Consider the following 43,636-nt stretch of genomic DNA (forward strand, 5'->3'; position numbering starts at 1 on the left):
GGACCTGCGCGGTGTTCCGTACCGTCACGGCGGCGACGAAACCGTCCGCCCACTCCGACTGGATCTGGTAGCTCACCCGGCAGCCGGGCGTGGGCGGTGGGGTGGTGGGTGGCGAGGTGGTCGGCGTCGTGGTCGGCCCGGCGACCCTGTTCGACGCGATCGAGACATTGCCGGCCGCATCCAGGGCCCGCACGTAGTACTGGTTGCTCAGCGGTCCCATCGGGATCAGCGACCCGGTGTACGACGTCCCCGACACGGTGGCGATCACCCGCGAGCTGAACCAGCCGTCGAACCAGTAGACGTTGTACCCGGTCACCCCGACGTCGTCGGTGGACGCGGACCAGGACAGGGTGGAGTTTCCGCCGCCGGCATCGGTGATGGTCAGGTTCTTCGGCGCGGACGGCGGGGTGGTGTCCGGGCCGGTGGACTTGACCGGGGTGACGACGTTCAGCGCGTTGGACCACGCCGAGACGTGTCCGAGGCTGTCCCGGGCGGCCACGTAGAAAACGTACTCGGCGCCCGGGGAGATGTAGTTGGTGATCGTCGTCGTGGTGACGTTCCCGACCTTCGCGCTGTAGATGACGTCGCTGAACACCCGGATGTACGTGATGTCGTACCCGACGATGGGGCAGCAGCCGGGTGTGGAGGCCGTCCAGTTCAGGGTGATGCCCGCGGTGATCTGGCCGGCGGTCAGGTTGGTCGGCGCGCTCGGTGGGAACGGCGAGGTGTTCGGCGTGGTGGGCGCGAGGGTCGGCGTCGGGGGGACGGGGCCGGACGGGGTGGGTCCGGTCGTGGACAGCGGCGCGGGGGCCACCGCCGGGGCGGCGGGCACGGTGCCCGCGTGCGCGGCGGGTACGGCCCCGGGGCCGATCCCCAGCGCCGCGACCGGGGCGGCGACGAGGGCGACGGCGGCCAGCAGGCCCGGCCACGCGCGGCGGAGCGACGAAGGTAAAAATGTCCCTGGCATGTTAAAACGATGAATGATGGCATCGACGTACGCCAAAGTATCCCACCTGCCGGTCGGCTCAGGCGAACCGATTCGGAACGGTGCCGTCGGGCGGCATCGGGTACCGCCGGGCGTTATCGGGTGCCGCCGGTTCGTCGCGGTGCATCGCCGCCGTCCCGTCCACCGTGGAGGCCCTCGGCGCTGGTGCGTCGGGCACCGGGGCGTTACGGCCGGTAGGCGCGCAGGAACGCCCGTACCCCGGCGACGAACAGCGGTCGGACCCGGGGGTCCTCGGCGGCGTTCGTGGAGCGGAGCCGGTTGAGTGCCACCAGGAAGGTCAGCGCGATGAAGTGGTCGGCGGCCAGTCGCGGATCGGGTACGTGCAGCAGCCCGGCGCGGGCGAGCGCGCTGAACCGCTCGCCGAGGGACTCCTCCGGGTCGTTCGCCATGGCGGTCCGTTCCGCCTGCGTCAGGTGGTCGGCCTCGCTGAGCGCCAGCCGTTGCAGGGCGGTGAATTCGGTCGAGCCGAGCATCTCGGTTGAGATCCGCAGCGCGAACGTGACCAGGGCGTCCTCCAGGCCGGCGGCGTCGAGGCCGTCGCGCCGCGCACATCGACACCCGGCGGCTGAGCTTCGTCGGCGCCGGCGGTCGGCCGGTCGGAGCGCTCCAACCGGACCACCTCACCGGCGGCGTACCGGGGCGTGACCTGGAGGTCCCGCGCGGCACCCTGACGTCCATCCTGTACGCCTCGGTACGCGACGACGTGCAGTTCCGGTTCGGCGACAGCATCACCGGGCTGCGCCAGCACGAGCACGGCGTCGAGGTGACGTTCGCGGGCGGCGACCAGCGCGAGTACGACCTGGTGGTCGGCGCCGACGGGCTGCACTCGAACACCCGGCGGCTGGCCTTCGGCCCGGAGGAGGGGTTCGTACGCTACCTCGGGTACTGCTTCGCCGGCTTCAGCCTGCCCAACGAGTTCGGGCTGGCCCACGAGGGCGTCACGTACACGGTGCCCGGACGGATGGCCGCCATCTACGCGCCGGGACGCACCGACACGGTGTTCGGGCTGCTCGCGGTGGCCCGACCGCAACCACCGCTCGCGGAACTGCGCGACGCCGGCGCCCAACGCGCGCTGATGGCCAGCGCCTTCGCCCCCGACGGCTGGCACCTGCCCCGCCTGCTGACGGCCATGCACACCGCCGACGACCTGTTCTTCGACGTCGTCAGCCAGATCCACCTGCCGCGCTGGTCGCACGGCCGCGTCGCGCTGGCCGGCGACGCCGCGCACGCGCCGTCGTTCCTGTCCGGCCAGGGCACCAGCATCGCCCTGGTCGGCGCGTACGTGCTGGCCGGTGAACTGGCCCGGCACGCCGACCCCGCGGTGGCCCTGCGGGCGTACGAGGAGATCACCCGGCCGTTCGTGGCCCGCAACCAGGCACTCGCCGGCGGCGGCCGGAGCACGCTCGCCCCGACCACCGCCGGCGGACTGTGGCTGCGGAACCAGGCGCTGCGGATGGCCCCGCTGCTGGTCCGGACCGGGCTGCTGGGCCGGTCCGCCCGCCGGGCCGCCAACGCCCTCACCCTGCCGTCCTACCCCTGAGCGACGGGCCGCACGACGCGGTGCCGGTCCCGCCCGGTCAGGACTGCTGCTTGGCCCACTCGGCGACCCGGCGGGCGCTCTCCGCCTCGGAGAGGTCCTCGACCCGGGTCATGATCGACCAGCGCACCCCGAACGGATCCCGGATGCTGGCGAACCGGTCGCCGGACACGAAGGTGGACAGCGGCTCCCGGATGGTCGCGCCGGCGGCCTCGGCGCGGGCGACCACCGCGTCGGCGTCCGGGCAGTACAGCCCGATGGAGTAGCAGTCGCCGTCCCCCTCGGGCGGGGCCACGAGGCCGTAGTCGGGCTGCGGCTCGCCGAGTTGCAGCAGCCCGGCGCCGAAGTCGAGTACCGCGTGCGCGACCATCCCCCCCATTTCGGTCACGTCCACCACCCGGGCCCCGAACACGTCCCGGTAGAACTCGATCGCCCCCCGTGCGTCGGGGATGCTCAGGAACGGGGTCAGGCTGGTGGCGCCGTGCGGGATGCCGTTGGTGGTGTATTCGCCGGTGGCGGCGGTGATCGTCTCGGTCATGCCAACGACCGTACGGCTCCCGACCGGCGCCGGCTTGGCGATACGCGACACGTACCGTGAGGCGGTGAGCCTGGCACATCGCGGCGTGCTGTACCCGGCGGGGCTGCCCACGTTCCGCCGGATCCCGGCGCCGGAACCGGTGGCGGCGCTGGTGCGGTGGTTCTGGATCCCGGAGTGGCGGATCGCACCGGGCCGGTCCTCCCGGCAGCACCTGATCGCGTTCCCCGCCTGCAATCTGGTGGTCGAGCCGGACTCCGTCGGCCTCGCCGGCCCGACCACCCGCGCCTCGTACCGGGACCTCACCGGGACCGGGTGGGCGGTGGGCGCCCTGCTGCGCCCGGCGGCGGTGCCCTGCTTCACCGACGACCCCGGCTCACTACGCGACACCTACCGACCGCTGCCGGCCCCCGAACTGCGCGCGGCGGTGGCCGCGGCGATGACGGCGGCCGGCGCGGCGGCGGCCGGCCCGACCCCGGCGGTCTCCGGGTCGACGGTGGCGGCGCCCGGCAACCGGGAGACCCGGCACGAGCGGGCGGTGGCGGCCTTCGTCGACTGGCTCCGCCGGACCGTGCCGCCACCCTCCCCGGAGGCCCTGGCCGCCAACGCCCTGGCCGACCTCGTCGACACCGACCCGACGGTGCTGACCGTCGAGGACGCCGCCGCCCGCCTGCACACGTCGGTTCGGACCCTGCAACGGCTGGCCCGCCGCCACGTCGGACTGCCGCCGTCGGCGATGATCCGCCGCCGGCGGCTCCAGGAGGCGGTCGAACGCCTCCGGGCCGCCCCGGAGACGAACCTGGCCGAGGTCGCCACGGACCTCGGCTACACCGACCATGCCCACCTGGCCAACGAGTTCCGGTCGGTCCTCGGGTTCACCCCCAGCGGCTACCGCCGACAGCTGCACCGCACCGACCCCGGGCCGCCGCCGGGCGCCCAGCCGCGCGGGTAGGCGGTACGGCCGCCGGCCAGCGCGCGGCCGGACCTCACGGTTTCCAGCGAACCGCGACGGCCCGCGGCGCCGGCAGAACAGTTCGGGGCCTTTCTCGGCACCGTCGATCACCAGACCCCGACCGGGTGGCCGCCGCGCGGGTCAGCCGGTGCGCTCTGAGTGATGGTCGCGGGCCGGCGGGGACGTTACGGTGCGTGAGTCGGCCGCCGGCCGCCGGACCAGGCTGGCACTCCCCCTTTGCAATGCTTCCCTCACGGCTACACCGCCAGACCTGCGAATTTACCGAGGATGGGTTGGAATCGCCTCCAGCGCGTTCTCACTGTTCGTGTCTGTCGCCTGGAGGGGAGCATTGCAAAGGACGGCCGAACAGCACTGGTTCGGTCGGGCGGAAATCACTGAGGGTAATGGCTGGGTGTAGGCGGCGGTCGGTGCCCGCCGCACGCCTCAGCCGGGCTGAACGCCACCGGCCGGGTCGGCCCGGACCGGCGCTGGTCAGCAGACCCGATTCCAGGTTCGTCCAAGGTTCGTCCAAGCCCGCCCCGGGACGGTGTTCGCAGGGGAGCTGGACAGCTTCCCGGCGGGAACGATCCACCGGCGAAGGGTGTGCGGTGCATGTTGTCGGCGCACCGGTGGGTCCACTTTCACCAGGGGGCAACCATGTTCCAGAAGGTTCTTGCGGCATCGCTGGCGGCCGTCGTGGCCACCGGTGCCGCCGTGACGGTGGCCGCGGCGCCCGCGTCGGCCGCCGACCAGCCGACGTTCTGCGGCAACTGGCTGTCGCAGCCGTCGAAGGCATCGAGCATCAAGGCGGTCTCCGGCACCAGGGCCAACATCGACAGCAGTACGTACATCCAGGTCAACGAGGGCAGCTACGGCGGGCACTGGTACGCCTGGGCCAAGGTCTACAACCCCGAGATGTCCAGCCTGGTCGCGCTGCTCTGGAAGTACACGCCCAACGGTGGCCAGTACCAGTGTGGCGCGCGGGACGGGAGCAGCGGCTGGGCGTACGACTACACGGCCGGCGTACGGGACACCGAGTCGTCCCAGGTGCTGGCCAAGTACACCCGGAACTCCGGCGGTCCCTACACCTACGGCACGGCGGTGTCCTGGCGGTAGCGCCATCTTGACGTCCCGGGCCGCCATCCCGGACCGGCGGCCCGGGACCCCACCCGAGGTGAGGATGAGATGCCGGCCCTGACCCGTGCCACCTGCCTGCTGATCCTGGTCGTCACCGTCGCGGCGGGCTGCTCGGCCACCGAACCCGCCGCCGAGCCGGCCGTACCCGTCGTCTCGCAGTCCGCCGACGCCGCCGCCGAACTGCGGCTGCCGTTCGACCGGTACGAGCTGTCGCCCGCCGGGAACCAGCAGGTGCGCCGGGCCGTGTACCGGTCGTTGAAGTCCTGCCTGGCGGGCTTCGGGCTGCGCGTGCCCATCCCCGAGGCCCGGGTGCCGACCTATCCGACCCACGCCACCCAGCTCAACTGGCTGGGCGGCCACGACGTGACCCGGTACGGCTACCAGGGGCCGCCGGGCCTCACCGGGGAGATGTCCACGGCGGCCCGGCGGGGCAGCCGGCCGATCCCCGTACCCGCCGAGGCGACCGGGGTGTTCTTCGGCGACACCACCACCCACGGCGGGCGGCGGGTGCCGGCGAAGGGCTGTGACGGGGAGAGCCAGCGGGCCGTCAACGGCGGCCGGGACCTGCCGGCGATCGACGGGCTCGACCCCGGTGTCCCGGCCGACCAGGGGATCGAGTGGCTCGAACAGCAGGCCGGGGACCAGGCCCGGGCCGACCGGCGGTACCTGGCCGTCGTGCGGCGGTGGCGGGACTGCATGGACCAGCACGGTCACCACTACGCCGACCCGGACGAGGCCCAGGGCGACCCCCGCTGGAACAGCGCCGAGGACGACGCGCCGCCGTCGCCCGAGGAGCTGGCCACGGCGACCGCCGACCGCTCCTGTCGGGACACCACCAACATGTCGGGGATGCTGCGGTACCTCATCGCGCAGCGGGAGGACGAGGTCATCCGGACCCGGCCCGACACCGTACGCCAACTGGCCGCGCTGGCGCACCAGCGCGCCGGGAACGCCGCCGCCCTCCTGGCTGAACCGCTGGCCGGGTAGGCCCGGGCCCCGTCGTGCACCGACGGAGGACGGCGGACCACGGCACCCGGTCAGCACACCCGATCCACATCGGCCGTATCGAGAGGCTCAACCATGTCCGTGTCCCGTCGTGTCCTCGCCGCCTGTCTCACCGCCGTGCTCGTCCTGGTGCTCGCCCAGGTGCCGCCCGGCGCCACCCATCCCGCCGTCGCGGCGCCCGCGCCGGCCGCACCCGGGGCACCGCCCGCACCGCCACCGCCCACACCGCCACCCGCGCCGCCCACACAGGTCGCCCCGGACCAGCGGGACAGCGTGCTCGGCGCCGGCTGGAAGAAGTCCCGCGACCGGGCCTGGACCCTGTCGGGCGACGCCGCCGGCCTGCACGTGCTGGTCGCCCGGGCCGCCGACGGCTACGCCTGGCGGACCGCCACCACCCTCACCGAGCCGGGGTTCGAGGCGGACCAGTGGATCGGGAACGCCTGCGTGACCGCCTCCGGGCGCCGGTTGGCCGTCGCGTACGCGCCACGGACGTTCACCAACGACGCGAACCTGTTCTCGCGCGGGGCGTTCACCGCCGTGGTCGACCTCGACACCGGAGCGGTCCGGAAGCTGCCGACGCTGTCCACCCTGGCGTACCACAGTCCCGGCTGCGGCTCGGGCGAGTCGGCGGTGTTCACCCAGTCGGCGGGGGAGGACAGCACGCAGACCCGGCTGGTCCGGGTCGACACGGTCACCGGTCGGGTGCCGGCCCGGCCGATCGTCCTGTCCGGACAGGTGACCTCCGCCGTACCGGTGGGCGCGGCCATCGTCGCGGCGGACCGGAACCGGCTGGTCCGGGTCAGCACCGCCGGACGGCGTACCACGATCGTCCGGACCCGCGCGGTGCCGTTCCGGCTCACCCCGACGGCCGGCGGCGGCGTCGCGTTCCTCGACCGGGCCGGCGACACCGGGTACGTCGAGCAGGTCGACCCGGCGGCGGTCCGCGCGGCCACCGGCAGCGCTGGCCGGGCGAGCGGCGGCCGCCCGGGAGCCGCGCGGACCCTGTTCAGCGGCCCGCTCACCGGCCTGGACCTGACCCGCGACGCGGCCGGCCACGCCTACGTCACCGGCACCGCGAAGCAGACAGGCACCGCGAAGCCGGCCGGTACCGTCGGGACGTTCGGCGCGGTGACCGCGCTGGCGGACGCCCCCAAGGGCGCGGCGGTGTCCACCCGCGGTGCGGCGGTGCTCGCCGCCGTGGCCTGGTCCGGGTCGGCCGACCCGCGTGCCCGGTCCGCGGATCCGCCGTCGGGCCGGTCCATCAGCATCACCCTGCGGATCCGCGCCACCGGCCGGCAGGCCACCTTCACCGTCGCACCGGGCGCGGACAACCTGGACCGGGCCCGTACCGGCGCCCGCCCGCACCCCACGCTGACCCGCGCCGCGAAACCGGGCGGGGGCACGGCGCCGTCCCGGAACCTGGCCGCCGCCGGGTCGCCGACCAACCCGGTCGAGGCCGAACGGACCTGCTCGGTGCCGCGCAACGACCCGGCTAACCAGGCGTTGCAGCCGAAACCACGGCAGGTGGAGTGGGCCGTCGACCAGGCCGTCCGCAACGTGTTGACGGTGCAGCGTCCGGCTGGCTGGAAGAACCTGGGCATGCCCGCGTACACCCCGCAGGGGTTGCTCCCGCCGGGGCAGCTCTACGGCGGGGGAAACGTGCCGGCCCAGGTGCTGCTGGGGATCGCCGCGCAGGAGTCGAACCTGTGGCAGACCACCGGCCGGGCGCTGCCGGGGATGACCGCGAACCCGCTGATCGGCAACTTCTACGGCCGGGACATCTACGACGACAACGACGCCAACGACTGGGACATCCGCTGGACCGACGCGGACTGCGGGTACGGGGTCATGCAGATCACCGACGGGATGCGGCTGGCCGGGCGGGAGGGCGGCGCACCCGCGGCGCTGCCGTACCAGACCCAGCGGGCGGTGGCGCTGGACTTCGCGGCGAACATCGCGGCCGGGCTGCGGCTGCTGATCGGCAAGTGGAACGAGACCCGGACCGCCGGCATGTACGTGAACAACGGCGACCCGAAGTACCTCGAGAACTGGTTCTTCGCGATCTGGGCGTACAACTCCGGGTTCCACGCCGACGCCGGTGACGGGTCGCCGTGGGGGGTGGGCTGGCTCAACAACCCGGCCAACCCGCACTACCCGGCCAACCGGGACCCGTTCCTGGACAAGACCATGACTGACGCCGCCCATCCGCAGTACTGGCCGTACCAGGAGAAGGTACTCGGTTTCGCGGGGCACCCGATCGAGCTGCCCGAGGCGCCGAACACACTGGTGTCGGCGTTCCGGCCGGCGGTGTGGAACGGCGGCGACGTGCAGGGGCCGATCAACCGCGGCAACGTCCAACCGCCGGTCACGAAATTCTGCGACGCCACCAACGACTGCGTACCGGGCGGCTCCTACGTACCCAACGATCCGGACGTGGTCGGTGAGCCGGCGGGCCCGTGCGCGCACCGCAGCGCCGCCGGGCAGTACGACCTGAAGTGCTGGTACCACAAGCCGGCGGTGTGGAAGACCGACTGCCCGGCCACCTGCGGCTACGAGCTGCTGCGGTTCGACCCCGGCTACGCCTACCAGGACGACGGCACCTCCTACCCGCCCCGGTGCGACCTGACCGGGCTGCCGAGCACCGCCCTGGTGGTCGACGACGTGCCCAGGAGCACCCCGTCCATCCGCCCCGGCTGCGCGGCGGGGTTCACCGAGGGCGGCACGTTCGGGCTGAACTTCGGCGCCGACGGCAACGGGCTGTACCCGTCGAAGGTCGACTTCCACCAGTTCGGCGGCGGCTTCAACGGGCACTTCTACTCCTCGTTCACCCGCGGTCCGGACTACCAGCCCGCCGGCTCCGAGAGCAAGCTGCGGGTGCAGGGCACCTGGCGGCTGTCCGCCGCGCAGCACCAGTGGATGCGGCTCAAGGTGTTCATCCCCGACACCGGGGCGTGGACCCGGCAGGCCCGCTACGACATCGACCTGGGCAACGGGCAACGCCGGTACCGGGTGGTCAACCAGGCGTGGCAGGCCCACACCTGGGTCGACCTCGGCGTGTTCAAGTTCGACGGCACCCCCAGCGTCAGCCTGAGCACCTACACCCGGGACGGCACCGGGGTCGACACGGTGGTCTTCGACGCGATGGCGTTCATCCCCGCCACCGCCCCGGCCGCGCAGTACGTCGCCATGGGTGACTCGTACAGCTCCGGCGAGGGCCTGGCGCCGTACCTGCCGAACAGCGACTACAAGCGGTCCGACAACACCTCCACGAACGCCTGCCACCGGTCGGCCTCCGGGGCGTTCCCCAGCCAGGTCAAGCTGCCCGGTCACAGCGGCACGATCGCCCAGGAGGCCGCCAACGGCACCGCCTCGTTCGCGTCCATCGCCTGCTCCGGGGCGCTGACCACGAACGTCACCCAAAATGCCTACAACAAACCGCCGTCGGCCAGCGACAGTGCCGGGCACACCGACTGGGGCTGGGCGCCGGGCGACTTCGGCTTCCCCGGCGAATTCCAGTACGGCGAGCTGCCGCAGACCGAGCAGGGCTACCTCGACCAGGACACCACGCACGTCACGCTCACCATCGGCGGCAACGACGCCAGGTTCGCCGAGGTCGTCCGAAGCTGCATCGCCGCCCTGGACAACTGCTACACCGACCAGCACAAGCTCACCCGGGGCAACGGCGTCGTCGACCCCGAACCCCTGCGGGTGTACGAGAAGAAGCTGATCCGGGAGTGGCTGCCGGCCCACCTGAAGGCCACCTACCGGGCGGTGCACAACGCCGCGCCGAACGCGAAGATCATCGTCCCGGGTTACCCGCAGCTGTTCGAGGACCGCCAGGTCGACTGGAGCTGCCAGGGCGTCTCCACCGGCGGGGCGAAGTTCCTGAACACCCTGGCCGACCTGCTCAACACCACGATCGCGCACGCGGTCGCCGACGTCCACGACGAGGGCGTCGACATCCGCTTCGTCAACGTCACCCAACGCTGGCGGGACAGCCACGGGAACTGGACCTGTAGCTACGCCACCACGCCGTGGGTGAACGGCGGGATCGTGAGCTGCACCAACGGCAGCGGTACGGAGCTGCCGTGCCGGTCCAGCTACCACCCCACGCTGGCCGGGCAGACCCAGCTCGCCGACGTGGTGAACCTGACGCTGCGCGGCACCAGCACCGCCGCGACCGTGCAGCAGCGGATCCTCGCGTACGTCGCCACCCGCAGCCCAGACCCGGGCGACCCGACCGGTGGCCAACGCTGGATCGTCTCGGCCGCCCAGGCGCTGGAGATCGCCAACCGGTGCCTGAACCTGACCAGGATCGGCGGCGTGCTGGGTGACCCGTGCATGACCGAGCCGATGCTGGTGGTGACCACCCGTGACGCGAACCAGCCGGCCCGTACCGACGCCGAGGCGATCGACCGGCTGCCCTGGTGGGTACGCCTCAACTACACCGACAGCGACACCCGGGATCAGTGGGTGGCCTCGCGCAGCTGGTACAACAACGCGGATCACAAGCCGAACGGCTGCAGCACCACCCCGAGGCCGACCGACTACCAGTGCGACGAGTACCCCTTCTTCTCCAGCGAGTTCGGCGCCGCCTGGGACCCGTTCGACGGTTACGCCTCGGAGAGTTCGAGCCGGGTGATGTGGGCCTCGCAGATGGAGAACCAGAAGATCGAGGGAGCCGTGCTCTCCGGGATGTACTCCGCGTGTCATGTCGACCCCAGCGTGTACAGCTTCACCGGTTCGCTGGCGATCCTCGGCGACCCCTATCTCACCATTCCGGTGACCGCTGGCGACCCGAGCAGCAAACCCTCGACCTTCTACGTCTGCTGACCGGCAGGCCACCAATCCACCCGTGGCAGGGAGAAGAATGATGCGAAGACTCCGCCGGATGCTGGCCCTCACGAGTGCGGTGCTGACCGCGCTGGTGGTGGCCGTCGTCATCCCGACCACCGCGCAGGCGGCCCCACCCTTCGATCCGGCGAACGGCAACTGGCCCCGCTGGACGTTCCACTCGGGCGGCAACTACGACCTGGTGATGGATGCCAGCCAGTCCGGCGGGAACGGCGCGGCGGTCCAGCTCTACGGCGACCACCTCGGCTCGAACCAGGTCTGGTTCCAGGAGGCCGCCGACCAGGGCGGACAGTACCTGCACCCCGGGTACGACCGGTGGTTGTGCCTCGGCCGCAACGGCACCGGGTGGGGCGACCGGGTCGAGATCCAGAACTGCAACGGTTCGGCCAACCAGCTCTGGGGGCTGCCCCGCTACAGCCAGCAGCAGTACTTCATCAAGCCCTGGAACGACTCGAACATCTGCCTGGACGTCCCGGGCAGCGACTTCAGCCAGGGCCGGGACCTGCAACTGTGGGGCTGCAACTACAGCAACGCCCAGTCCTGGTCCACCAGCAGATGCTACGAGGGCAGCTGTGACTGGCAGTGGCCGGACGTCACCGACTGCGACACCGCGGGCGGCCGGGTGGTGGGCGACGTGAGTTCGGGCGGCGACCGGGTCGTGCTGCTCTACTCGGCCGGCTGCCAGGCATTCTGGGCGAAGCTGAGCCACACCTCGGCCGGCGCGTTCAGCATCGACCTCATCCTGCTGCGCCACGGCCCGGACGGCACCATCGAAGATCGGCTTCCGGTCGACGCCGGCGAGACCCGGTGGTCCGGCCTGCTGGGCAAGCGCGGCTCGGGCGACTCGTTCGAGGCGTGTACCGACAGCCCGATGAACCCGTCGGTGCCGAGATTCTGTACGGGTGTCCAGTCCTGAGAGCCCTCTCCAGGGCTGGGCACCAACCGGTTCCGTCCCGGGCGGGTGGGGCCCGGGACGGAACCGCCCCACCGGGGCGGGCCGGGCCGTGGGCGCGCGGCCTGGCCCGCCCGTCAGGCCGTGGTCTGGCGCGGTTCGACCTGGTCTGATCCGACCCGACCCCGCTGACCGTGGGCGGCGCGGGGCCGCGTTGACCTCCGGGTACGGTGGGGGCCGACACGGAGGTGGGGATTGTTCGACGCCGGCGACGCGGTGCGGTGGCTGCACCTGACGGCGCCGCGCGGCGGCCCGGACGACCTTCCGCTGTTGGTGAGCCGCACCGCGCCAGCGATCGGGGCCACCGAGATCGTGATCTACCTGGCCGACTACGCGCAGGCACTCCTGGTGCCGCTGCTCGGTGCCGGTCTGGTGCGGGACGAACTGCCCATCGACACGACCCTGGCCGGTCGGGCGTTCACCGACCTCGAACCGCAGTGCGCGCCCGACAACCCGGACCGGATCTGGCTGCCGCTGCTTGTCGGGTGCGAGCGGATGGGCGTACTGGAGATCGTCTCGCCGGCTGCCGGGGACCCGGCGCTGGAGTCGGCCGGCTGGGAACTGGCGGTCAGCGTCGCCCAGGTGCTGGTGACCCGCCGCCCGTACGGCGACGTCATCGAGCGACTGCGCCGCCGCTTCCCGATGCAGGTCGCCGCCGAGATCGTGTGGGGGCTGCTGCCGCCGCTGACCTTCGCCACCGACGACATGGTGGTCACCGCCATCCTCGAACCGTGTTACGAGGTCGGCGGGGACATCTTCGACTACGGGTTGAACGGTGACGTGCTCAGCGTCGGGCTGTTCGACACCTGCGGGCACGGCATCCGGGCCAGCACCCTGGCCTCGCTCGTGGCCAGCGCCTACCGCAACGCGCGCCGGTGCGGCCTCGACCTGGTCGACACGGCGAAGAGCATCGACAAGTGGGTGCGCTCCGAGCACCCGAACATGTTCGCGACGGCGTTGCTCGTCGAGCTGGATCGCGGCACCGGCCGGCTGAGGATGATCAACGCTGGCCATCCGGACGCCCTGCTGCTGCGCGACGGCAAGGCGATCCGGGAACTGCCGGGGCGGACCGCGCTGCCACTGGGTCTGGGCCACCTGTCGGCCCGCCCGCCCCGGGTGTACGAGGAGGACCTGCACCCGGGCGACCGCATCCTCGCCTACACCGACGGCATCACCGACGCGCGGGGAGCGGACCAGGGGCGGTTCGGGCTGGACCGGCTCGTCGACTTCGTCAATCGCGCCCTCAACGACGGGCTGCCCAGCCCCGAGACCATGCGCCGCCTGGTGAGCGCGGTCGTGGCGTACCAGGACGACAAGCTGGACGACGACGCGACGGCGATGCTGCTGGAATGGCGCCCGCCGCACGCCCCGCTGGCCCATCTCGCCGCCCTCGCGGCGGTCGCCCGCGACCCCGGTGCCGCCGTGACCGCCGACCCCGCCGCCGTCAGCGAGGGCGTACCCGAGACACCGTGACCGCCGGCGTCGCTATCGGGACCGGGGGCGCTCCCGACGTACCGTGACCGGGGCCTGCGTTACCGCGACTGCGGGCGTTCCCGACGGACCGTGACCTTGCGGCCCTTGATCGTCGTGCCGCGCAACGCCCCGATCACCTCCTGCGCCGTGGACTCGGGCACCTCCACCAGCGAGAACCGGTCCGCGATCTCGATCGACCCGATGTCGCGGCCGGGCAGGCGGGACTCGCCGGTGATCGCGCCGACCAGATCCTGCGGCCGGACCCCGGCCTGCCGGCCGGCACCGATGAACAGCCGCGTCATCCCACGCCCCGGCGTACGGGTGCGCCGCTCGCCCCGGGCGCCGGCCGGACCGCGACCGCGATCCTCCCTGGCCGGGCCGGGCGCCACCTCGGGGATCTCCTCCTCGTCGACCGCCGTCCCGCCGGCCTCGTGCGCCAACCGCACGGCGGCGAGCGCCACCTCCATCAGGTCGAACTCCTCGGTGAGCGGCTCGACCACCACCCGGAAGGAGTCCAGATCGTCCTCCAGGAGGATCTCCTCCAGCGCCGCGCGGGTCAGTTCGAGCCGCCGGGCCCGCAGGTCGGCGCTGGTGGGCACCTTCTCGACCTGGATCCGCCGCTTCGTGCTCCGCTCGATCGTCTTGAGCATCCGGTGCTCACGGGGCTCGGCGAGGGTGATCGCCACCCCTTCGCGGCCGGCCCGACCGACCCGGCCGATGCGGTGGACGTACGACTCCGGGTCGGCCGGCACGTTGTAGTTCACCACATGCGTCAGGTGCTCGACGTCGAGCCCGCGCGCCGCGACGTCGGTCGCCACCAGCAGGTCCGCCGTCCCACCGCGCAGCCGGCCCATCACCCGGTCGCGCTGTTCCTGGCTCATCCCGCCGTGCAGCGCCTCCGCGCGGTAGCCCCGGCCGTTGAGCGACTCCGCGAGCTGGTCGACCTCCTCCCGGGTCCGGCAGAAGACGATCGCCGCCTCCGGCGCCTCCAGGTCCAGGACCCGGCCCAGCGCCGCCGGCTTGTGCGCCCGGGAGACCAGGTACGCGCTCTGCCGGACCAGCGGAGCCTCGCCCGGCTTGGTCGGTTCACGGGCGATCTCGACCCGGACGGAGTCCCGCAGGTGCCGACCGGCCATGCCCTCGATCCGCGCCGGCATGGTGGCGGAGAACAACACCGTCTGCCGGGTCTCGGGCGCCTCCTGCAGGATCGCCTCGATGTCCTCGGCGAAGCCCATGTCGAGCATCTCGTCGGCCTCGTCCAGGACCACGATCTCCAGGCCCGCCAGCCGCAGCGTCCCGCGACCGAGGTGGTCGAGGGCCCGGCCGGGGGTGGCCACCACGACGTCCACACCGTCCCGCAGCGACCGCAGTTGGCGGCCGATCGGCTGCCCGCCGTAGATGGGCAGGACCCGGGCGCCCAGCTCGCGACCGTACCGGTGGATCGCCTGCGACACCTGCATGGCCAACTCGCGGGTGGGCACCAGGACCAGCGCGAGGGGATCGCCGCCGCGGTCCCCGGCCGGCATCCGCTGCAGGATCGGCAGGGCGAACGCGGCCGTCTTCCCGGTGCCGGTGGCCGCCTGCCCCAGCAGGTCCCGGCCGGCCATCAGGGGCGGGATCGTCCGGCGCTGGATCGGGGTCGGCTCCTCGTAGCCCAACCCGGACAGCGCCCCCAGGAGCTCGGGTCGTAGCCCGAGATCCGCGAAGCTTGTCCCGCCGTCCGCGCCGTCATCCGTCATCCTGACCTCCTAGCCCTGGCCGGAACACCCTATCGAGCCGCCGGACGGCGCTTTCCCCGGATCCGGTCCCCGGGCGGTTTGCGTCCTCAAACGCTCCGCGTTCCTCCCGCGGCTCGCTTCCGCAAGCGGTCCGCGTCCCTCCGATGGATCGCCTCCTCAGGCGGTCCGCGCGGAAGCGGCTATCGGAATTCTGACGGTGTCTGGTTCCGGCTCCCGTTTCTGCCCTACCGTTCGGTGCCGACCCTCCCGTCGCCTTTGCCCCAAGGTGGACATGCTGAACCGCGATACGCGACGCCCGACCGTTCCCAGCGCCGCCGCCGGACACCCCGCCGCCGCTCCGGACCGTCCTGGTCCCGGCCGTCCTGGTCCCGACCGTCCTGGTCCCGACCGTCCCGTTTCGACCGGTCTTCCTGATCGTTCCGCTCCGGCCGGTCTTCCCGACCTCGCCGACGCCGAGGCGATGCGTCGCTGGCTCGCCGACGCGGGCGTCGAGGTGGCCGACCTGTCCAGCCTGGCCAGCTGGAACGGAGCTCCCGGCCCGAGGCGGGAACCGCAGCACCGCCGGCTGCCGGCCGGCTTCGACGCCGTGGTGGCCGAAGCCGTGGACCGGTCCCTCGAGAACGCGGTACGGGTGCCACTGGGCGCCGCTGTGCTGTGCCTCTACCTCCGGCAGTTGTGTCTCGACGCCTGGAAGTGCAGCTACCACTTCGACCGGATGTGGGCGACCCTGCGCGGTACGCGGCGCTGCTGGGCGGCGCGGCGGACCAGCGTCGAAAGCGTCCTCGACGTCACCGCGACCGACGCCGCCGTGCTGCTGCTCGACGTGCTCGACCAGGAAATCGCCATCGAGAACGAGATGGTCGGCAACAACCTGGAGCGGTTGGCGGAGGCCGCGGACCGGGCGGTCGCCGGTGCCACCGCGGCGATCGACGCGGCAGGGGCGATCCCCCCGGCCGGCGCCGGGATCGCGGAGTTCGTCGCCGACGAGGGTGCCGGATCGCGACGGTACGACGCGGCGCTGGGCCGCGCGGGTGCGGCGCTGGCGGCGTTCTTCGCCGGTCGGGCGGAAGACCGGGAACCGCTGCTGGCCGCGCTCGCCGGCCTCCGCGACGCCGAGAGCAGCCCCGAATGCGACCGGGACCAGCGCAGCGAACTGCGCGCCTACCGCAAGACGGTGGAATGGCTCGTCGACCAGCGCGACGCGGCCTGGTTGCACGTCGACGAGGGCACGGTCATCCACATGTACCCGTTCGCCGTACGCGGCATGAGCCCGGACCGGGTCGTCGCCGCGGCCCGCGCCGCCGGCCCGGACTGGGAACTGGCCGGGATCCAACCCCGGGCCGTGCGCGAGACGATGGAACTCGACGACGTGTGGAACGGTTCCGACGCCCTCGGCCGGCGGTACGACGGCGCGGTCGTCACGCTGCCCGACACCCTGGTGGCGGACCTGGACGGCCGGCCGGTGGCCCGGCTACGGGCCGACATCCTGCTGTCCCAGCTGGGCAACCACTACCTGCGGTTGAGCCTGGACCTGCACGACAGCAGCGCCCACGACCTCTACACCGCCGTGCTGCTGTCCGCGCCGGAGCGTGCCGAGGGACAGGTCCGGTGCGCCGGCGGGACCCGGGTCTGGCCACGGCTGTCGGCGTTCGCGGTGGATGTCGCGGAGGCCGTGGGCCACCGGCTCGGAACGCCGGCCGCGGTCAGCGTCCGGCCCGGGATGTTCCATGTGATGATCACCCTGCTGGAGGCGTCGATCGGCCCCGGGCCCCGGGCACCGCACGCACAACGGCGGCCGGTCGAGTCGATCGCGCAACTGCGGCAGGCCACCGGTGGGCAGATCCTGCTGGGTCCGGTGCAACACATCTTCGGTGCGCCGGCCGAGTGGATCCACCATCCGATCGGCGACGACGTGGTGCTGGAGGTCGGCGGCCGCTCCGACGAGATCCTGGCCCGGACCTGCAACACCACCCTCGTCGTCGCGCTCGGGTCGCCGGCGTACTGGATCACCAACCGGCTCCAGGCCGGTGAGTTCGTCGCCTCGCTGGACGGCCTGTTCGCCGGCTGGTTCGACCAGTTGGCGATATTCCTGGCCGAGGTGTCCCGGTACACCGACGAGAAGCTGGACGAACAGGACCTCGCCGAACTCGCGAGCCAGGCCGAGCAGTTGGAACGCGAACGGATGGGGCTGCACCGGTTCGCCGCGGACGCCCGGGCCACGCTGGAACTGATCCGGTCACCGGCCCTGGTGGCCTCGCCCCTGGTCGCGTTGACGGTGCAGGCGATGCTCAACGCCTCCGGCTTCGGCCAGCGCGAGGCGGAGCTGACCCGCAACATCGACGCCGTACTGGACGACCGGCTCGGCCAACGACTGGACCTGCTCGTACGGCGGCGCCGCGAGCGCGAGGCGGAGATCGTGCAGGTACGCGAGCGGCGACAGCGGGTCTGGCTCGACACCATGCTGGCCATCATCGCCGCCGTGGGCATCTCCGGGCTGGGCCAGATCCTCCAGGCGGGCTACGACCTGCGTGCCGCCGCGGCGCTGGTGATCGTCCTCGTGATCGTCCTGATCATGCTGGTCGTCGGCGCGATGGTGTGGACCGCCAGCAACGCCCGACAGGAGGACGGCCGGTTCACCCGCCGCACCCGCCGCACCCGTCAGACCAACCGCGCCGACCCGGCCGACCACGCCGACCCGGCCGACCCGGCCGACCCGGCCGGCCGCGCCGGCCGACCCGGCCGCGCCGGCCGACCCGGCCGCGTGGAGCGGTGAGATCTTGGAATCCTGGTACCGCTGTGGGGGGTGTCGGATTCCAAGATCTGGTGCGGATGGGCCGAGGAACAGGTAGTTCCAGCGTTCGACCGGCGTATCTCGACCGGATCGTTGACGGAGGGTGGTCAGGTGACGGGGGCTGAGCTGATTCTCACGGCGCTGGCCTCGGTGGGCGCCGGCGAGCTGTCGAGAGGGGCGGCGTGGGCGTACGCCGAACTGCGACGTCGGCTGCCCCGGCGACTGCGGCGGCGGTTGACGGGGATGGCGGCGGAGGTCGCGATATCGGCCAGCCCGGAGGTCCAGGCGCGGCTGGCGGCTCAGCTACACGCGGCCCTGATCGACGCGGGAGTCGACCGGGACGAGCTGGCGTTGGCTATGGCCCGCCGCGTACTGGAGCTGACCGACCCGGTCGGCGTGGACGAGGGCAGGTACGCCCCGGATCCCTCCTCGGAACCCGCCTACCGTGACTCCGAGCCAACCCGGGAGCTGTCCGAAAGCAACGAACGGAGGATCTTCGAGCAGGACCTGGCCGACGATCCAACCGATCCCGGACTCGACTGGCTGCCGACGTTGGGGGAGCGGCTGGAAACGTCGGAGCCACCGGAGGTGACCGGACCCGGACCGACCTCGCCGCCGCAGCAGGATCGGGCGGACCGACCGGCGCCACCGCTGATCGGTCCCGGACCGACCGCACCGCCAGCGGAGTCGTACTTTGAGGATTGGCCGGCGCCACCGTCGGCGGATCGGCCGGCGAGGCACGACCAGGGCTCACCGGTCAGCGGTGGTATCCCGGGCGAACAAGCCGGCAGCGGTGGCCCGGATGCCGGTGCGTCGGAACTCGCGCGCTATCTGGTGGCCGACCTGCCGAACCGGGTCCGGGTCGACGCCGAACTGAGTCTGATCGTGTCGATCACCTCGACGGCACCGGCGCCCGGGGTGACCGCCGCGCGACTGGCGGGGCTGTCCGGGGGAGCGGCGGTCACCATCATCGTGCGGCCAGACCCGGCCCTGGCCGCGCTCGAGGACCTCCAGCAGACCGTCGTCGTCCCTCGGCACGGCGACGGGCCGCCGATCCGGTTCGCGTTCCGGGCCCAGGCGGTCGGCCTGGCCCGGGTCCGGGTGACCGCCTGGTTGGGCGGGACGTTCCTCGCCGAGCTGCGTCTGGAGATCTCGGTCGACTCCGGCGACCGGGCGGTCCGGGCGCTGACCCCGTGGGCTGGCGACAGCCAGCGCCGGGCCGCTCCGATCGGGGAGCTACGCGGTGACCCCGGCGAGGTCACGATGCAGGTGAACCTCGACGGCTCGCGGTACTCGTTCCAGTTGCTGTCCCAGAGCATGATCTCGGGGCCGGTGGTGGTGGAGTCGCTCGCCGCCGAGCCGGGCGAGGCGGTGGAGCGTACGGTGGCGATGTTGCGCCGGATGGCCGGCGACTCCTCCGGGTACACGCCCGCGCTGGCCGCCCGCTGGGTCCGGGAGACCGGCACCGGCCTGTGGCGCGACCTGGTGCCCCGATCGATCCAGGAGCAGTTCTGGCAGCTGCGGGACCGGATCACCACGTTCACCATCGCCTGCAACCACGACACCGTTCCCTGGGAACTGCTGTACCCGTTGACCCCGACGCAGGACGCGGGGTTCCTGGTCGAGCAGTTCCCGGTGCTGCGCCGGGTCTACGACCAGTCCCGGTCGCCTCGGGTCCTGCTCGGGGACGCCCGGTACGTCGTACCGCCCGGTTCGCCGGCCGACGCCCAGGCCGAGGTGTCGGCGATCCGGCGGGTGCTGCGCCACCCCGACACGCCGACGATCGCCGATCTGGCCGAACTCCTCGACCTGCTGGACGACGGCAACCCCGGCCTGCTGCACTTCGCCTGCCACAACACGTTCTCGCTGGAGGCCGGCGGGTCGTCGATCCGGATGGGCGGTGGTTCGTTCGTACCGCAGTTGCTGAACAGCGCGGTGGCCCGGCGCTGCCTGGCCGGGTCCCGGCCGTTGGTCTTCGTCAACGCCTGCCGCAGTGCCGGCGCGGTGCCCGAGTACACCCGGATGATGGGCTGGGCCGAGCAGTTCATGGCGGCCGGCGCCGGGGCGTTCGTCGGGACCCTGTGGCCGGTACGCAGCGCGCGGGCCAGCCGGTTCGCTGAGGCGTTCTACGGCGAACTGGAGGCCGGTCAGGAACTGGGCCGGGCGAGCCTCGCCGCCCGTCACGCCGCGCGGGACGATGCCGATCCGACCTGGCTGGCGTACACCACGTACGGTGACCCCGGCGCCGTCGGGATGCTCAACAGGTAGCCGGTTCCTCAACGGACACTCGGCTCCTCAACGGACACTCGGCTCCTCAACGGACAGTCGGAATGCTCACCAGACAGGAGGCCCGGTGCGGGTGACCGAGACCGGAGTACCGGTCCAGGAACTGATCGAGACCGTCAAGCGGGTCATCAAGGCCGCCAACCTGTCGAGCACCGACGTGGACCGGGACCTGCGGGTCGGCTCGGTGGGGCTGACCCTGCACGCGGTCGCCACCCACTCGCTGGGCGGCGGTCTCGACTTCCGCATCCCGTTCATCGGCATGGCGGTCAAACTGGGCGGCAGGCTCACCCACCAGGACACCCACACCATCCGGATCAGCCTGGTGCCGCCGGACCTGGCCGGCCGCCCGGAACTACGTGACCAGGACATCGACACGGTGCTCGTGGACGCGATCACCACCATCCGGGCGGCGGTGGCGACCGCGGCGACCGGCGACGACCCGTTCACGCTGACCGGGAGCAGCGTGGACATCTCGTTCGCGGTGACCGCCGACGGCACCATCTCGGTGGGCGCTGAGGGCGGCCTGACCGACGAGGTGACCCACACCCTCACGCTCGGGCTGATCCCGGTCCTGTCCTGAGCCGTCCGGCCCGGTCGTCGAAATCCCGGTCCGGTCCGGTCCGGTCCGGTCCTGACCTGCCCGGTCCCGTCGGGTCGGTGCCGGTCCGGTCGTGACGCCTCCGGTCCCGCCGTGACCCGGTCCGCGGAGGAACGGGCGCCGCACGTGAGCCGGGGGATGGCCGTGTCCCGTCGGCCATCCCCCGGGTACCCCCGAGCTGTGCTGGTGAGCGTTACTGCTGGTTACCGTTGACCACCGGATCCGGCAGGCCGACGTACACCGCCGGGGCCCGGTCGCCGACCACCGCGACGTCCAGGGTGCAGGCGTCCAGCCAGGCGTGCGTGACCTTGGCCTGGAGGCACAGCGTCTCGCCCCGCTTGCGAAGCTCCGGGTTGAGGTCGCCGGCGAAGAACGGTCTGGCCGGCTGGCCCGCGGTCACCGTGCTGCACGTGGCGAGCAGCGACCTGATCGGGGTGACCCGCCAGCTCTCCCCGAACTTCTGGTAGAGGTCGGTGAACGAGATCGGCAGCTTGAACTGGGTGCCGTCCCTGGCCTCCAGCCGCCAGGGATCGTTGTCGGGGTTGCCCAGCAGACCGACGACCTTGGTCGGCCAGGTGCCGGTGCCGACCTGCACGTCGAGATAGGTGCTGTTGACCGTCACCCGGAGCTGGTTGCCGGCACCGTCGGTGACGGTGTAGACGTTGCCGGTGTGCCAGACGTCCACCCCGGAGGCCAGGTGCATTGATCCGCCGGAGGGCAGTTGGGTCGCCCGTCCGTCGACCACCAGGGTCTTACCCTCGCACAGCGCCACCTTGGTGCTGCCCATCCGGGTTGCCACCGACTTGTTCACCGAGGCGTTCGGCCAGGACGGTGCCCCGGAATCCTTGCGGGTCTGCACCTCGAAGTCGCTGCCGACCTGTGCCTCCACGAAGTCACCCGAGGACTGGAAGTCGTACGCCGAGCCGGCGACGGTGGTCTCGTGGGTGTCACCGACCGCCCGGGCCGAACTACAGGCGACCGCGCCGCCGATCATGTTCTCCACGAAGATGAGAGCCGGCCCGGGTGACGTCGGAGCCGGGGTGGGATTGCCGAAGCTGAGGTTGTTGGTCTCGCCCGTGAATCCCTGCGCCGCACAGAGCGGAGCGGCCGTACCGCCGTAGTTGATCCTCGTCCGGACGTTCAGCGAGGCGCCCGCGTTGAAGTTGGCCTGACCGCCGCCGCCGTCACCGAAGATGCCGAACTCGGCCTTGCTCCAGCCGGCGGCGGCGTTCACCGCGTTCGAGCCGGCGGTGGCGTACGCCGTCAGGCCCACCAGCATGGTGACACTGTCCGCGCCCGCGGTGGCCGTACCGGACAGCTGGAGGTTGCCCAGGTTGCTGATCGGCTGGTTGGGCACCGCCACCGCGGTCGGACTGTTGCGGTAGCAGTAGATGTCCGGGTCCCCGGTGAAGGAGAACGAGTTCCAGCCACCCGGGCAGGCCGTGTTGTACGACAGCAGCCAGTACTGGATGAACGCCTGACCGCCGAAGCCGTTGTTGGCGTACACGAACTGCTCCCAGCCCTGGCACGCGGGGTTGGGGGACAGGGCGCAGGCCGTACTGGCGAAGAAGTTGGTGTTGAGCTGGAGCGAGTAGGCGTTGGCCACCGGCGCCCCCACGCCACCGACCGGCGAACTCTCGCTCGTCACGTTCACCAGGTTCTCGAACGAGCCCCACGCCTGGGAGATCGTGCCGCTCGGCGCCTGGGCGGAGATGTCGTTCCCGTTGCCCACCAGCAGCGGCCGGACCTGGTGCTTGGGGGTCATCGGGATCGCCGGTGCCGACGTACACGCGCTGGTCCGCCAGGTCAGGCGCGGGTAGGTGGCCGTGAAGCACCCTTTGGCCGACGGGTGCGGGGTTGCCACGATCTTCGAGTGCCAGCTTTTCAGACTCGCCGCCGAGGGCGCCGCGCTCTGCGCCGCGCTGGCGAGTCCGCCGACCGCCGCCACGACCGCCAGTACGGTGGCGCCGACCAAACCGAGTCGTGTTCTGCCCGTTCGGGCAAGCATCCTCATCGAGATTTCCCTTCGGAAAGCCGGCTGCGGGTAGCCGGACATCACAGAAGAGCGCCGAGGAACGCCGGTGATACAACCGGACCGGAATCCGTCGTGGCCTCGGTGTGCGCCATCTGAACTTCGCCACCAACCGCCCCATCCGGACCGGTGACGCCCGGCTCCCGTCTGGACCCGGCGGTGCCCGGTCCCATCCGGACCGGTGACGCCCGGCTCCGCTCGGATCGGCTATTCGAGGAACAGGAGGACAAGCTCCAGCAGCGAGCCCCCGACGAAGAGGAGCAGCGCGAAGACGCGGACCGGACGTACGGGCCTGGCGAGGAACCGGAGAAACCGAGCCGTCGCGCCGAGCAGCATCCCCTCCACCAGGCCGGGTTCGGCGAGGGGAACGGCGGCAAGCGTTACGACCACCAGGAACAGCAACAACCAGGCGACAGCTGCGAGCACGCGCACCACCAGGCCCTGGGCGGCCATCCCGCTCAGGTCGATGACATTGAAGACCGCGTAGAACGCGGAAGCGGCCAGCAGCATCGAGACAAAACCGAGCGTCAGACCCCGGTCCGCCGCATTGGCGGCCTTGCCGACCAGGTGCCGCTCGTCCTCGGCCAGTTCGCGGGACAGGAATTCGTCGATGCGACGTTCGACGAGCCGGGACGCCGCCCGGATCTTCTCCTGGCTCTGGTCATCACGCAGGTCACAGGTGTCCAGGACCTCATCCATCACCCGACGCCACAAGCTGGCGAATGCGTGCTCGTCCAACCCGGCCGGTGCGCCCTGCGGCGGTGTGCGAACGAGGCTGGAATGCGGCACCACACCGCCAACGGTCGCCACGGAGGTGTTCGCGATGAAGAAGCGATAAGCCTCGTAGCGTAGCTGCGCGATCCGCCTGACCGTCCGGTATTCCGATCGGCGCTTGGCGTACGCATCGGCGCGACTGCCCCAGCGCTCCAGTTTCACCGGATCGATGAGGTCGACGATCCCGCCCAGACCGGCCAGGAAGAGAACCAGCTTGGCTAGGATCTCAAACGGCCGCACCGAACCACCGTAACAAGGCCCACGGGACCCGCCCCCGCGCTGTGCTGGCGAAGAATCGCGTGGTCAGCCCGTGCACTCGATCGTGACGGTGACGTCGAACCCGCCGGGCCAGACGTGGCTGTCCACCACTGTGCACTCGTCGGCGGTGAAACCGGCCGCCTCGGCCTGCTGGAGCGCGTTACCCCAGGCGTAGTAGTACGCGAGGCCCTTGTCGCTGGAGCCCTCGCCGGTGAACCGCCGGGTCTCCATCGCGGCTGCGGCCGTCGCGCCCGTGAAGGTCAGCAGGACGGCCAGGGTGGCGCTACCGAGAGTACCGACAAGAATCCGTTTGGTCATCACCATAGGTTAGCGTCGATCGGGCACGAGCGCGCCAGGGAAGAACCCCGGCCCCGCCACGCCGTCGCGGGCAGCGTGGGAGACCGGGGTCGGATCAACGCCAGACGGTGTACTGGACGTGCTGGACATCCGGCTCGATGTAGTCCACGTCGTACAGCACAAAGAACCTGGCACCGTTGGGCACGTTCGTCGCGAGCACCGTGCGCTTGCTGGCGGGTACCGAACACGCCGTCACCGGATCGGTGTAGGTGGGGTCGGTGCCGTCGGTGGACAGCAACGCGACCAGGAAGGTCTGACAGTTGTCTCCAGGCACCAGGGAGTCCCGGATGTCGGAGACGGAGATCGTGGTGCAGCCCGAGCGTGGCACGGTGATGGTCTCCGAGGCAACCCGGCCCGCCTCGTAGAACTCGGAGTCCGGCTGAGCCGACGCACACCGGTTGCCGGGTCTGTCGCCGCCCGGAGGAGCGGCCGTGGCGGTGGTGGGAATGAGGGCCGTCAGGCCCGTCAGACCGGTGATGACAACCGCGCCGATGACTTGCTGAATCTGCTTCATGCACATGACTATGCGCTGCTCAACAGTCCTTTGACCGGTCCTGATGTCGACACCCGCCGGCCGCAACGAGCCGCCCCGGACAGACGTGTTACGTCTCTGGTGGAGCATCGACCGCGAGCCGTGCTCAGGCCGGTCGCGGCCCGACGGGACGCGCGGGCGTACGTTGCCAGCGTGACGAGCGACCCCAGGATGGCCGAACTGACCGGGCAGGTACGCCGGTTTGCCCAGGAGCGGGACTGGCAGCCGTTCCACACCCCGAAGAACCTCGCCATGGCGCTGGCCGGCGAGGTCGGTGAACTGCTGGCCGAGCTGCAGTGGCTGACCCCCGAGGAGTCGGCGGCGGTGATGGCTGATCCCGAGCACGGCGCGCGGATCCGAGCCGAGCTCGGTGACGTGATGATCTACCTGACCCGGCTTGCCGACGTACTCGGGATCGATCTCCTCGCCGCGGCCAGCGACAAACTGGCGGACTCGGCCCGCCGCTATCCCGTTGACCGGGCCCGCGGTTCGGCCGCCAAGGCGCCGAGGACCGTGCCGCCGCCGATCGTTCCGGCACCGATCGCTCCGTCGCCGACCATTCCAGCACGGCCCGCGGATCCGCCGGCGGGGTAGCGGCCCGGCTGGTGCGCTCAGTGATCCACTCGATACAGTGCTGACAACCAAGCGGTCCGACGGGCTTCCGGCATCCGGACATGCCCCCCATCCGCACGATCATTTCGTGCTGCCCGGGGGCACCTGTCGATGTCGGCGTTCCGCAAGTCTGCCCGCAACCTGTCGCAGCTCGGTCGGGACGGCACCCTCGCCGACCAGATCGCCGAGCACCTGTGGGCCCGGCGGCACGGCGTGAGTCCCGCCGAACGGCGTTCCTGGCAGCGCAGCCTGCCCGTACTGGCCCAGGATCTGATCGACGCCGGCCTCGGCGACGTCGAGGTGCTGGTGGAATACCAGCTCCCGCTGACCAGTCGCCGGATCGACGCGGTCATCGCCGGCACCGACCCGCGGACCGGTGACGACTCGTACCTGGTGGTCGAGCTGAAACAGTGGTCCTACGCCACCGCGTACGAGGACTCCGACACCCTGGTGGCGGTCGAACACGCCACCGGGCCCCGGCTGCATCCAGGCATCCAGGTCGCCGACTACTGCGGATATCTCGCAGACTTCCTCGGGATCCTCGAATCGGCCGGAAGCCATCGGAGCAGCCCGCTGCGTGGCGCCGCGTACCTGCACAACGCCGTCGACCGGGACGTGGCGGACCTGCTGGCCCGGCCGGTGACCGAACAGAGCCGGCTGTTCACCGGGCAGCGTCGCGGGCAGTGGCTCGACTACCTCCGTTCCCGGTTCGCGGTGGCGTCGGCCCCGGCCAACGCGCTGGCCGCCGACCGGTTCCTCAGCAGCGCGGTACGGCCCAGCCGGCAACTGCTGTCGGTCGCCGCGAGTGAACTGAAGGACCGGTCCCACTTCCGGCTGCTCGACGAGCAGCACGTGGCGTACGAGCTGGTGTTGCACGCGGTGGAGCGGGCCCGGACGGCCAACCACAAGCGGGCCGTGGTGGTGGCCGGCGGGCCCGGCAGTGGCAAGAGCGTCATCGCGCTGTCCGTGCTGGGCGAGCTGGCCCGGCGTAACCGCACGGTGCTGCACGCGACCGGCTCCCGGTCGTTCACCCAGACCCTGCGCCGGTACGCGGGCCGAGGCTCGACCAGACTGCAGGGGCTGTTCAAGTACTTCAACAGCTTCATGGACGCCGACACCAACGACATCGAGGTGCTGCTCTGCGACGAGGCGCACCGGATCCGCGAGACGTCGGTCAACCGGTACACCCGGAAGGCCCTCCGCGACCGGGCCCGGCCGCAGCTCGACGAGCTGATCTCGGTCGCCCGGGTGCCGGTGTTCCTGCTCGACGAGCACCAGGTCGTCCGGCCGGGAGAGCTGGGCAACGTCGAGGTCATCTCGGCGTACGCGGACAAGCTGGGCATCGAGGTCGAGGTCGTCTCGCTGCACGACCAGTTCCGGTGCGGCGGCAGCGAGGCGTACGAACAATGGGTCCTGGACCTGCTCGGCCTCGACGGCGGCGAGCCGGTCGCGTGGGCCGGGGACGGCCGGTTCGACCTGCGGCTGGCCGACTCGCCGGAGCAGCTCGAAAGCTTCCTACGCGGTCGGCAGCGTTCGGCGAGCGGGCCGGGCGATCCGGGGGAGAACGCGCGGATGTCCGCCGGCTACTGCTGGCCGTGGAGCGACCCCCGCCCCGACGGCACGCTGGTCCCGGACGTGGTGGTCGGCGACTGGGCCCGGCCGTGGAACGTCAAGAGCGACCGCAGCGTGGGCGACGCGCCGGGCAGCGCCTACTGGGCCACCGACCCGAACGGCTTCGGCCAGGTCGGCTGCGTCTACACCGCACAGGGCTTCGAGTACGACTGGTCCGGGGTCATCATCGGACCCGATCTGGTGGCCCGCGACGGGCGGCTGGTGACCCGGCGCGACGAGTCGAAGGACCCGGAGCTGCGCAGCCGTAAGCGGGTCAGCGACGACGAGGCCGACCGGCTGATCCGCAACACCTACAAGGTGCTGCTGACCCGTGGGATGCGCGGCACGGTCATCCACTCGACGGATCCGGAGACCCGGGACTTCCTCGCTGGCCTGGTCAGGCCGGTCCGCGCGGTGGAGATCCGGTACGAGGAGCCTGCGCAGGGCCGCGGTCGGGGATAGGCCCTGGCTCGCGCCGCGCCACCGTCTGGCAGTTGTCCCAGGACACCCGGGTCGCCCCGCACTGCATCTCAGTCGGCCGTTGGCCTGCTCGGCGCCCAAATAGCGCCCGCCGAGGTTTTGTGGCTGCCCCGGCGGCGGTCAGCCGCCGAGGCAGCCGTGGCCGCCGCTGCGGGCGACGCAGTGCGTCGGTGGCACCGGTCTGTCGTCCGTCGGGCCGATCAGGGGCGCGGTGGTCGAGCCCGCGATGAGCAGGACAACCGCGTAGATCAGCGCCGCGCCCGACAGGGACCAGGCGAAGTGCTGCGTCCAGTACCGGTCCCGGGCCAACCGGGCGAGCCCCACCCCGGCCAGCGGCAGCACGCCGTTCAACACCAGGGCCGTGATCAGGATGGCGTCGGTGGTGGCGCTGAACCGGTACGCGGAGGGATGGTTGTCCAGATAGGGTGACACGCGCCGGATCAGCCCCACGATGAGCAGGAACGGTACGCCGTAGAGCCAAAGGCAGAACCCGATGCCGAAGCCGACGCGCCTCATCGGGCCGCCAGCCGGGCCGCCACGACCGCGACCACCAGGGCGACGCCGCTGAGCGCCGACAGGCTGCCGATGAAGAAGGCCGAGGGTACGCGCCGTGCGAGCAGCCCGCTGACGATCAGCGTGACGACCAGCAGGCCCAGGGAGACCGGTACGCCCGCGACCACCATGACCATCAGCAGCAGGCGGAACTCCTCCTGGCCGGTCAGGCAACTGAACATCGCCGAGCAGTCCCGCCGGGGTTCCGCCGGTATCCCGGCATCGCCGGCGACGACCGCCACGGACAGGGTGACGTACCAGCCCAGCGCCACCAGATAGCTCAACCCGAACGGCGCGCTGCGCGGCGCCTCCCCGTCTCCCACGCTGGAAATCTCTCACACCCGCGCAACCGGAGCCGGTGCCCTGTCCACACGGTATCGAGGAGCCGATGGCGCAGCGGCGGGGTCTTGTCGGATATCGGACGTATCGATGGCGGTGTCCCTCACAATCGACCCGCGCGCCGCATCTGCGCAAGTCAACGGTGGTCCAGGTCGTCAATGGGACGAACGAGTCGAATCCACTGTAGATACTCCTGACCGACCGGACCTGTCCCGTTCTTCGCAACGCAAGTACCGTTCGGGGCCGCGAACAGTTGGGCACCTGGGAGAGCGGTCAGGAATGCGTGAGGATTCGCCGCGCTGGGAGCAGCTCAATCCCAGCGCGTTCGAAAAGGAAAAGGACGGCCTGCGCGAGCTGGCGTCGTACCTGCCGGACGGCGAGCCGTACCACGTCTGGGCGAACGTCGAGTTCGTCGCCGACGACGGGTCGATCAACGAGGTCGACGCACTCGTGCTCACCCCCAGCGGGCTCTACCTGCTGGAGCTGAAGCACTGGCACGGCGACATCGGCGGCAACGGCACGCACTGGGTCCGGCGCACCGGGCCGACCAGGCGACCGTTCGTCACGGACAACCCGCTACTGCTGGCCAACCGCAAGGCCAAGCGGCTGCGCGGCCTGCTCAAACGGTACGCCCGCTCCGGCACCCCCATCCCATACGTCCACGCCGCGATCTTTCTGCACGCACCCGGTACCCGGTCCACGCTGGACGATATCGGCCGGCAGCACGTCTACGGCCCCGACGGGCGTACCACCGCCACCAACCTGGCAAGCCTGAAGGAACTGCTCACCGACCGTCCCGACAACCCGCGCAACCGGGTCGATGCCGTCCGGGCCCGGCAGATCGTCGAACTCGTACGCGGCGCGAATCTCCGCCCGTCCGTGGCGGACCGCCGGATCAACCAGCTCGTGCTGCACCAGCGGCCGTTCGCCGAAGGGCTGGGCTGGCAGGATTTCCTCGCCGACCACACCATGGAGACCGGCCTGCTGCGCCGGATCCGCTTCTACCTGGCCAGTCGGGCCGCCGAGGAGGACGTACCGGCGATCAAACGTGCGGCGGAGCGCGAGTTCCGGCTGCTGCAGGGCATCCACCACCCGGGCATCGCCCGGGCGCTCGACCTGGTCGACCACCCGTGGGGGCCGGCGGTCGTCTTCGACCACCACCCCGACTGGGTACGCCTGGACCAGTGGCTCGCCGAACGCGACGGCAAGCTCCAGCTCGCCCAGCGGCTGCAACTGGTGCAGGACCTCGCCGAGATCGTCGACTACGCGCACTCCCGCAGGCTGTCGCACCGGGCCCTGCACCCCCGGGCCATCTTCGTCACCGACCCGGAGAAGCCCCGCCCGTCCCTGGTGGTGACCGACTGGCAGACCGGCGGCCGGCTGGCCAGCACCCGGATCACCCGCACCGGCGCGGCCACCGACCCGGCCAGCCTGGAACTGTTCTTCGACGACAGCGTCCGCCGCTACCAGGCGCCCGAGGCGGCCACCCTGGACGACCTGCCCGGCCCGCAACTCGACGTGTTCTCGCTCGGCGCGCTCGCGTACCGGATCTTCACCGGTGCCGAACCGGCCGCGACCGCCGAGGAGCTGGTGGCGGCCGTCGCCGACGGCGGCGGTCTGCACCTGGACGCGGTGGCCGACGGCATGCCGGACGCGCTCATCAACGCCGTCTACGACGCCACCCGGGGCAACCCGGCGGACCGCACGGGTCGGGTCACCGAGTTCCGCACCTGGCTGGAGCTGGCCTGGGACGAGCTGACAGCCCCCGAGCCGGACCCGGTGCTCGATCCGCTGCAGGCGCACCGCGGCGACGTGCTGGACAACGGCCTGACCGTGCTCACCCGGCTCGGCACCGGCGCCACCGCGACCGCCCTGCTGGTCCGGCAGGACACCCCGGAGGGCAGCCGCGAACTGGTGCTCAAGGTGGCCCGTGACGAGCAGTTCGCCGACCGGTTCGCCGCCGAGGCCGCGGCCGTGGCCAAGCTGCGCGACTCCCGGGTGGCCGCCCTGGTGGAAGAGGGCACGATCAAGGTCGGCCAGCGCACCGCGCTGCTGCTGGAGAGCGCCGGTACGCAGACCCTCGCCGAGGACCTGCGCGGCGGCCGGCTCGGCCTGGAGATGCTCGAACGGTACGGCCGGGACCTGCTGGAGATCGTCGCGTTCCTGGACGGCCAGGGCGTGTGGCATCGGGACATCAAGCCGGCCAACCTGGCGGCCCGGCCCCGGCCCAAGGACAAACAGCCGCACCTGTGCATCTTCGACTTCTCCCTGGCCGCCGTGCCGGCCACCGAGCTGACCGCCGGCACCGTCGCCTACCTCGACCCGTTCCTCGGGCCGCCGCGCCGGATGCGCTACGACGCCGCCGCCGAACGGTTCGCCGCCGCCGTCACCCTGTACGAGATGGCCACCGGCACCCTGCCCCGGTGGGCCGGTGGCGCCAACCCGGCGGTGGTCACCGACGAGGTGACCCTCGACCCGGCCGTGTTCGACCAGTCGGTCGCCGACCGGCTCGTCGGGCTCTTCCGCAAGGCCCTCGCCCGGGACGCCGCCGCCCGCTACGACACCGTCGACGACATGCTCGACGCCTGGCGGGCCATCTTCCGGGAGATCCCCGAACCGCCGGCCGTCACCGACCACACCGGCGCCGAGGTGCCGCTGACCCGCACCTCCCCGCTGGAGGTGGCCGGGCTCACCGCGCGGGCCCGCTCGGCGCTGGACCGGCTCGGCATCCTCACCGTCGGCGAGCTGCTCGACGCCGAACCGTCGGCCCTGACCCGCGCGAAGGGCGTGCCCGACGCCACCCGCAAGGAAATTCTGGCCCGCACCCGGGTGCTGCGGGACCAGCTCACCGCCGACGGTGGCTTCCAGCCGCCGGCGGACGCCCCCGACCGCCCGCTCGCGCAGGGCGTCGAGGCGCTGTGCGCGAGCCTGCTGCCGGCACCCGGCGGCCGGACCGGCTGGCAGCGCGACGCCCTGCGGATCCTGCTCGGCCAGGGCGCCACCGAGGACGGCCGGTTCCTGCGCTGGCCGTCCCAGGGCGACGCGGCGAAGGCGGTCGGCAAGCTGCAACCGCAGTTGTCCGCGCTGCTGCGCCGTTTCGTCAAGGACTGGGCCGGCAATCTCGCGCTGCTGCTGGTCCGCGACGAGATCGTCGCGCTGCTGGACGCCCGGGGCGGGGTGATGTCCGCCGAGGAGATCGCCGAGGCGCTGATCGCGGCACGCGGCTCCTACTCCGCCGAACCGAGACGTACCGCCCAGGCCATCGGCCTGGTCCGGGCCGCCGTCGAGACCGAGCTGGCTCGCGGTGGCGACGCCCGGGTCGCCATCCACCGGTTCCGGACCTCCGACGCCGTCCTGGTCGGCCGGGAACCCGACGACCCGACCACCGAGACCACCGCCGCAGCGCTGCTGGAGTACGTGGTCCAGCTCGGCCGGCACGCGGTCACGCTCGCCGCCGCCGACCCGCTGCCCACCCGGCAACGCGCCGTCGAGGAACTGCGGGCCGTCGCCGACCCGCCGGCCGGGATGCCCGCGCCGACCGACCTGCGGCTGCTGCAGCTCGCCGCCGCCGGCAGCAACGGCGAGGTCGACGTCAACCCCCAGGGCCAGCTCTACCCCGCCGGGATGCCCGCCGAGCGCGCGCTGCGACTCGCGGTGGGCGCGCTGCTCGGCCAGAAGAATCTCGACCCCGACGCGGTACGCACCAGAGTCCGCACCCGGTTTCCCCGAGCGCTGCCACTGCCGCCCCGGCCCGCGCTGGACGGACTGCTCCGCGAGGTGTCGCTGACCTGGGATCCGGCGGCCGGCCGGTACGCCCCACCCGGGCTCAGCTCGTCGGTCACCGGCACCCGGCTGGCCAGCACCGCAGGCCCGATCCTCGGCCCGGACGCCGCCGCCGAGACCCAGTCCCGGCTGGCCGGCGCGCTCGACCGCCGGGCGTTCCTGGTGCTGCTCGCACCCATTCGCCGGCTCGGCGCGGCCCGGCGGGCCCTGCTGTCGAGGTTCGACCTCGCCGAGGTGGACGTCACCGCGATCCTGCTGGATCGGCTGCGCTCGCAGGGCTTCCCGTGGGAGGCCATCGTGGCCGCCGACAACGGCCAGGCCGCCGACGCCGACTTCCGCAGCCTGGTCGAGTTGGTGCGGCACGACGTCGTACCGGCGGTCCGGGACGCCATCGCGACGGCGGACCGGCCGGTGCTGCTCACCGAGGCCGCGCCGTTGGCCCGGTACGGGCAGCTCACCCTCATCCAGGAACTGGCCGACCCCACCCGACCCCGACCGGCGGCCCGGCTGCTGCTGGTGCCGGCCCGACGAGAGACGCCCGCCATGCTCGACCACGTCCAACTCCCGCTCACCTCGCCGGCCGGCCAGTCGATGTGGCTGCCCGACGAGTGGATCACCCCCGCCCTGGCATCGGCGCCGTCGCCGACTTCTGCCTCGGCTTCGGAAAGGAAAGCTCCCCGATGATCCCGCTCAAGGCGCTGCAGGCCCAGGTGACGATGCTCGTCGACGACCTGCGGGACCGGGTCGGCCAGGACTCGGAGTTGCGCTCAGGGCTGGAGAAGGAACACGGCCAGGCCACCTCCGCCAGCCGTACCGCGGCGACCTTCGAAACCTGGCTGGAGGACGTTCTCGACCAGGCCGCCGTCGCCTGGGTGCTCGGCTGCGTCTTCGTCCGCTTCTGCGAGGACAACTCGCTGGTCGAACCGCTCTGGATCGGTGGCCCCGAACCGGCCGCGCCGGTCGGACGGGCCATGGAACACCGGCAGCAGTTCCTGATCGACAACCCACGAGAGAATGACCGGGAGTGGCTGCGGGAGGCGTTCGGTTACCTGCGCGGGTTGCGGGCCACCGGGAAGATCTTCGACGAGCACAACCCGATCTGGCGGTTCGGCATCAGTGGCGAGGCTGCCGAGAAGCTCTCCGAGTTCTTCCGGCGCGGACCCGGGTACGTGTCACTCCGCAAGGACGACCTGGACACCCGGTTCCTCGGGGACATCTACCAGGACCTGTCCACGCACGCCAAGAAGACGTACGCGCTGCTCCAGACGCCCGAGTTCGTCGAGGAGTTCATCCTGGACCGGACGTTCAAGCCTGCCGTGGACGAGTTCGGGCTGGCTGAAACCAAGGTGATCGACCCAACCTGTGGGTCGGGGCACTTCCTGCTTGGTGCGTTCGACCGGCTGGTGAGGCTGTGGCGGACCCGGGAGCCGATGGGCGATCCACGGGTGCTGGTCGAACGGGCCCTCGGCCAGGTGACCGGAGTGGACATCAACCCGTTCGCCGTGGCGATCGCCCGGTTCCGGCTGCTCATCGCGGCCATGAAGGAATGCGGGCTGACGTCACTGGAACGCACTCCGTCCTGGCCAGTCCGGGTGGCTACCGGCGACTCCCTACTGCACTGGGGTCGGAAGTCTCGGCATCAAGGTGACCTGCTGGCTGAGCAGGAGGGCCGGGACGCCTTCGCTTACGTTACTGAGGACGCCGACGTGCTGGTCGACTACCTGCGCGAAGGCCAGTACACGGTGGTGGTCGGCAACCCGCCCTACATCACCGTCAAGGACAAGGCGCTGAATGAGCGCTACCGCGAGGAGTACTCCACCGTCTGCCACCGGCAGTACGCGCTGACGGTGCCGTTCGCCAAACGCCTCTTCGACCTGGCCAAGGGGTCCAACGAGCACGGCGAGGGCGCCGGGCACGTCGGGCAGATCACCGGCAACGCCTTCATGAAGCGCGAGTTCGGCAAGAAGCTCATCGAGGACTACTTCGCGCACAAGGTTGAGCTGACCGAGGTCATCGACACCTCCGGCGCCTACATCCCCGGCCACGGAACCCCCACTGTCATCCTCATCGGCCGCGCCAACCCCCGCCGCCGCTCCGAGAAGATCCGTGCAGTCCTCGGCGTCCGCGGCGAACCCGCCGAACCCAAGAATCCGGCCCAAGGCACGGTCTGGCTGAGTCTTGTGACGCTGGTCGACCAGCCCGGCGCAGTATCAGACTGGGTGGTCGTCAAGGACATCCCGCGCACGGACATCGCAGTTCATCCCTGGAGCCTGTCGGCTGGCAGTGCCTCGCCCATCGTGGACGCCATGGCGTCCACAGGTTCGATCCTCAACGCTGTTACCGACCATATCGGCTACACCGGCCAGACCAACGCCGATGCCGCGATGTTGGCATCTCGGCGGGAGATGTGTCGGGCGAAAGTTGAAAGCAGCGCCTACCGCCAGTTCGTAACCGGCGAGGAGATCCGGGACTTCGTCTTGACGGAGGGGGATCAGGCGATTTTCCTCTACGACGACCGGCACCTGCTCGATATCTGTGGCTTCCCGGGCATCTTCAAGCGACTTTGGCCATTCCGCACCTCGCTCTGGTCTCGTCGGACTTTCGCCAAGCTGTCCTATCGGGAAGATGGCCGGAGTTGGTGGGAGTGGCATCAAGTTGCTTTACGTCGGCTGCGAACGCCCATGTCCATCTCCTTTGCATTCGTTGCTACGCATAACCATTTTGTCCTCGACCGGGGCGGGAAGGTGTTCAACAGGCACGCGCCGGTGATCAAGCTGCCGGAGGAGGCGACGGAGGACGATCACCTGCGACTGCTCGGATTGCTTAACAGCTCGACCACCTGCTTCTGGCTCAAGCAGGTCAGCCACAACAAAGGCAGCCAAGGAGTTAACGAAGGCTTCAAATCCCAGGAGTGGGAACGGTTCTACGAGTTCACCGGTACCAAGTTGCAGGAGTTTCCTCTGCCCGAGGCGTACCCGGTGGAACGGGCGCGACTGCTCGATTCGCTGGCGCAGCGGCTTGCGCCCTTGACCCCGGTGGCGGTCGCGGAGTCTGGGGTGCCGACCCGGGAGCGGCTGCGGGCGGCACGGGCCGAGTACGAGTCGGTTCGGGCGCAGATGATCGCGGCGCAGGAGGAGCTGGACTGGGAGGTCTACCGGCTCTATGGGCTGCTCGACGAGGACCTGACGACGACCGAGCCGCCCGAACTGAAGCTGGGGGAGCGGGCGTTCGAGATCGTGCTGGCTCGGAAGATGGCGGCCGGCGAGGTCGAGACGCAGTGGTTCGTGCGGCACGGGTCGACGCCGATCACAGAGCTGCCGGCGCACTGGCCGGCGGAGTATCGGCGGCTGGTGGAGCGGCGGATCGAGATCATCGAGTCGGACCGAGACATCGGGCTGATTGAGCGGCCGGAGTGCAAGCGGCGGTGGGCCACCGAGGGCTGGGACGCCATGCAGGTTAAGGCGTTGCGGGACTGGTTGCTCGACCGGCTGGAGGCGCCGGAGCTGTGGGGCGACCGTCCTGTGCCGCAGTCGGTGGCGCAGTTGGCCGACCGGGTGCGACACAACGAGGACTTCCGGGTCGTGCTGGAGTTGTGGGCCGGGCGGGACGACTACGACCTGACCAAGACGCTGAGCAAGCTCGTCGCGGATGAACACGTGCCGTATCTGCCGGTGTACCGCTACAAGCCGTCGGGGCTGCGCAAGCGGGCGCAATGGGAGCGGATCTGGGAGCTGCAACGGCTGGAGGACAAGGGGGAGGAGGGCATCCAGATCCCGGTCCCGCCGAAGTACACGTCAGCAGACTTCCTCAAACCGTCCTACTGGCGGGCGCGCGGCAAGCTCGACGTGCCGAAGGAGCGGTTCATCTCCTACCCGAAGGCCGGCCGGGACGGTGACGGCACCGACCTGCTGGGCTGGGCCGGCTGGGACCATCTTCAGCAGGCCCAGGCGCTCGCCACCGTCTACCTCGACCGGAAGACCCAGGCGGCCTGGCCCGCGGAACGCCTACTGCCGCTGCTCGCCGGCATCGCGGAACTGGAACCCTGGCTCCACCAGTGGTACGCCGACGAACGCCCCGGCTTTCCTGGCTCACCCGCCCAATTCTTCACCCACCTCCTCGACGCCGAGTTCACCTACCTCGGTGTCGAGCGGCCAAGGGCGAAGGTTGCAAACGTCTAGACGAAAGGCTGCCCTGTTATGTAATAGAAAAATTGGCCACCTGTCTGTGGGTGTCCGAGTATCAATCAGTAGCCCAGTCCAGCGCCTCCTGCGAAGGAGCACCTTTGCGTTTCCAGACTAGCGATCCCGATATCGCGACAATATTTCGCCGGATTCAGCGGGAAACAATCGATCTTCAACCGGATTTCCAGAGGGGCGAGGTATGGTCCACGCCCAAGAAGCAGCGCTTGATAGATACTATTCTCCGTAAGTGGCATGTTCCTCCAATCCATCTGGTGGCTAAAGGTGGAGGCAAGTTCGACGTACTGGATGGCCAACAGCGTTTGACGGCTATCCGTGACTTCATCCAAGGTAGCTATCCAGTTGATGGCGTCATAGAGCCCAAAAGCTCTGAACTAGGGTTGCTCGATGGTCTGCGCTTTGGCCAGTTGCCGATCGATGTGCGGGACGAATTCGAGGCGTTCCCAATTCGCGTATTCGAACTGCATGACTTCGCCCCGGATGAGCCTCATGAACTGTTCTTTCGGTTGAATCAGCCGGTGGTCTTGACGGAGGCAGAGAAGAGAAATGCGTTCATCGGTCCGGCTCGGAACCAGGTGAAGACCTTAGTGGAATGGGCCGAGAAAGCGGGAATGACACAGGACAGGGTCGGCTTCTCTGGTGCCCGAATGGCATATGATGACTTGCTGTCGCGCTTCTTGCTTACCCTTGAGCAAGCTACTCTAGCTGAAAAAATAACTTCGCTAAAGGTTACGACTCGCTACAGGCAAACAGATCCCTTCAGTGATGAAGTTATTTTAAGGGCGGAGGAGTCTCTTAAGTTTCTTTTGGCAATGCCTCTGATGGAAAGTGGGCAGAGGGTCAAGCCTAACAAGGCAACGGTCCATACCTGGCTATGCATGGCAGCCAAGCTGCATAAGGAGAATCTGCTCGGTGTTCTTGGGCGAGAACTCCAGGGAACAATTACGGCAATTGAGGAATGGCGCTTCGCCCGAACGTCTGACCTGCTCAACGCGGGGCTCGAGGCGCCTATCATAGTATTCCATGATCGTGCTACATCCCGGGTGTCGGATGTGTCTTCTGTCCTGCTTAGAGACCTTACCGCTTGGATGGTTTTCTATGCCTATGCAAATCCGAAGCCCTTGCCAAAATTTCTCGAACCCATTATGGATGTCTGGACGGATATATCGCTGGTCCGAGTCCCGGAAAAGGTACTCACCAACTTTACTGCTAGTCGGGCATGGGGTGGCGACGGATGGCTATGAGGTTTGCGGAGAGGCAGGCAAGGCTGGCTCGTCTTGGACGGCAATCGTATACCACCCGGCTCACGACCGCTCGGCTTATCACGATAGCTGACGCTCAGATAAGTCTGGTGTTTTCGCCGGGCCTGACGATCGTTTCCGGGGGGAATGGGGCAGGAAAATCCACTCTCCTCGGAGCGCTCTATCGATGCCTTGCTCCTGAGCCTGAGGATCTACATCGAAGTATCCCAGATCCGCCACCCTGGCTGGGCTCATTGGAGTTGGATCTCGTCCACAATGGTATCGAACATACCGCTCGTTACGATTGCCAGACCAAAGCCGGACGTGCTCTTCCTGTCTCGGACGTGTTCTACGTGAATCCAGCCGCCGAGACTGAAGAAATCCTGCGTCAGGTTCGCCTGGACTCTAACCCGTACGATCTCCTTGAGGGGATCGATCCGGCGCCTTTCCGTAGAAGCGAACTAGAAAATCTTTCCTACATTTTACGTCGAAACTACTCAGATGCTTCCGTCTATGAAATAACCGCTTTCAGTTCAGATGACATTGCTATTCCTTTCTCCGAGTTGGTTTCGATGGAGTGCAAGTATTCTCTATCAAATATGGGGAGAGGTGAGCTGGTAGCGGCCTACCTCATTTGGAAACTGTCGGCCATTCCGGCGGGATCTATCGTGCTTCTGGAGGAGCCAGAGAGCCATCTGGCAATCTTTTCTCAGACACATTTGGCCGACGTGATAATCGCGGCCGCGACAGAACAAGATCTCTGCATCGTCGTATCCACCCACTCGCCCGGGTTCTTTGAGCGACTGCCGTCCCAGAACATTGTACTTGTATCGTCTCTACCGCGTCCTTCCATACGGTGTGAACTGTCTACCCTTGAGGTGGCGTACCATCTCGGGTCCCGGCCAGGAGTATCAACGATCGCCCTAGTCGAGGATCGTGCCGCGGCAGCTGTCTTGTCGGCGCTGGTGGGAGCGACCGAACCGGAACTCCTGCACAATCTTGATATTCGTCCTGTTGCTAACGGTGAATCAGGACTCCGTCGAGCGCTACAAGAACTCAACGCGGCCACCGCGAGCCGGTTTAGGATTCTTGGCGTGTACGACGGGGATCAAAAGCCCAAGAGCCAGCCATGGTCCGAGAATGTTGCGTACTTGATGGGATCCGGGGCGCCAGAGGATGTTCTTCGAGAAGTCTTCATGGAATGGCGTTCTGGAGCCTACTCGAGCTTTGAGCCTGGAAATCTCGGCGGCGCAGAACGTCTTAAGCTTATTATGGAGCGGCTAGATGGGTGGGATTTGCATGATTGGATCGTGGAACTTGCTCGCGAAGTGGGGGGTCTGGATGAAGTTGCTAGGATGGGAATTCAGCTAATGCTGTTAAGCGATGTATTGCGGGCGGACATTTTAGAGATAGCTGAGTGGTTGCGGAAGAACATCATCAAAGGAGTTTGAAATTTGCTCGGAGACGCCTCGTGTGGCGGTTGACTGAGAGGTCTTCATATCATAGGGAATGCCTACATCGGCAGTCTCATGGTTTCTTGTAGCCGTCATCGCGCGAGCGCTGGGACTGCCTTGTTTGACCCGGCTAGAGCAGGAGTAGCTGCAGGAACGTAGTCGAGGAATCGGGTCCAAGCGTACGGGGGGAAGGTGAGGGCGGGGCCGGCGGGGTCCTTGGAGTCGCGGACGGCGACGATGGCGATCAGGTTGGTGGCGACCTCGACGCAGTTGCCGCCGTTGTCGCCGCTGCGGGTGCTCTTGCGCCAACGGGCGCCGCTCAGGTCAGTCATGCCGGGCCTCCCCGAGGATCTGCTTGATCATGTCCTTCGATTGTGCCTCATCTAGGGCCAGTGCATCGAGGCCCGTCCAGACTCGGCGATATGCGGTGACCTCGTCCGGCTTGTCGAGGTAGAGCGCGCCGGTCAGTGATTCGCTGTAGACCACGGACGGTTCGGGAGCGGCTCGGCCCGCCTTCGTCGCGGGAAAGTCGAGGATGACGAAAGAGCCCGCCACCGCCCCCGGGTGCGGACCGGCCGTGAGCGGCACGACCCGGATGGACACGTTGGGCAGCTCAGTCGCATCCAACAGTCGGTCGAGCTGGCCGACCATGACCGTGGGGTTGACCACCGTACGGCGCAGCACCGCCTCGGACAGCACGGCGTTGAGCTGTGGCGGCTTGGGTAGCCGGCGGGTGAGTAACGCTTGCCGCTGCAATCGCACCTCGACGATTCGCTCCCGCTCATCCGGACTCATCGGACTACGGCGAAGCAGGCCCAGCGCGTACTCGCGGGTTTGTAGCAGCCCAGGGATCAGCGCTTCCTCGTATTCGCGGAGGTGGGCGGCGGCGGACTCCAGGCCGACGTACAGCTCGAACCAGCTTGGGACGGCGTCGCCGTAGGCGTGCCACCAGCCCTTCGACTTGGTCTCGGCGGCCAAGCCGCGCATTGCCTCGGTCATCTCCGGGGACACGTCGTACAGCTCGCACATGGCCTTGACGTCCAGCACCCGCACCGGCCCCTGCCCGCATTCGAGCCGCCAGATCTTCTGCCGGCTGTATTCGAGCGCTTCGGCGGCGGCGTCGAGCGTGACGCCGGCCTCGGTGCGGAACTGTCGGAGCAGCCGGCCGAGCTGCCGGCGTGGCACGGTCGAACCGATGTCCTCGGACATGTGCAGCCTCTCCGTTGCGTGATGGAACCACTACAAGCGGTGCTAGGCAACATCTACGGATTCCGGTAAAGAAAGTCAATACACGCCACGCCATTTCTCGCTTGGAACGTTGCATTTGAGTAGCCGAGCGTCACAGGATGGCTACCGCAGATGCGTCGCGATGGCAGCGGGAGCTGGGGCGGAGGGGCGATGGCCAAGCGGTGGAAGTGGTTCCTGCGGCCGGGGGGAGGCCGTGGTCGACGTGGTCGACCGACCTTCGGGCACCGAGCGCGCAGCGCGGTCCGGCAGTCAGCCGGTCAAGAGCAGCCCTGATGCCGTACCGCCAAGGAGGGCTGCGGTGGCAGGGCGGGGTGGGTCCGTCCGGGCGAGGGGATCGGATGGGCCCACCCCTTCCACTGAGGAGAAGCGGCGGTGACGGACCGGTGGGCCGGCGACAACGGATACCCCCGGTTGTCGCCGGAGCGGATCCGGCAGTGGGAGTTTCCGCGTACCCGCTGGGGGTGTCGGGGCCTGGATCCGGCGGCGGTGGTGGCGTTCCTGGACCGGGTGGCCGACGAGGTGGCCGCGCTGCACGCGGCCCTGGCCGCCGCCCAGTGGCAGGCGGCGCGGCCCAACGCCGGTCCACGCTCGTGGCCGGACCGGCAGACGGTTACTCGGGTGGTTGGCCGGGCTCGGCCGCCATCGAACCAGCGGCCGATCGGGAGGCACCGCCGATGAGCGACCGGTACGTGATCCACCTGCCGGTGGTGGCCGGCGACGTGGAGACCGCACGGCGGTTGGCCCGGGTGGTGGCCCGGTGGACGGCGATCCTGCCCCAGACCGACCCGGGGGAGACCACCGTGTCCGAGGAGGACAACCTGGGCGTACGCCATCGGGTCTTCTGTGACGCCCGGATGCCCGGCGGCCGGCGCTGCGTGCTGCCGGCCGACCACGACGGCGACTGCGCTCGACGACTGGTAGCGCCGCGCCGTGGCTGACCCGCAGATCGAGCTCGTGGTGCGGCTACTGCACACCGACCTGATCAAGATGGCGATCAACGACCGTGACCTTCGGGAGGTGTGGCCGCCCATCGGTCGCGGGGTAACCCAGACCAAGAAGGACCATTACTGCAACCTCATCCTCAACCTGCAGAAGGTCGCCTACGAGGCGGGCACCATCGAACTCGCCGAGCTGCGTGGCGCGCTCGGCTACCTGATGACCAGCCGGGACATGTACCTGTTCTGGCGGAAGGCGCGAGCGGCGCGGGGCGCGGTGACGGCCGGCGACCTGGCCGAGGACTTCTTCATCACCATGGTTGATCGCGCCTTCGTCGCGGCCGACCCGCCACGCCGGACGCGCCTGCCAACCGTGCTCTGGGAGGCCGTCTCGAACTGGGCGAAAGAGCGTGGATCGCCACACCGGCGCGTGTGATCGGGTGGACTTGGTGCGCCTGGCCCGCCAGATACCCCGCTGAACGGTCCCAGCCGATCATCCCCGCGTCTCGTCAGGGATGGCCTCAAAGTGGTACCCAGGGATGGCGTGGCGAGTAAGGCTGAACATATGCAGGGACACCTTCGGGCTGACAGCTCTCCGGATATGCATGCAGCCCTTCGGGGTCATTCCCGCTGGTCGGGGTTGGTTGGGAATCTCAAGGCGATCGCGGAGGTCCACGGCGGAGCGGCTTCAGTGAGAGCGAACGGTTATGGCCAGGTCTACGACGGGGCGAGGGGCGCGATGGTCATCGACGTGGTGATGTCCCGCCAGCGCAGCTATGAGAAGCGCATCGTTCCCGCTGTTCGGCCGTTCAGGGAGCAAGGGCTCAAGCTTCGGCAGCTCGTCGACTCACCTCCTGGTCGAGCCCTCCTCGGCTTGAGAGCTGAGGAGCAAGAGACGATGGTCGCAGTCGCGGACAACCTTCTGGCGTTTGCAAGGGATGAAGGTATCGACAACGAAGACGAGGCATGTCGGGTGTGGGCTGAACGCACCGCAGGGATTAGCCATGCCTTCCGATGCGAGGAACGGGTAGGGGCGGTAAAAGGCATCGGACTAGCCTTGTTCTGCTACCTCCGCATGCGATGCGGCGGAGACAGCGTGAAGCCGGACGGACGCGTGCGCGAGTCGTTGCGTCGATTGGGCTTTCCTTGTCCGAACGACCCGCACGTCTGTCTCGCTGTCGCCCAAGGGGCTGCACTGGAGTTGGGTACGACCGAGTTGTGGCTTGACCAGTTGCTGTGGTGGGCGTAGCGGAGACATGAACCGCTCTCAGTGGTGCTACGGATCGGCCGATCGGGCGGGCTGATCAACCCATTTGGGCCGCGCGTACTGGAGGCTTCGAGTCCGATAGCAGACTGATGAACGTCGGGCCGTCACGCATCATCAACAAATGAAGCGACCTCTCACCGTTTTAGCCACCTTGTTCGCTGTATCCGCCGTTGCGGGGTGCAGTGACGATGCCTCCCCAGCGGCCGGTGGTTCGTCGCCGTCCGCAGAGGCCACTTCGGCTAGCACTGCGCTTTCTCCCTCCGCGAGCCGGTCCATTGCCCCCTCGTCGACCACCAGCCCGACTCCATCGGAGCCGGGCCAGCCAAAGCTGGGTCAGAAGCAGGCAACAGAGTTGGGTGACGTCACTGTCTACAGCGTCGACTTCCCAGTGCGGGCGCAGGACCGGGTGGCCAACGACATCCACACGAAGGGGATGCGGTTTGCTGTGGTGGACATCAAGGTCTGCTCGAACGGTGCTGTGAACGCCGACGGCTATGGGTTTGACGTCAGCGACTTCGAGGTCGTTGACAAGCAATCCCGCGCCTACTCCTTTTGGAACAAGCAGGTCGGTGCGCGATTGCCGAATCTGACCGACGTCGTCAGCGCCATAGACACCCCTCGGAAAGGGGCCTGCAAGCGAGGCTGGCTGACGTTCGAGCTTCCTCCGACGGCACGCACCAGTTCGATCGAATACTCGCCGTACGACGGCACACCGCTGGTCTGGACCGTTCGGTAGGACGAGCATTCGTCGCAGCCTGGACCAGAAGCGGTAACTTTCGCCGGATGACCCCATCCGCTGGCGATCAGTGGGATGGAAGGCCGTCCAGTCGCAGAAGGCGGAGACGGGCGCGACCCAGACACTCAGGGTCGGCTGATCATTCCCGTACCGCCGGACCGGCTCTGTTCTCCAGTCGAGCCGCGATCGTGCGCCGAAGCGCCGCCGCCCGGAGGTCATCGAAGCGGGCCAGTAGGTTCTCGGCCTCTTGCCAGTGCCGATGGGCCTCGGGGGGGGGGGGCGCCCCGACCCCCGCCCCCCCGGAATGGTTGGGGGTCTCTTTCCCCCTCCCCTCACCCCTCCCCCTTCTGTTGGGTGTCGT

33 protein-coding genes and 1 pseudogene (1 of these 34 running past the window's edge) are annotated in these 43,636 nt (G+C 69.7%); 22 read left to right on the forward strand and 12 right to left on the reverse strand.

Going from position 1 to position 43,636, the window contains the following annotated elements; translation table 11 throughout:
* Window positions 1-967, reverse strand: the 5' portion of a protein-coding gene (locus ACXN5W_RS06220) for a cellulose binding domain-containing protein (RefSeq protein ID WP_473157174.1). Its footprint begins 233 nt before the window's first position; only the first 967 of its 1,200 coding nucleotides appear in the window; the start codon lies at window positions 965-967; its stop codon lies beyond the left edge, outside the window.
* Window positions 968-1,170: 203 nt separating this feature from the next.
* Window positions 1,171-1,524 carry a TetR/AcrR family transcriptional regulator C-terminal domain-containing protein gene (locus ACXN5W_RS06225; protein ID WP_473157211.1) on the reverse strand — a complete coding sequence of 118 codons (354 nt, stop codon included), beginning with the start codon at window positions 1,522-1,524 and terminating at the stop codon, window positions 1,171-1,173.
* 185 nt (window positions 1,525-1,709) lie between these two features.
* Here ACXN5W_RS06225 and ACXN5W_RS06230 point away from each other — a divergent pair, with 185 nt between their 5' ends.
* On the forward strand, window positions 1,710-2,546 hold the full coding sequence (locus ACXN5W_RS06230) for an FAD-dependent monooxygenase (RefSeq protein WP_473157175.1): 837 nt from the start codon (window positions 1,710-1,712) through the stop codon (window positions 2,544-2,546).
* A 37-nt stretch (window positions 2,547-2,583) separates the two neighbouring features.
* Here the strand turns inward: ACXN5W_RS06230 and ACXN5W_RS06235 are convergent, their stop codons facing one another.
* Complete coding sequence (locus ACXN5W_RS06235; RefSeq protein WP_473157176.1) at window positions 2,584-3,081, reverse strand: VOC family protein; 498 nt, start codon at window positions 3,079-3,081, stop codon at window positions 2,584-2,586.
* 64 nt (window positions 3,082-3,145) lie between these two features.
* On the opposite strand from ACXN5W_RS06235, the gene ACXN5W_RS06240 reads away from it, so the two are divergent.
* The 6 genes from ACXN5W_RS06240 to ACXN5W_RS06265 all read left to right on the forward strand — a co-directional run bounded on the left by ACXN5W_RS06240 (window position 3,146) and on the right by ACXN5W_RS06265 (window position 13,451).
* Complete coding sequence (locus ACXN5W_RS06240; RefSeq protein ID WP_473157177.1) at window positions 3,146-4,030, forward strand: AraC family transcriptional regulator; 885 nt, start codon at window positions 3,146-3,148, stop codon at window positions 4,028-4,030.
* Between the two features lie 657 nt (window positions 4,031-4,687).
* Entirely contained in the window at window positions 4,688-5,146 is a 459-nt protein-coding gene (locus ACXN5W_RS06245; protein WP_473157178.1) for a hypothetical protein, read from the forward strand.
* Between the two features lie 69 nt (window positions 5,147-5,215).
* Window positions 5,216-6,154: a hypothetical protein gene (locus tag ACXN5W_RS06250; RefSeq protein ID WP_473157179.1), complete on the forward strand. Its 939-nt coding sequence runs from the start codon at window positions 5,216-5,218 to the stop codon at window positions 6,152-6,154.
* A gap of 99 nt (window positions 6,155-6,253) precedes the next feature.
* Window positions 6,254-11,005: a hypothetical protein gene (locus ACXN5W_RS06255; protein ID WP_473157180.1), complete on the forward strand. Its 4,752-nt coding sequence runs from the start codon at window positions 6,254-6,256 to the stop codon at window positions 11,003-11,005.
* 40 nt (window positions 11,006-11,045) lie between these two features.
* On the forward strand, window positions 11,046-11,942 hold the full coding sequence (locus tag ACXN5W_RS06260; protein WP_473157181.1) for a ricin-type beta-trefoil lectin domain protein: 897 nt from the start codon (window positions 11,046-11,048) through the stop codon (window positions 11,940-11,942).
* Window positions 11,943-12,173: 231 nt separating this feature from the next.
* A complete protein-coding gene (locus ACXN5W_RS06265) occupies window positions 12,174-13,451 on the forward strand; it encodes a PP2C family protein-serine/threonine phosphatase (RefSeq protein ID WP_473157182.1) in 1,278 nt (425 codons plus the stop codon).
* Between the two features lie 59 nt (window positions 13,452-13,510).
* Here the strand turns inward: ACXN5W_RS06265 and ACXN5W_RS06270 are convergent, their stop codons facing one another.
* Window positions 13,511-15,190 carry a DEAD/DEAH box helicase gene (locus ACXN5W_RS06270; protein WP_473157183.1) on the reverse strand — a complete coding sequence of 560 codons (1,680 nt, stop codon included), beginning with the start codon at window positions 15,188-15,190 and terminating at the stop codon, window positions 13,511-13,513.
* A gap of 460 nt (window positions 15,191-15,650) precedes the next feature.
* On the opposite strand from ACXN5W_RS06270, the gene ACXN5W_RS06275 reads away from it, so the two are divergent.
* From ACXN5W_RS06275 to ACXN5W_RS06285, 3 genes are all read left to right on the forward strand, one after another.
* Complete coding sequence (locus ACXN5W_RS06275) at window positions 15,651-17,963, forward strand: hypothetical protein (RefSeq protein WP_473157184.1); 2,313 nt, start codon at window positions 15,651-15,653, stop codon at window positions 17,961-17,963.
* Window positions 17,964-18,092: 129 nt separating this feature from the next.
* Window positions 18,093-20,249, forward strand: a complete 2,157-nt coding sequence (locus ACXN5W_RS06280; RefSeq protein ID WP_473157185.1) for a CHAT domain-containing protein — start codon at window positions 18,093-18,095, stop codon at window positions 20,247-20,249.
* Window positions 20,250-20,340: 91 nt separating this feature from the next.
* Window positions 20,341-20,847, forward strand: coding sequence for a trypco2 family protein (locus ACXN5W_RS06285; protein WP_473157186.1), 507 nt, complete (start codon window positions 20,341-20,343; stop codon window positions 20,845-20,847).
* A 211-nt stretch (window positions 20,848-21,058) separates the two neighbouring features.
* On the opposite strand, the gene ACXN5W_RS06290 is transcribed toward ACXN5W_RS06285, so the two are convergent.
* From ACXN5W_RS06290 to ACXN5W_RS06305, 4 genes are all read right to left on the reverse strand, one after another.
* Window positions 21,059-22,879: a VWD domain-containing protein gene (locus ACXN5W_RS06290; protein WP_473157187.1), complete on the reverse strand. Its 1,821-nt coding sequence runs from the start codon at window positions 22,877-22,879 to the stop codon at window positions 21,059-21,061.
* 225 nt (window positions 22,880-23,104) lie between these two features.
* Window positions 23,105-23,911: a hypothetical protein gene (locus ACXN5W_RS06295; RefSeq protein ID WP_473157188.1), complete on the reverse strand. Its 807-nt coding sequence runs from the start codon at window positions 23,909-23,911 to the stop codon at window positions 23,105-23,107.
* Between the two features lie 63 nt (window positions 23,912-23,974).
* Window positions 23,975-24,247 carry a hypothetical protein gene (locus ACXN5W_RS06300; RefSeq protein ID WP_473157189.1) on the reverse strand — a complete coding sequence of 91 codons (273 nt, stop codon included), beginning with the start codon at window positions 24,245-24,247 and terminating at the stop codon, window positions 23,975-23,977.
* A gap of 94 nt (window positions 24,248-24,341) precedes the next feature.
* Window positions 24,342-24,800: a hypothetical protein gene (locus ACXN5W_RS06305; protein WP_473157190.1), complete on the reverse strand. Its 459-nt coding sequence runs from the start codon at window positions 24,798-24,800 to the stop codon at window positions 24,342-24,344.
* Between the two features lie 189 nt (window positions 24,801-24,989).
* On the opposite strand from ACXN5W_RS06305, the gene ACXN5W_RS06310 reads away from it, so the two are divergent.
* Entirely contained in the window at window positions 24,990-25,412 is a 423-nt protein-coding gene (locus ACXN5W_RS06310; RefSeq protein ID WP_473157212.1) for a nucleotide pyrophosphohydrolase, read from the forward strand.
* A 129-nt stretch (window positions 25,413-25,541) separates the two neighbouring features.
* Window positions 25,542-27,503, forward strand: a complete 1,962-nt coding sequence (locus ACXN5W_RS06315) for a DNA/RNA helicase domain-containing protein (protein WP_473157191.1) — start codon at window positions 25,542-25,544, stop codon at window positions 27,501-27,503.
* Window positions 27,504-27,641: 138 nt separating this feature from the next.
* Here ACXN5W_RS06315 and ACXN5W_RS06320 read toward each other — a convergent pair whose 3' ends face one another.
* Window positions 27,642-28,037, reverse strand: a complete 396-nt coding sequence (locus ACXN5W_RS06320; protein ID WP_473157192.1) for a hypothetical protein — start codon at window positions 28,035-28,037, stop codon at window positions 27,642-27,644.
* Window positions 28,034-28,396 (reverse strand): hypothetical protein, encoded by a 363-nt coding sequence (locus tag ACXN5W_RS06325; RefSeq protein ID WP_473157193.1) that lies wholly within the window; start codon window positions 28,394-28,396, stop codon window positions 28,034-28,036. Before ACXN5W_RS06325 ends, ACXN5W_RS06320 begins: the two co-directional genes overlap by 4 nt.
* 295 nt (window positions 28,397-28,691) lie before the next feature.
* Here ACXN5W_RS06325 and pglW point away from each other — a divergent pair, with 295 nt between their 5' ends.
* The 5 genes and pseudogenes from pglW to ACXN5W_RS06350 all read left to right on the forward strand — a co-directional run bounded on the left by pglW (window position 28,692) and on the right by ACXN5W_RS06350 (window position 39,086).
* A complete protein-coding gene (pglW, locus tag ACXN5W_RS06330) occupies window positions 28,692-32,879 on the forward strand; it encodes a BREX system serine/threonine kinase PglW (protein WP_473157194.1) in 4,188 nt (1,395 codons plus the stop codon).
* On the forward strand, window positions 32,876-36,373 hold the full coding sequence (gene pglX, locus ACXN5W_RS06335; RefSeq protein WP_473157195.1) for a BREX-2 system adenine-specific DNA-methyltransferase PglX: 3,498 nt from the start codon (window positions 32,876-32,878) through the stop codon (window positions 36,371-36,373). The genes pglW and pglX overlap by 4 nt, the downstream gene beginning before the upstream one ends.
* A gap of 104 nt (window positions 36,374-36,477) precedes the next feature.
* Window positions 36,478-37,638 (forward strand): DUF262 domain-containing protein, encoded by a 1,161-nt coding sequence (locus ACXN5W_RS06340; RefSeq protein WP_473157196.1) that lies wholly within the window; start codon window positions 36,478-36,480, stop codon window positions 37,636-37,638.
* Window positions 37,635-37,838, forward strand: a pseudogene (locus ACXN5W_RS06345) (ATP-binding protein); the annotation flags it as partial. The gene ACXN5W_RS06340 and the pseudogene ACXN5W_RS06345, both read left to right, overlap by 4 nt.
* Window positions 37,839-37,895: 57 nt before the next feature.
* Window positions 37,896-39,086, forward strand: coding sequence for an AAA family ATPase (locus tag ACXN5W_RS06350; RefSeq protein WP_473157213.1), 1,191 nt, complete (start codon window positions 37,896-37,898; stop codon window positions 39,084-39,086).
* Window positions 39,087-39,181: 95 nt separating this feature from the next.
* Here ACXN5W_RS06350 and ACXN5W_RS06355 read toward each other — a convergent pair whose 3' ends face one another.
* Together ACXN5W_RS06355 and ACXN5W_RS06360 are read right to left on the reverse strand one after the other, a co-directional pair.
* Window positions 39,182-39,421 (reverse strand): DUF397 domain-containing protein, encoded by a 240-nt coding sequence (locus tag ACXN5W_RS06355; protein ID WP_473157197.1) that lies wholly within the window; start codon window positions 39,419-39,421, stop codon window positions 39,182-39,184.
* Window positions 39,414-40,298, reverse strand: a complete 885-nt coding sequence (locus ACXN5W_RS06360) for a helix-turn-helix domain-containing protein (RefSeq protein WP_473157198.1) — start codon at window positions 40,296-40,298, stop codon at window positions 39,414-39,416. The genes ACXN5W_RS06355 and ACXN5W_RS06360 overlap by 8 nt, the downstream gene beginning before the upstream one ends.
* A gap of 411 nt (window positions 40,299-40,709) precedes the next feature.
* Here ACXN5W_RS06360 and ACXN5W_RS06365 point away from each other — a divergent pair, with 411 nt between their 5' ends.
* The 5 genes from ACXN5W_RS06365 to ACXN5W_RS06385 all read left to right on the forward strand — a co-directional run bounded on the left by ACXN5W_RS06365 (window position 40,710) and on the right by ACXN5W_RS06385 (window position 43,275).
* Entirely contained in the window at window positions 40,710-41,015 is a 306-nt protein-coding gene (locus ACXN5W_RS06365) for a DivIVA domain-containing protein (RefSeq protein WP_473157199.1), read from the forward strand.
* Window positions 41,012-41,275: a hypothetical protein gene (locus tag ACXN5W_RS06370; protein ID WP_473157200.1), complete on the forward strand. Its 264-nt coding sequence runs from the start codon at window positions 41,012-41,014 to the stop codon at window positions 41,273-41,275. The genes ACXN5W_RS06365 and ACXN5W_RS06370 overlap by 4 nt, the downstream gene beginning before the upstream one ends.
* Entirely contained in the window at window positions 41,268-41,708 is a 441-nt protein-coding gene (locus ACXN5W_RS06375) for a DUF6082 family protein (protein WP_473157201.1), read from the forward strand. Before ACXN5W_RS06370 ends, ACXN5W_RS06375 begins: the two co-directional genes overlap by 8 nt.
* 303 nt (window positions 41,709-42,011) lie before the next feature.
* On the forward strand, window positions 42,012-42,521 hold the full coding sequence (locus ACXN5W_RS06380; protein ID WP_473157202.1) for a hypothetical protein: 510 nt from the start codon (window positions 42,012-42,014) through the stop codon (window positions 42,519-42,521).
* Between the two features lie 139 nt (window positions 42,522-42,660).
* On the forward strand, window positions 42,661-43,275 hold the full coding sequence (locus ACXN5W_RS06385; RefSeq protein WP_473157203.1) for a DUF4352 domain-containing protein: 615 nt from the start codon (window positions 42,661-42,663) through the stop codon (window positions 43,273-43,275).
* Window positions 43,276-43,636: the final 361 nt, after the last annotated feature.

The sequence above is a fragment of the Plantactinospora sp. A48 genome, from assembly GCF_055793945.1.

Coding starts and splice junctions, on each gene's coding strand:
- ACXN5W_RS06235 (WP_473157176.1), bottom strand. CDS start 3,081: ATGACCGAGACGATCACCGCCGCCACCGGCGAATACACCACCAACGGC.
- ACXN5W_RS06245 (WP_473157178.1), top strand. CDS start 4,688: ATGTTCCAGAAGGTTCTTGCGGCATCGCTGGCGGCCGTCGTGGCCACC.
- ACXN5W_RS06250 (WP_473157179.1), top strand. CDS start 5,216: ATGCCGGCCCTGACCCGTGCCACCTGCCTGCTGATCCTGGTCGTCACC.
- ACXN5W_RS06260 (WP_473157181.1), top strand. CDS start 11,046: ATGCGAAGACTCCGCCGGATGCTGGCCCTCACGAGTGCGGTGCTGACC.
- ACXN5W_RS06270 (WP_473157183.1), bottom strand. CDS start 15,190: ATGACGGATGACGGCGCGGACGGCGGGACAAGCTTCGCGGATCTCGGG.
- ACXN5W_RS06275 (WP_473157184.1), top strand. CDS start 15,651: ATGCGTCGCTGGCTCGCCGACGCGGGCGTCGAGGTGGCCGACCTGTCC.
- ACXN5W_RS06290 (WP_473157187.1), bottom strand. CDS start 22,879: ATGAGGATGCTTGCCCGAACGGGCAGAACACGACTCGGTTTGGTCGGC.
- ACXN5W_RS06300 (WP_473157189.1), bottom strand. CDS start 24,247: ATGACCAAACGGATTCTTGTCGGTACTCTCGGTAGCGCCACCCTGGCC.
- ACXN5W_RS06305 (WP_473157190.1), bottom strand. CDS start 24,800: ATGAAGCAGATTCAGCAAGTCATCGGCGCGGTTGTCATCACCGGTCTG.
- ACXN5W_RS06310 (WP_473157212.1), top strand. CDS start 24,990: ATGGCCGAACTGACCGGGCAGGTACGCCGGTTTGCCCAGGAGCGGGAC.
- ACXN5W_RS06315 (WP_473157191.1), top strand. CDS start 25,542: ATGTCGGCGTTCCGCAAGTCTGCCCGCAACCTGTCGCAGCTCGGTCGG.
- ACXN5W_RS06320 (WP_473157192.1), bottom strand. CDS start 28,037: ATGAGGCGCGTCGGCTTCGGCATCGGGTTCTGCCTTTGGCTCTACGGC.
- pglW (WP_473157194.1), top strand. CDS start 28,692: ATGCGTGAGGATTCGCCGCGCTGGGAGCAGCTCAATCCCAGCGCGTTC.
- pglX (WP_473157195.1), top strand. CDS start 32,876: ATGATCCCGCTCAAGGCGCTGCAGGCCCAGGTGACGATGCTCGTCGAC.
- ACXN5W_RS06355 (WP_473157197.1), bottom strand. CDS start 39,421: ATGACTGACCTGAGCGGCGCCCGTTGGCGCAAGAGCACCCGCAGCGGC.
- ACXN5W_RS06360 (WP_473157198.1), bottom strand. CDS start 40,298: ATGTCCGAGGACATCGGTTCGACCGTGCCACGCCGGCAGCTCGGCCGG.
- ACXN5W_RS06370 (WP_473157200.1), top strand. CDS start 41,012: ATGAGCGACCGGTACGTGATCCACCTGCCGGTGGTGGCCGGCGACGTG.
- ACXN5W_RS06380 (WP_473157202.1), top strand. CDS start 42,012: ATGGTCATCGACGTGGTGATGTCCCGCCAGCGCAGCTATGAGAAGCGC.
- ACXN5W_RS06385 (WP_473157203.1), top strand. CDS start 42,661: ATGAAGCGACCTCTCACCGTTTTAGCCACCTTGTTCGCTGTATCCGCC.